This window comes from Flavilitoribacter nigricans DSM 23189 = NBRC 102662, assembly GCF_002646595.1.
In the GTDB taxonomy this organism is placed as follows: Bacteria; Bacteroidota; Bacteroidia; order Chitinophagales; family Saprospiraceae; genus Flavilitoribacter; species Flavilitoribacter nigricans.
The window spans coordinates 1-57,671 of record NZ_PDUD01000013.1; the positions used below are offsets into that span (position 1 = coordinate 1).

Annotated in this window: 44 protein-coding genes and 2 tRNA genes (1 of these 46 running past the window's edge); 18 read left to right on the forward strand and 28 right to left on the reverse strand. The window is 51.8% G+C overall.

What is annotated here, in order from left to right:
* The coding region (locus CRP01_RS42820; protein ID WP_222845679.1) for a hypothetical protein at positions 1-230 on the forward strand (230 nt) is incomplete at its 5' end.
* Between the two features lie 19 nt (positions 231-249).
* Positions 250-501: a hypothetical protein gene (locus CRP01_RS08755; protein WP_143473327.1), complete on the forward strand. Its 252-nt coding sequence runs from the start codon at positions 250-252 to the stop codon at positions 499-501.
* Between the two features lie 131 nt (positions 502-632).
* Here the strand turns inward: CRP01_RS08755 and CRP01_RS08760 are convergent, their stop codons facing one another.
* Positions 633-3,461 carry a M16 family metallopeptidase gene (locus CRP01_RS08760; protein WP_099149655.1) on the reverse strand — a complete coding sequence of 943 codons (2,829 nt, stop codon included), beginning with the start codon at positions 3,459-3,461 and terminating at the stop codon, positions 633-635.
* A gap of 642 nt (positions 3,462-4,103) precedes the next feature.
* Between CRP01_RS08760 and CRP01_RS08770 the strand changes: the two genes are divergently transcribed.
* The 4 genes from CRP01_RS08770 to CRP01_RS08785 all read left to right on the forward strand — a co-directional run bounded on the left by CRP01_RS08770 (position 4,104) and on the right by CRP01_RS08785 (position 10,917).
* Positions 4,104-4,502 (forward strand): hypothetical protein, encoded by a 399-nt coding sequence (locus tag CRP01_RS08770; protein ID WP_099149657.1) that lies wholly within the window; start codon positions 4,104-4,106, stop codon positions 4,500-4,502.
* A gap of 537 nt (positions 4,503-5,039) precedes the next feature.
* A complete protein-coding gene (locus tag CRP01_RS08775) occupies positions 5,040-6,215 on the forward strand; it encodes an efflux RND transporter periplasmic adaptor subunit (RefSeq protein WP_099149658.1) in 1,176 nt (391 codons plus the stop codon).
* A gap of 24 nt (positions 6,216-6,239) precedes the next feature.
* Complete coding sequence (locus CRP01_RS08780; protein WP_099149659.1) at positions 6,240-9,476, forward strand: efflux RND transporter permease subunit; 3,237 nt, start codon at positions 6,240-6,242, stop codon at positions 9,474-9,476.
* Position 9,477: 1 nt separating this feature from the next.
* A complete protein-coding gene (locus CRP01_RS08785) occupies positions 9,478-10,917 on the forward strand; it encodes a TolC family protein (RefSeq protein WP_099149660.1) in 1,440 nt (479 codons plus the stop codon).
* 178 nt (positions 10,918-11,095) lie between these two features.
* On the opposite strand, the gene CRP01_RS08790 is transcribed toward CRP01_RS08785, so the two are convergent.
* The gene (locus CRP01_RS08790) at positions 11,096-12,412 is read right to left on the reverse strand and encodes an NAD(P)/FAD-dependent oxidoreductase (RefSeq protein WP_099149661.1); all 1,317 of its coding nucleotides are present in this window, start codon (positions 12,410-12,412) and stop codon (positions 11,096-11,098) included.
* A gap of 588 nt (positions 12,413-13,000) precedes the next feature.
* On the opposite strand from CRP01_RS08790, the gene CRP01_RS08795 reads away from it, so the two are divergent.
* Together CRP01_RS08795 and CRP01_RS08800 are read left to right on the forward strand one after the other, a co-directional pair.
* Complete coding sequence (locus tag CRP01_RS08795) at positions 13,001-14,107, forward strand: hypothetical protein (RefSeq protein WP_099149662.1); 1,107 nt, start codon at positions 13,001-13,003, stop codon at positions 14,105-14,107.
* A gap of 183 nt (positions 14,108-14,290) precedes the next feature.
* A complete protein-coding gene (locus CRP01_RS08800) occupies positions 14,291-16,987 on the forward strand; it encodes a TonB-dependent receptor (protein ID WP_099149663.1) in 2,697 nt (898 codons plus the stop codon).
* A 7-nt stretch (positions 16,988-16,994) separates the two neighbouring features.
* Here the strand turns inward: CRP01_RS08800 and CRP01_RS08805 are convergent, their stop codons facing one another.
* Positions 16,995-17,651, reverse strand: a complete 657-nt coding sequence (locus CRP01_RS08805; protein ID WP_099149664.1) for a deoxynucleoside kinase — start codon at positions 17,649-17,651, stop codon at positions 16,995-16,997.
* A 75-nt stretch (positions 17,652-17,726) separates the two neighbouring features.
* Positions 17,727-18,218 (reverse strand): 2-amino-4-hydroxy-6-hydroxymethyldihydropteridine diphosphokinase, encoded by a 492-nt coding sequence (gene folK / locus CRP01_RS08810; protein WP_099149665.1) that lies wholly within the window; start codon positions 18,216-18,218, stop codon positions 17,727-17,729.
* Positions 18,219-18,341: 123 nt separating this feature from the next.
* Here folK and CRP01_RS08815 point away from each other — a divergent pair, with 123 nt between their 5' ends.
* From CRP01_RS08815 to CRP01_RS08830, 3 genes are all read left to right on the forward strand, one after another.
* Positions 18,342-18,875, forward strand: coding sequence for a DinB family protein (locus tag CRP01_RS08815; RefSeq protein WP_099149666.1), 534 nt, complete (start codon positions 18,342-18,344; stop codon positions 18,873-18,875).
* A 65-nt stretch (positions 18,876-18,940) separates the two neighbouring features.
* The gene (locus tag CRP01_RS08820) at positions 18,941-19,531 is read left to right on the forward strand and encodes a TetR/AcrR family transcriptional regulator (RefSeq protein WP_099149667.1); all 591 of its coding nucleotides are present in this window, start codon (positions 18,941-18,943) and stop codon (positions 19,529-19,531) included.
* A 210-nt stretch (positions 19,532-19,741) separates the two neighbouring features.
* Positions 19,742-20,662 (forward strand): alpha/beta fold hydrolase, encoded by a 921-nt coding sequence (locus tag CRP01_RS08830; RefSeq protein ID WP_099149669.1) that lies wholly within the window; start codon positions 19,742-19,744, stop codon positions 20,660-20,662.
* Positions 20,663-20,879: 217 nt separating this feature from the next.
* On the opposite strand, the gene CRP01_RS08835 is transcribed toward CRP01_RS08830, so the two are convergent.
* The 3 genes from CRP01_RS08835 to xseA form a co-directional block, all read right to left on the reverse strand.
* Positions 20,880-21,323 (reverse strand): hypothetical protein, encoded by a 444-nt coding sequence (locus CRP01_RS08835; protein WP_143473328.1) that lies wholly within the window; start codon positions 21,321-21,323, stop codon positions 20,880-20,882.
* Positions 21,324-21,595: 272 nt separating this feature from the next.
* The gene (xseB, locus tag CRP01_RS08840) at positions 21,596-21,778 is read right to left on the reverse strand and encodes an exodeoxyribonuclease VII small subunit (protein ID WP_099149671.1); all 183 of its coding nucleotides are present in this window, start codon (positions 21,776-21,778) and stop codon (positions 21,596-21,598) included.
* 114 nt (positions 21,779-21,892) lie between these two features.
* Positions 21,893-23,128, reverse strand: a complete 1,236-nt coding sequence (xseA, locus tag CRP01_RS08845; protein WP_170110290.1) for an exodeoxyribonuclease VII large subunit — start codon at positions 23,126-23,128, stop codon at positions 21,893-21,895.
* Between the two features lie 554 nt (positions 23,129-23,682).
* On the opposite strand from xseA, the gene CRP01_RS08850 reads away from it, so the two are divergent.
* Positions 23,683-23,769 (forward strand) — tRNA-Leu (locus CRP01_RS08850).
* A 104-nt stretch (positions 23,770-23,873) separates the two neighbouring features.
* Here CRP01_RS08850 and CRP01_RS08855 read toward each other — a convergent pair.
* Positions 23,874-24,338: an META domain-containing protein gene (locus tag CRP01_RS08855; protein WP_143473329.1), complete on the reverse strand. Its 465-nt coding sequence runs from the start codon at positions 24,336-24,338 to the stop codon at positions 23,874-23,876.
* A gap of 409 nt (positions 24,339-24,747) precedes the next feature.
* Here CRP01_RS08855 and CRP01_RS08865 point away from each other — a divergent pair, with 409 nt between their 5' ends.
* Positions 24,748-25,449, forward strand: coding sequence for a WG repeat-containing protein (locus tag CRP01_RS08865; RefSeq protein WP_099149675.1), 702 nt, complete (start codon positions 24,748-24,750; stop codon positions 25,447-25,449).
* Positions 25,450-25,587: 138 nt separating this feature from the next.
* On the opposite strand, the gene CRP01_RS08870 is transcribed toward CRP01_RS08865, so the two are convergent.
* From CRP01_RS08870 to CRP01_RS08880, 3 genes are all read right to left on the reverse strand, one after another.
* Complete coding sequence (locus CRP01_RS08870) at positions 25,588-26,373, reverse strand: type IV pili methyl-accepting chemotaxis transducer N-terminal domain-containing protein (protein ID WP_099149676.1); 786 nt, start codon at positions 26,371-26,373, stop codon at positions 25,588-25,590.
* Between the two features lie 54 nt (positions 26,374-26,427).
* A complete protein-coding gene (locus tag CRP01_RS08875) occupies positions 26,428-27,702 on the reverse strand; it encodes an alginate export family protein (RefSeq protein WP_143473330.1) in 1,275 nt (424 codons plus the stop codon).
* A gap of 505 nt (positions 27,703-28,207) precedes the next feature.
* On the reverse strand, positions 28,208-29,011 hold the full coding sequence (locus CRP01_RS08880) for a type IV pili methyl-accepting chemotaxis transducer N-terminal domain-containing protein (RefSeq protein ID WP_099149678.1): 804 nt from the start codon (positions 29,009-29,011) through the stop codon (positions 28,208-28,210).
* Positions 29,012-30,163: 1,152 nt separating this feature from the next.
* On the opposite strand from CRP01_RS08880, the gene CRP01_RS08885 reads away from it, so the two are divergent.
* Positions 30,164-31,171, forward strand: coding sequence for a glycoside hydrolase family 43 protein (locus CRP01_RS08885; protein WP_099149679.1), 1,008 nt, complete (start codon positions 30,164-30,166; stop codon positions 31,169-31,171).
* A gap of 40 nt (positions 31,172-31,211) precedes the next feature.
* On the opposite strand, the gene CRP01_RS08890 is transcribed toward CRP01_RS08885, so the two are convergent.
* The 5 genes from CRP01_RS08890 to CRP01_RS08910 all read right to left on the reverse strand — a co-directional run bounded on the left by CRP01_RS08890 (position 31,212) and on the right by CRP01_RS08910 (position 37,794).
* Positions 31,212-32,444, reverse strand: coding sequence for an RNA polymerase sigma factor (locus CRP01_RS08890; RefSeq protein ID WP_099149680.1), 1,233 nt, complete (start codon positions 32,442-32,444; stop codon positions 31,212-31,214).
* Positions 32,444-32,791 carry a YciI family protein gene (locus CRP01_RS08895; RefSeq protein WP_099149720.1) on the reverse strand — a complete coding sequence of 116 codons (348 nt, stop codon included), beginning with the start codon at positions 32,789-32,791 and terminating at the stop codon, positions 32,444-32,446. The genes CRP01_RS08890 and CRP01_RS08895 overlap by 1 nt, the downstream gene beginning before the upstream one ends.
* A 360-nt stretch (positions 32,792-33,151) precedes the next feature.
* Positions 33,152-33,529: a VOC family protein gene (locus CRP01_RS08900; RefSeq protein ID WP_099149681.1), complete on the reverse strand. Its 378-nt coding sequence runs from the start codon at positions 33,527-33,529 to the stop codon at positions 33,152-33,154.
* A 215-nt stretch (positions 33,530-33,744) separates the two neighbouring features.
* Positions 33,745-36,993, reverse strand: a complete 3,249-nt coding sequence (locus CRP01_RS08905; protein WP_099149682.1) for a DUF7619 domain-containing protein — start codon at positions 36,991-36,993, stop codon at positions 33,745-33,747.
* 132 nt (positions 36,994-37,125) lie between these two features.
* Positions 37,126-37,794: a heavy metal-binding domain-containing protein gene (locus CRP01_RS08910; protein ID WP_099149683.1), complete on the reverse strand. Its 669-nt coding sequence runs from the start codon at positions 37,792-37,794 to the stop codon at positions 37,126-37,128.
* 283 nt (positions 37,795-38,077) lie between these two features.
* On the opposite strand from CRP01_RS08910, the gene CRP01_RS08915 reads away from it, so the two are divergent.
* Positions 38,078-38,653 carry a gluconate 2-dehydrogenase subunit 3 family protein gene (locus CRP01_RS08915; protein ID WP_099149684.1) on the forward strand — a complete coding sequence of 192 codons (576 nt, stop codon included), beginning with the start codon at positions 38,078-38,080 and terminating at the stop codon, positions 38,651-38,653.
* A 73-nt stretch (positions 38,654-38,726) separates the two neighbouring features.
* A complete protein-coding gene (locus tag CRP01_RS08920) occupies positions 38,727-40,412 on the forward strand; it encodes a GMC oxidoreductase (protein ID WP_099149685.1) in 1,686 nt (561 codons plus the stop codon).
* A gap of 168 nt (positions 40,413-40,580) precedes the next feature.
* Here CRP01_RS08920 and CRP01_RS08925 read toward each other — a convergent pair whose 3' ends face one another.
* Positions 40,581-42,308, reverse strand: a complete 1,728-nt coding sequence (locus CRP01_RS08925) for a hypothetical protein (protein ID WP_099149686.1) — start codon at positions 42,306-42,308, stop codon at positions 40,581-40,583.
* Between the two features lie 423 nt (positions 42,309-42,731).
* Between CRP01_RS08925 and CRP01_RS08930 the strand changes: the two genes are divergently transcribed.
* Both CRP01_RS08930 and CRP01_RS08935 read left to right on the forward strand, forming a co-directional pair.
* Positions 42,732-42,818 (forward strand) — tRNA-Leu (locus CRP01_RS08930).
* Between the two features lie 101 nt (positions 42,819-42,919).
* Positions 42,920-44,047: a tyrosine-type recombinase/integrase gene (locus CRP01_RS08935; RefSeq protein WP_099149687.1), complete on the forward strand. Its 1,128-nt coding sequence runs from the start codon at positions 42,920-42,922 to the stop codon at positions 44,045-44,047.
* On the opposite strand, the gene CRP01_RS08940 is transcribed toward CRP01_RS08935, so the two are convergent.
* The 11 genes from CRP01_RS08940 to CRP01_RS08985 form a co-directional block, all read right to left on the reverse strand.
* A complete protein-coding gene (locus CRP01_RS08940; protein WP_099149688.1) occupies positions 43,971-46,859 on the reverse strand; it encodes a coiled-coil domain-containing protein in 2,889 nt (962 codons plus the stop codon). The two genes, CRP01_RS08935 and CRP01_RS08940, sit on opposite strands and share 77 nt — an antisense overlap.
* 3 nt (positions 46,860-46,862) lie before the next feature.
* Positions 46,863-47,366, reverse strand: a complete 504-nt coding sequence (locus CRP01_RS08945) for a hypothetical protein (RefSeq protein WP_099149689.1) — start codon at positions 47,364-47,366, stop codon at positions 46,863-46,865.
* Positions 47,353-47,496, reverse strand: a complete 144-nt coding sequence (locus tag CRP01_RS42220) for a hypothetical protein (RefSeq protein ID WP_170110291.1) — start codon at positions 47,494-47,496, stop codon at positions 47,353-47,355. Before CRP01_RS42220 ends, CRP01_RS08945 begins: the two co-directional genes overlap by 14 nt.
* Positions 47,493-48,089, reverse strand: coding sequence for a hypothetical protein (locus tag CRP01_RS08950; RefSeq protein WP_143473331.1), 597 nt, complete (start codon positions 48,087-48,089; stop codon positions 47,493-47,495). Before CRP01_RS08950 ends, CRP01_RS42220 begins: the two co-directional genes overlap by 4 nt.
* A gap of 2 nt (positions 48,090-48,091) precedes the next feature.
* Positions 48,092-49,153, reverse strand: coding sequence for a DUF6712 family protein (locus CRP01_RS08955; RefSeq protein ID WP_099149691.1), 1,062 nt, complete (start codon positions 49,151-49,153; stop codon positions 48,092-48,094).
* A gap of 3 nt (positions 49,154-49,156) precedes the next feature.
* On the reverse strand, positions 49,157-50,545 hold the full coding sequence (locus CRP01_RS08960; RefSeq protein WP_099149692.1) for a hypothetical protein: 1,389 nt from the start codon (positions 50,543-50,545) through the stop codon (positions 49,157-49,159).
* The gene (locus tag CRP01_RS08965; RefSeq protein WP_143473332.1) at positions 50,542-50,898 is read right to left on the reverse strand and encodes a hypothetical protein; all 357 of its coding nucleotides are present in this window, start codon (positions 50,896-50,898) and stop codon (positions 50,542-50,544) included. Before CRP01_RS08965 ends, CRP01_RS08960 begins: the two co-directional genes overlap by 4 nt.
* A gap of 236 nt (positions 50,899-51,134) precedes the next feature.
* A complete protein-coding gene (locus CRP01_RS08970) occupies positions 51,135-51,347 on the reverse strand; it encodes a hypothetical protein (RefSeq protein ID WP_099149694.1) in 213 nt (70 codons plus the stop codon).
* 66 nt (positions 51,348-51,413) lie between these two features.
* A complete protein-coding gene (locus CRP01_RS08975; protein ID WP_099149695.1) occupies positions 51,414-52,331 on the reverse strand; it encodes a hypothetical protein in 918 nt (305 codons plus the stop codon).
* Between the two features lie 8 nt (positions 52,332-52,339).
* Positions 52,340-54,154: a hypothetical protein gene (locus CRP01_RS08980; RefSeq protein ID WP_099149696.1), complete on the reverse strand. Its 1,815-nt coding sequence runs from the start codon at positions 54,152-54,154 to the stop codon at positions 52,340-52,342.
* A gap of 1 nt (position 54,155) precedes the next feature.
* On the reverse strand, positions 54,156-57,671 hold the 3' portion of the coding sequence (locus tag CRP01_RS08985) for a LamG-like jellyroll fold domain-containing protein (RefSeq protein ID WP_099149697.1). 2,787 nt of this gene lie beyond the right edge of the window; the window shows 3,516 of its 6,303 coding nt (coding positions 2,788-6,303); the start codon falls outside the window, past its right edge; it ends in the stop codon at positions 54,156-54,158.

Genomic DNA, 57,671 nt, shown 5'->3' on the forward strand with positions numbered 1-57,671 from the left:
TGGCTGATCAGGGCTTACCAATCTCTATGGAGCTTGGCAATCCTTTGGCTGATGAGGGCTTACCAATCTCTATGGAGCTTGGCAATCCTTTGGCTGATGAGGGCTTACCAATCTCTATGGAGCTTGGCAATCCTTTGGCTGATCAGGGCTTACCAATCGCTAGGAGCTTGGCAATCCTTTGGCTGATCAGGGCTTACCAATCGCTAGGAGCTTGGCAATCCTTTGGCTGATGAGGGCTTACCAATCTCTATGGAGCTTGGCAATCCTTTGGCTGATGAGGGCTTACCAATCTCTATGGAGCTTGGCAATCCTTTGGCTGATGAGGGCTTACCAATCTCTATGGAGTTTGGCAATCCTTTGGCTGATGAGGGCTTACCAATCTCTATGGAGCTTGGCAATCTTTTTGGCTTATCAGGGCTTACCGATCTCTATGGAGCAGCGCAATCTTTTTGGCTGATCAGGGCTTACCAATCTCTAGGAGCTTGGCAATCCTTTGGCTGATCAGGGCTTACCGATCTCTATGGAGCAGCGCAATCTTTTTGGCTATCAGGGCTTACCAATCTCTAGGAGCTTGGCAATCCTTTAGCTTGGCAATCCTTTGGCTTAGCAATCTACAACCGATCAAATTACCCTCACTCCAAAGGCACCGTATTATTGATCAGCACCGGATCACCGAAGCCCAGCGCCTGCAGGCGATCCAGTTGGGTATTGGCATCGCCGACCACCAGCCAGATCATTTTATCCGGATCGAGGTATTCCTGCACCAGCGTGCGGATGCGGTCGGTCGTCATGTTTCTGACAATGCTTTCCCGGTTCTTTACATAATCGTATTCCCAATCGTAGGCGCTGATATCTTCCAGCATGCCCAGTTTGGCCCGGGCGGTCTCGAAGGCACGGGCGTTACTTTTGATCAGGAAGCCTTTGGTCGTTTCGAGGTCCTTTTCGGTATAGCCGGTCCCGTAGTTCTCCAGGATCTCCTTGATCAGTTCGAGGGATTCCAGCGTAACATTACTGCGCACGCCACTGGAAATGGTGAAGGGGCCGACCGCATCCGTACCGCTGAATCCCGACCGGATGCCGTAGGTATAACCTTTGCCCTCGCGGAGTTGCTGGGTAAGCTGGGAAGCAAAACCGCCACCACCCAGAATGTAGTTCATCACGGTTGCTTCGTAGTAACTGGAATCGGTAGCGGCCAGGGCGGGATAACCCACTCGCAGTACGGACTGTTTGGCGTCCGGTACATCGTAAAAATAGACCTGGGATGCTTCCGGCTGATCGGGAATTTCCGCGTCCGGAATAGCGACCGGTTTGGCCGCCCATTTGTCGGCCAGGTCCTGCAACGAACGGATGGCATCCGCCTGGCTGATATCTCCGACAATGTGCATGCGCGCAACGGAAGGGGAGAGGTACTGCTCGTAGTATTGACGAAGGTCCGCTATGGTAATGGCGTGCACCGTGCCCATCGTACCGAGAATATTTTTGGCTCGGACGTTGTCATTGCCGTAGATCAGGCGATCGTAGGCAATCGCGGCAATAGCGTTGGGATTCGCCTGCTGTTGCTGCAACTGGCTGGTCACCTGCTGCACGGCGAGCGTGAATTCGGACTCATCCCAGCGCGGTTCGAGCAGGATCTCTTCCAGCAGATCGATCGTCTGCCGGTAGTTTTTCGCCAGGGTGTTGCCCCGGATGGTAATGTTCTCTTTTTCGGCCGATACATTGATGGACGCGCCGAGTTGCTCGATCGCCTCTTCCAGTTCTAGGGGTGTTTTATTTTGGGTACCCTTGGTCATCATATTGGCCAGCAGGTTGGCTACGCCCAGTTTGTCGAAGCTTTCCAGTAGTTGTCCGCCGTCGATCACCAGGGTGAACTGGACCAGTGGGACCTCGTTATTCTCAATGCCGTAAACTTCCAGCCCGTTTTTGAGTTCTTCCTCCCATACTTCAGGCGTGCTCACTTCGGGGCTGTCGCCGTAGGGCGGTTCCTGGCTGCGGTCGAAGGTGGAAGGGGTCGGTTCGTAGGTAGCTGCAATGGAGGGGTCGAACGTTTCCTCCGCTCCGATGATGATCTCTTCTTCCACCACTTCCGCCTGGCTGGAGCCTTCGAGTGCCAGCTCCAGTTTGCCTTTGGGGACAAAACTGGTGGCCACGAAGTTCTTGCCTTTGATGTACTGCTCGTATACCCGCATGACATCTTCGGTGCTCACCGCGAGGATACTTTCAATATCGTCCTCGATAAAACCCGGATCATCGGTGAAAATATTGTACTGGGCCAGTTGGAATCCCTTTCCCAGCACGCTGGACAGGCCGTTGTAGAAACGGGTTTCCTGTCCGGCTTTGATTCGATCCAGATCACTTTCGGAGATCCCTTCGGCTTCAAATTTGGCGAAAGCCGTTTCGATGGCGGCCATTACGGTATCGAGATCGGTATCAGCGAAAGCCCGTACACTGAGGTGGGTTTGGCCGGCCAGTTCGGATTCCCGGTTGTACATGCTCACATCGGAGGTCAGTTGTTGCTCCTCCACCAGTACCTGGTAAAAGGGCGCCTTTTTGCCGTCGGACAGATAGCGCGTCAGCACGGTAAGCGGATAGGAGTCCGGATGGTACATCTCCACAGTTGGCCAGGCCAGGGTGAGTTCGGGAAGGCGGGCAAAATTGTCCTCGTGGTAGAGTTTGACCATTTCGTCTATCCGGCCGGGGCGTTTGGGCAGCGGTTCGACCGCTTCGCCGCGGGGTATTTCATCGAAGTATTTTTTCACCCAGCTTTTGGCCTGCTCTACGTCAAAATCTCCGGAGATGACGAGCGTGGTATTGTTGGGCACATACCAGCGGTTGAAAAACTGTTTCACATCATCGAGGGTGGCTCTCTGCAGATCATCCAGGGAACCGATCACCTGCCAGTTGTAGGGGTGATCTTCCGGGTAAAGGTTTTTATCGATCACATAGCTGGTATGTCCGTAGGGGCGGTTGTCATAACTTTGCCGCTTTTCATTTTTGACCACCTGTTTCTCCTTGGCCAGTACGTGCTCGGTAACAGTATTGATGAACCATCCCAGTTTATCGGCTTCCGCCCAGATCATTTTCTCCAGGGCGTCTTTGGGCACCGTCTGGAAGTAGTTGGTCCGGTCGCGGGAAGTGGAACCGTTGGCACCGGAACCGCCGATGCGGGCGCTCATCTTGTCGAGTCCGCCTTTGCCCAGGTTTTCCGATTCGAGAAACAACAGGTGCTCAAAGAGGTGGGCAAATCCGGTGCGGCCGGTCACTTCGCGGGCCGAGCCGACGTGGGCCGTCAGCGCAACCGCCACTACGGGATCCGAGCGGTCGACGTGCAGGATCACATCGAGCCCGTTATCCAGTTCAAACTTTTCATTTTCAATGGTAAATTCGGTGGTCGTCTCTTTTTCGGGAGTCTGGCAGGCAAATACGGCCAGCAAGAGCAGGCCAAGAACGATTTTCGCATTCATTTAATAAAATTTTACAAAGGATTTAAAACTTCCGGCCGTTGGTACGGGCGCCTTTGGGCACGATCCGAACCGGCCGGAACGGCAAAATGTCCCGCTTCAATTTTTTCTTAATCCATTCCGTTTGCAGAATACAGTTGATGTTGCGGCAGAAACGAATGGTACTGGGATCCTAAAATGGGCCATCATTGCCCTTTTCCAGGCGAATGCCTGCTTGCAGATAGGGGCGAAAGTGCCCAAAAGATGCACAAAATGCCGGAGAATGCATTTAAAGTTCCCTGAAAAATCCAATTGCGTAGATCAATTCCGCGCAAAGGACGACCAAACGGGGAGACGATGGTGATGGCCCGAAGGCCATTGTGCGAAAACTACATTCACGAACGGAGCATCTACCGCTGTTGAATGCTGCGTTGCCTTCCAAACACCAATCTGATTTTCAACAGATTCCGGGGGTGGGGGCGGTTTACCGGATCAAGCGATTAAACAGCGCCAAAGCCCGGAGGAAGTGCATCCATAATGCAGAAATTTCGTATACCGTTACGGAACCGAATGGAATGTCCGGTACAATTATAATCCGATCCGGCCCAGATAGAAAAGTTGTAATTAATAATATTTTGAACTAGATTTGCGCCTTCATTATGAACGATGTCAGAAATTAATAAGCAAATTATCGGTACGGAGTTTATGAAGTGGGTGGTAATACCCTACCTCCTGCTGATCTCCTTTGGGAGCTTCGCTGAACAGGGCGCCCCCCAGGGTATTCCTGTCGCGGCCGGCATCCAGGCGCTGGAGGCGCACCAGGGGGCAAGCTACAGGCTCCTCGCCTCCGATCTGACATCATCTCATAATATCCTGGAGTACGTTGAGATAGAATTGGATGAAAACGATAATGATCACCATTATCTAGACCGGGAAGTATCCCAACCGCCATCTCCAGTACTGGTTCCCAATAAAACAACCAGAGCCTTTTTCTTCCCTCCGAAGAGAAAGATCAAACTATTCATCCTCTACCTTTCCTGGAAATCTTTCCTGCACTTCTTATAGAAAAGCCGAACCCGGCTTTTGCAATTGAGCATGACCATAGCAAGGGCTTAGCCGTTGGCTTTTAATACAGATTAAATGCCTGCTGTGAGCCATTTGGTATTCGCCAATTTAGGAACTGTTTTAAATTTTTAATGCCGGACTGCTGTTGCTTTGTAAATTGATTTCCGGGTTTTTCCTCTTTCGCCCGTACTAGTTTATACCGGGGCCGACCCGAGGAAGATACTTCCGTTCTGAATTTACAGCGTACTATTTATACTGACGTAAAGTGGTTGGAAGATCAAAAACCACTTTAAGTCGGAAATACCTTCCCCTAACCTCCTTACCACCGGCTTTTACATCCCGATCCCCCCCTTTACCGGCCCGCATAAAACTTGCAAGCGTCTGTCCGGTAATCAATGGGGCGGAATAGATCTGGGACCCTGAGTTCGTCAGCAGTCAGAAACCTTAAAGCAGTTCCATATCCATTGTACTTATTTCAAGCATAACCTCCCGAAGGTTGTGTGCAATTCGTATGAACTCTTATCAATTTATAATAGCATGAAATTTCATCACACAGTACTGTGCCTGATTGTTTTAGTTTTTTGTGCAAGTTGTCAGCATGATAACGGATCAGTATCACCTGAAGGTGAATCTCGCCACGGTTCGGAAAATGAATCCCACGGCGGGGAACATCATACCGGGGTTCTGGAGATCAGTAGTCCCATCAAAAAAGATACGCTCTACTACGACGAATTTGTCTGTCAGATCAAAGCACACCAACATATCCAGCTGAAAACGCTGGAAGAAGGATATCTCGAAAAAATACTTGTCGACGAAGGGCAGGTCGTAAAAAAAGGACAGCTCCTGTTTGAGATCCAGCCGACCATTTATCTGGCGGAAATTCAAAAAGCCCGGGCCGAAGTGCTCCAGGCGGAGGCTGAGAAGGAAAAGACCGGTATCGAGGTGCAGAACCTGAAGGCGCTGGTGGACAGCAACATCGTATCCAAAAATGAGCTGATGCTCGCGGAAGCGGAAATGCACAAGGCCGAAGCGCATCTGGATAACGCCAAGGCGGAGCTCAACCTCATGGAAGCGCACCTCCAGTTCACCAAGATACGGGCACCCTTCAACGGAACGATCGGTAGATTCGAAGAGATCCGGCTGGGATCACTGCTCGAAGAAGGGGAGGAGTTGACCACGCTCACCGATAACAGCGACATGTGGGTCTACTTCAACGTACCCGAAGCGGTTTATCTGGATTATATTCAGCATCCGTCCGAAGCCTCTGCTTTGGAACTGCAACTGGCTAACAAGCAAATCTTTGATCACAAAGGGAAGATAACCGCCGTCGAAGCGGTCTTTGATAACACTACCGGTACGCTGCCTTTCCGGGCTACTTTCCAAAACCCACAACGGTTGCTGCGGCACGGACAAACCGGTAATATTCTGTGGCCCAATGAACTGCAGAATGCAGTATTCATTCCCCAGAAAGCGACTTACGAAGTGCTGGAGAAACGCTATGTATTTGTCGTTGATGATGCCGGTAAGGTTACTTCCAGAGAAATCAAGATTGCCACTGAACTGGATAACGTCTATGTCGTATCGGAAGGGCTGAGCCTGGACGATAAGTTCCTCATCGAAGGACTGAGGCAGGTAAAGAACGGCGACAAGATCGAGTTCGAATACCGGGATCCCATCGAGGTCTTCAATGAATTGAAACTCCACGCAGAATAGTCAATCACCAAAAGGATTTTTATTATGTTTCAGAATATATTAAAGAGACCGGTATTGGCTATTGTAATGTCGATAGCTACGGTCTTTGTGGGTTTACTGGCGCTTTACCAGTTGCCCATCTCTCAGTTTCCCTCCATTGCTCCCACTACGGTCAACATATTTGTGGCCTATCCCGGCTCCAGTGCGGATGTATTGATCAAATCGACCATCATCCCCCTGGAAACCGCCATTAACGGCGTGCCGGGCATGCGTTACATCGCTTCGGATGCAACCAGTGCCGGGGAAGGGACCATTCGGATCATCTTCGAACCCGGTACCGATCCGAACGAGGCTATGGTACAGGTTAAGACCCGGGTGGACCAGGTCATGCCGAATTTACCGCCACTGGTGCAGCGGGAAGGGGTACAGGTTACCCCCATCCAGCCCAGTATGTTATTGTACGTCAACCTGGCCGGCGAGGAGGGCGGCAGTGTTGACGAAAAGTTCCTCTACAACTACGCTTATACCAAGATCGTCCCGGAACTCCAACGGATTAACGGTATCGCCCGGGCCGATATCCTGGGGGCGCGTAAGTACGCCATGCGGATCTGGCTCAAACCGGACCGGATGCGTGCCTATAAGATCTCGGCGGAAGAGGTGATGGAAGCCCTGGAAGAACAGAGCTTTATCGGTCGCCCGGGGCGACTGGGGCAGAGCTCGGGTATCACCGCCCAGTCCAAAGAATTCGTACTGAACTACGCAGGTCGGTACAATACAGCTGAGCAGTACAAGGAGATCATTATGAAAAGTACCGAGGAAGGACAACAGGTCAAACTCGGTTCCATTGCGGAAATTGAATTAGGGAGTGAGTTCTTTGACATTTACTCCAACCTGGACGGGCAACCTTCTTCCTCCATTGTACTTAAACAGACCTTGGGGAGTAACGGTAGCCGGGTAATCGAAGCCGTTAAGGAAAAAATGAAGGAACTGGAACGGGATTTCCCCACCGGGATCTCCTACCAGTACAGTTACGATGTATCGAAATTCCTGGATGCGTCCATCGAGCAGGTAACCCACACCATCCGGGATGCCTTTATCCTGGTGGCGCTGGTGGTATTCCTCTTTTTGGGCGACTGGCGGGCCACCCTTATCCCGATCCTGGCCGTGCCGGTATCGCTGGTCGGGGCCTTTTTCTTCATCCAGATGTTCGGGATGTCGATCAACCTGATCACCCTGTTTGCCCTGGTACTGGCCATCGGTATCGTGGTGGACAACGCCATTGTGGTGGTGGAGGCCGTATACGCCAAGATGGAAGAAGATCCGCACATCACGCCCTACAAAGCGACCCAGTCGGCTATGGGTGAATTGAGTGGGGCCATCATCGCCATTACGCTGGTGATGACTTCCGTTTTTGTACCCATTGCCTTTATGACCGGACCGGTCGGGGTATTTTATCGGCAGTTCTCGATTACCATGGCGAGTTCGATCGTGATCTCGGGGGTAATAGCATTGACCCTGACTCCGGTACTTTGTGCCATGTTCCTCAAAAACCACCACGGCAAGCGCAAGAAGTCCTGGTTCGACCGCTTTATCGACAGCTTCAACCGCCTGTTTGAAAAACTTACCGGAGGGTACGTAAAGATCCTCAATAAGATCGTGGCCCGTCGCCTGTTCACTTTTGGGGTACTGGCCCTGTTCATCTTCGGGGTAGTTTATACCAACAAGATCCTGCCGGCCGGTTTTGTACCCAGTGAAGACCAGGGTACCATTTACGCGATCATTCAGACGCCTCCCGGTTCCACCCTGGAACAGACCAATGATGTAGCCCGGAAACTGCAAAAAATTGCGGAAGAAGTGGAAGATGTAGAGTCCGTTACCTCGCTGGCGGGGTACGAGATCATGACCGAAGGACGCGGTTCCAATGCCGGTACCTGTCTGATCAACCTCAAGCCCTGGTCAGAACGCGATAAGGATGTACTGGAGATCATCGAAGAGCTCGAAGAAGAGACTCGTAACCTGGGGGCCATCATCGAATATTTCGAACCACCGGCCGTACCGGGATTCGGATCATCGGCCGGTTTCTCTCTCCGGATGCTGGATAAAACCGACGCTACGGATTACCACGAATTTGACCAGATCAACCAGGACTTCCTCAACGCACTGCGGGAACGGAAGGAGCTGACGGGTTTATTCACTTTCTATGCGGCCAATTATCCGCAGTACGAACTGGAATTTGATAACCAGGCCGCGATGCAAAAAGGAGTATCCATGGGGGACGCCATGGAAAACCTGAACATCCTGATCGGTAGTACCTACGAGCAGGGTTTCATCCGGTTTGGGCGCTTTTTCAAAGTGTATACCCAGGCTGCGCCCGAATACCGCAGATTTATTTCCGACCTGGATGAATATTTCGTGAAAAACGAAGAAGGGGAAATGGTCCCTTATTCGGCCTTTATGAAATACAAGGAAACCCAGGGACCCAACGAGATCACGCGTTACAACCTCTACAACTCGGCATCGATCCGGGGGCTGCCCGCTCCGGGCTATACCACGGGCGATGCGATCAAAGCCATTGAGGAGGTATCCAGTGAAACCCTGCCACGGGGCTTCGATATTGCCTGGGAAGGTTTGTCTTACGACGAAGCCCGACGGGGGAATGAGTCCATTTACATCTTCCTGGTAGTGGTCTTCTTTGTGTATCTGGTACTCGCAGCGCAGTACGAGAGTTTCGTTCTGCCCCTGGCGGTTCTGCTTTCGTTGCCGATCGGGATATTCGGTACCTTTTTGCTGCTGAAACTGATGGGATTGGCCAATGACGTTTACGCGCAGATCGGGATGATCATGCTGGTGGGATTGCTCGGGAAAAACGCGGTACTGATCGTGGAATTCGCCGTGCAAAAGCACAACGAAGGAGCAACTATCCTGAACGCAGCCATCGAGGGTGCCAAAGTGCGTTTCCGACCCATCCTGATGACCTCTTTTGCCTTTATTGCCGGTCTGATCCCATTGGTCCTGGCCCACGGTGCGGGAGCAATCGGTAACCGGACGATCGGTTCGGCCTCGCTCGGCGGGATGTTGATCGGTACGGTCTTCGGGGTCCTCATCATACCCGGCCTGTACTACATACTGGCCAAACTGGTAGAGGGTAGAGACCTGCTGAAAGGAGAGTCCCATATCCCGGTATCGGAAATCTTCGGCAACGAGCCCAGCAAAGCTTCGCTGTTGAAGAAAATCGCAAAATTGGACGTTTTGCTCAAAGCGCGAAACCGTAAAAAAAATTAGCATGAAAAAATTCATAAATCACCATAGCGGTACGGTCGTTCTTGTTTTGATCACGCTCCTGGCCAGTTGTCGTGCGCCCGAGGTAGCGCTAAAACAAGCTGACAAAAACGTGCCCGCAAGTTTTAAAGACCAAACCCTTCCGGATAGTATTAGTGTAGCCGAGATAAACTGGCGCACGTATTTTGAAGATCCCGGTTTGATCGGTTTGATCGATACGGCCTTACAAAACAATCAGGAGTTAAATATCGTCCTGCAGGAGTTGGTCGTCAGTCAGAATGAAGTGCTGGAAAGATCCGGTGAATACCTGCCTTCGGTAAACTTAGGGGCGGGGATCGGCGCCGAAAAACCCGGACGCTTCACCCGGGACGGTACGGTCGAACACAGCCTGGAAATTGAAGAGGGCCGGGAGTTTCCCGAGCCTTTGGGCGATTTCCAGTTCGGAGCGATGGCCAGTTGGGAAGTGGATATCTGGCGCAAGCTGCGGAATGCCAAGGATGCCGCGCAACTCCGGTACTTGGCCGCCAATGAAGGACGGAACTTTCTGGTTTCCAATCTGATTGCCGAGATCGCCGAGTCCTACTACGAACTCATGGCGCTCGATAACCTTTTGCAGATCATCAACAACAACGCAGGTATCCAGGAGGAAGCGCTGCGAAAAGTGATCATCCAAAAGGAAAATGCCAAGGCTAACCAGTTGGTCGTCAATCGTTTTGAAGCTCAGTTGCTGAATACCCGCAACCTGCAATACGCCATCCGGCAGCAAATCGTGGAAACGGAAAACCGCATCAACTTCCTGGTGGGGCGCTACCCGACTACGATCCAGCGCAACGCGGCGGGTTTCATGGATCTCCAGATCGACAGCATGCAGGCGGGTATTCCCGCTCGCATGTTGCAAAACCGGCCCGACATCCGTCAGGCGGAGTATCAGCTACAGGCCGCTAACATGGATGTACTGGTCGCCCGGGCTGATTTCTATCCGAGCCTGGATATTGCGGCCGGTGTCGGTTTTCAGGCCTTCAATCCGAGTTTTTTGCTGAAGCCGGAGTCCATTCTCTTTAATCTGGCCGGGGAACTGACGGCTCCTCTCATCAACAAAAAGGGGATACGGGCCCGCTACAATATGGCTTCGGCCACGCAGGTCCAGACGGTCTATCAATACGAACAGACGGTCCTGAACGCTTATACCGATGTCCTGAATCAACTGACCAAGCTGGAAAACTACGCCAACAGCTTGGTCACCAAGCAACAGGAAGTCGATATTCTCAGCGAATCGGTCAATATTGCCAATAGCTTGTTCCGGTACGCCAAAGCCGATTACGTAGAGGTACTCTTGACCCAGGAAGAAGTCCTGGACGCCAAAATGGAACTGGTGGAAACCAAGCTTCAGCAGTTGCAGGCCAAGGTGGGGATTTACCGGGCTCTGGGCGGAGGCTGGCGGTGATTTTGAGTGGGAGACTTGGTGACTAGGGGACTTGGAGAGTGGGAGACAAGGAGAGTGGGAGACAAGGGGAATTGGAGACGGGGAGACTTGGTGAAAGAAAAACGCCTCACCCCTTCTCCGAGTCTCCCCCTCTCCCCTTCTCCAAGTCTCCCCATCACCCAGCCTCCCCCTCTCCAAATCACCCCCTCTCCCCTTCATCAATCACATCGTCCATCTTCTTCCAAGGAGCCCCGGTCCGGATAATCAGGCGTAAACTCTGATCATAAAAAAGATAATTCCAGACCCAGTTGATGAAGACGACCAGTTTGTTGCGGGAACCGAGGATAGCGAAGAGGTGAACGAACAGCCAGACGAACCAGGCGAAAGTGCCCTGAAATTTCCAGTTGGGCAGATCCACTACCGCCAGGCGCCGGCCGATGGTGGCCATGCTGCCGAGATCGCGGTAAGAAAATTCCTTCATTTCTTTGCCTGCTGCACGTTTCTTAAAGTTGTCGGCCAGTTGTTTGGCCTGCTGGATAGCTACCTGTGCGACCTGCGGATGTCCCTGGGGGTATTCCTCCTCTTCCATATAGGCGATATCACCGAGGGCATAGACATTGTCCACGCCTTCCACCTCATTGTAGCGGTTGACCTTCAATCGGTTGCCGTAAGTAACGGAGCCTTCCGGTAATCCGGGGATCAGGCTTCCGGTGATGCCGGCGGCCCAGATCACTTTGCGGCTCTGGATGCGGGAACCATCCTTCATTTCCACAAATTCTCCGTCATAACTGACCACGCGGTTGTTGAGAATGACCTTTACCCCCAGTTCGGTCAGGAATTCCAGCGCTTTCTCGGAGGCAGCTTCGGACATACCTTTCAGCAACTGCGGCGAGCTTTGCACCAGATAGATATCGATCTCGCTGCAATCCAGTTCGGGATAATCCTTGGGCAGTACGTTCTTGCGCATTTCCGCCAATGCGCCGGCTACCTCCACGCCCGTGGGGCCGCCACCTACGATCACGATATCGATGTAACCCTGCCGGTCGTCAAAATCGGTCGTAGACAGGGCGATCTCGTAATCATTGAGGATGGTATTGCGCAGGAACAGGGCTTCGGAGACGGACTTCATCGGGATGGCCTTATCGGCGATCTGCTGGTTGCCGAAAAAATTGGTATCCGCACCCGTGGCGATAATGAGGTGATCGAAATTACAGATTCCCAGTGACGTTTCCAGGCGTTTTTCCGCGAGCTTTATCCCGGTCACTTCCGCCACCCGGATGTAGACATTATCGTAGCGGTGAAAGGTTTTGCGGAGCGGGAACAGGATCGAGCTCGGTTCCAGGCCCGCCATCGCTACCTGATAGAACAGCGGCTGGAACTGGTGGAAGTTGTTCCGGTCGATCAGTACGATCTGGTAGTTGGATTTTGCGAGTTTGCGCGCCAGGGTCAGGCCTCCGAATCCACCGCCTACGATGACGATGCGTTCCTGATCGGTTTCGGGGATATTTATTTTCATACAGTGCTGGTCCAGGTTTTTTATGGATGATGCGGGAAAATAAGGTATTTCCTCCGCAAATGAATTATTTGTTTAAAATTGCTTTTTCGTATTGTCTTGCCTGCTGTTTAACACCTTAAATCCAACGCTCGCCATTATTCTGAAACTTTAAAAACAAGCATCCGTATCATAGTTTCGTACTTTCCGCAATTCTTTCACTATACCCTAATCCCCTTTGATTCCTGAACGAAAGCATTAACTGTTCCTCGATTAAGTATTGATTGTAATTATCCTTTTTAAAAACACCATTAAAGTCTGAAAATCGATCTGCGAATGTGCCATTTCGCTGCTCCTGTTCCATTTCCTGCCGGTATGGAACCAATGGGCACCGTACGGTCCAAACTGCAGCCCGGTAAACTATTGGATTAAAGGCGCCTTTAATCCCTGCAACCGGTCCGTGGCGTACAGTCGCAGTTTCTTCCACTTCAGTGATGAGGCCGGAACCGGGCCTCGCATCTTCATCTGGTACGTTTCTCTATCCAACACACTTTTAACGGATCCTCCGCATTAACTAGATTTTTTGTCATAAACATTAAAAGCTACAGGATTATGTTAAAAGCGAGCACATTTCTAGCTGCCATTCTTACAGTATTTGTCCATTCTTTTTCGGCTTTCGGTCAGGTTGGTATTTCCAATCCCCACTTGCGGGATCTTCCGATCGTGATCTCCTGGGACGATCAGGGTATCCGGATCACTTCCAAGACCCAGGGCGCCCGAACCGCTAATCTGATCAATATCCGACCGTCTCAGTTCTTAGAACAGATCGGTAATGATCTGGTTCAGGTTTCCATCGGTGCGGAGGAAACTCCGGTGATCATCGATGTCTCGGATTTTTTCAAAGCTACGGCGGCCACCCTGGCGGATAATAACGGCTATTATCCCAATATGCGGTCCCAGATCGATATTTACATGCCCAAGCTGGTACTGGCCGACTACAATGAGCCCAACAGTTTCGTGATCGATCTGATCAATTTTTCCGATAAAACCAATAACTCTCATCAGTCTTTTCTCATCAAGGGACTGGATGTGTTTTATGTGGTAACGGATAATTGCGCCGAACTGTCCGGAGTCCAGAACCGGGTTACCATCGACGTGAAAAAATGCGGGGTACAGCACCTGATGCTGAAAGGCGGATTGCTGGCACTGGACGATGTCGAGAAACGGATCCCCGATCTGTGCCGGAAATACAACGACCGCTATTTCAGTCAGGACGAGCCCGATGCGTTCGTCTGCCTGGAAGAATGCCGGGAGGAAGATCCGAATGCCATGAAAAATCTGCGCCACAGCCGGGATCTGGTCACGAAGTACAACATCACCGATTTTGAAGACGAACCTATCTCTTTTTTAGGCAATTTACTGCTGACCAAAAAAGGCGTCGGGCTGAATCTGAAAATGGAGGTGGAAGAAGTGGCCGGCGCCAAAGGCCGGAAAAAAGAGCGGGGCCGGGCCTACGAAGCGTACGATGAATTCCGCTTCTTTCCCTGGTACGAATTCATCAACCTCTCGTTCTCAAAATATCTGGACGACAAACGCCTGATGATCGAGGATCCGTACAACAACAGCTACGTATTCAATTCCGATGTGTATTTCTCCAATGTGGAACTGATCCAGTTTTTCAATGAGCTAAGAGCGTTGATCTCTTCTCAGCTTAACTGATCATCGCCACCTCTCCCGACCCTGCGATCGGGAATTACCGACTGGTTTTGGCATTCCGGGAGTGCGAAAACCCGGCCGCCTTATGCCTGGTTGAAACGCAGGAAGAAAACACGGTCTTACTAAAATCAAATCTATAACCATCCGACGCAATGGCTATAACCCAACTTTCAATGCACTAACACTATGAGTAATTTACCTTTCTTGAAACACTTTTTCAGTTTATCCGGCTTTTTACTCCTCTTTATATTGGGGCCGGTCCGGACCGTGGCGCAAACGGAGATCCGCGGGATCGTATCCGATAACGTCAACGGGATCGCGCTCGCCGGGGCGCGGATCGAGATCCCCGGTACCACCACTGAAACCGAGTCCGAACCCGACGGCACGTTTAGCCTGAATATCCGGGAAAAATTACCGATCAAGATCGCCGTTACCCACGGTGGCTACGAATTGAAGGAGATCAACATCATCGCGGCTACCGATAACCTACTGGTATCCATGGTGCCCGGGGCACTGGTGGGCCAGGAACTGCTGGTGACCGGTACCCGCCGCCAGGAAAAGGTGCAGGAGGCGCCCTCTTCGATCGATTACATCGAACAGGAAGAGTTGCTGCAGGATGCCGTGATGAATCCCTTCCTTTCCCTGCGGACCAAAATGGGACTGGACGTGGTACAGGCCGGAGTGAATTCCGGGAACATCACCCTGCGGGGGCGTTCGGATATCTTTAATTCCGAAAGCTTTGCCATGCTGGATTACCGTAATCTCATCCTGCCCGGACTGGGGATCCTCTACTACAGCCAGCAACCCATCGATCCCATCGATCTGGATCGGATCGAGGTGGTGAAGGGACCTGGTTCGGCTTTGTACGTACCCGGACTGGAAGCCGGCATCGTCCATTTCCTGTCTATCAGCCCTTTTGATAAACAGGGCACTAGTGTCAGTGTGGGAGCCGGTACCCGCAACACTTTTCTGGCTTCCCTGCGGCACGCCGGTACCTGGGATAATGGTCGCTTCGGTTATAAACTGACCGCGCATTACCGCCGGGCCCGCGACTGGGAAATCGATTCTACCGATGCGGTGGAAGCGCAGCATCTGGCCGGCTTCCAACCACAGATACGCAGCAGCCTGACCGGCAACCTGATCACGGACAACATTCCGGATTACAATGTGGAGTCCATGGGCCTGACCGGTACGCTGGCCTACCGCCCGAATGCAAACACGACGCTTACAGCGGTAGGAGGCTGGGCCGTAGGCAAAGGGATCTTCCGCACCGCTCAGGGAGAGGGGTACACCAAAGCGCCCCGGCCCTTCGGGCAATTGAGGGTACAGACCGGCGGCTTTTTCGGCCAGGTGTTCTATTCCTACCAGGACGGTCGCGACGGGAATTCGTATCTATACACAACCGGACTGACCAACATCACGGAATCCCACCAGGTAGAAGGGCAGATGCAATACAGCCTGCCGATAAAAAAGGAAGGGACCAGTTTGGTACTGGGCATGGATTACCGGCTGAACAGTATCGACTCCAAAAAAACGGTCCACGGGCGCTGGGAAGACGATGATAACTATACCGTAGCCGGAGTGTACGGACAATCAGAGATCAGGATCAATCCCCGATTTGACCTGGTGGCGGCGGCCCGTGTCGATCACTTCGTACCGCTGAAGTCCTCCTTCTTTTCGCCGCGACTGGCGCTGGTCTTCAAACCCTCACCCAAACACACCGTCCGTGCTACTTTCAATCGGGCCTTCGGCGCGCCTACGGCCCTCAATCTTTTTGCGGATCTGCCGTTGGCCAATCAGGGGGCTTTTGCGGCCTATCTGCTGGGTGGTGTGGATGAAGTTTCATTCAATCATCCGCAAACCAGCAGTTTCCTGCCCGGAGTGGGCGCAAGTGATGGGATCGGCCTGGATCTGCAGCCGCTCTACGGTTTGATCACGGGCATTCTACAGCAACAGCAGGCCTTACCCCAATCGGTGATCGATTATCTTGGTGCCCAAACCGGATTGGTCAATGGCTTTTCCAACGGTGTGCTGAGTCAGTTACCACTGAACCGGCCAAAGCTGAAGCTGTCGAGCTCCCACGTGTACGAGATCGGCTACAAAGGGCTGGTCGAAGATAAGCTGAGTATCGCTGTGGACCTGTATTACAACCGCCGGAAAAATGTGGTCTCGGCTCCGTTCCAGGCCAGTCCGCTGGTATTCCAGCCGACCCTGGCCAGCGATCTGGCGGGTGCCCTGGAACAGCAGTTGAATCGCGACGAACTGGAACAAATGGGCCTTACCCCGGAAGCGGTAGCCACTATTTATGCTTCCGTGGCCGAAGGGATCGCCTTTAACGGGGAAACGGGGCAGCCGAATCCGCTGGGCCTGATCGAATCGGACCAGTCTCCGGCCTACTTTCCGATCCCGACGCTCGATTTTGCTTACTACAACATCAAATCGATCGACTATTGGGGACTGGATATCGGAACGCGTTATTTCTTCCCGGGTAATTGGTCAGCCTACGCGAATCTGAGCTGGCTCAGTCAGAACCTGTTCGAAGACGTGCCGGTAGGGGAAGGAGAGAGCAGCTCTACGACCGATTTCTCGCTGAATGTACCGGCCACGAAGATCAAAGTCGGAGTAGAACTCGATCAGGAATTTGGCTGGAACGGATTTATCGGGTTGCGGTACCAGAGTAAATGGCAAAGTATCAACGGCGCGCTCTGGACGGGGCCGGTAGATGCTTTCGTGATGACGGATCTGGGCGTGGGCTATGCTTTCCGGAACAAGGTATCCGTATCGGCTACGATGACCAATGCCCTGAAGGAAAACTACCGGGCATTTTACGGCGCACCGAAGATCGGACGACAGCTCATCGCGAAAATGTACTACGATTTCTAATGGGAACTCAGGGCAATACCAGGCGTTTGCGGTGGATCCCGGGCTCATAGTCCAGACTGATCTCCGTCAGTAAGCGCTGGTAATGCTCTGCTTCGTTGATCCAATCCGCATCTTCCACATCCAGGATCAGGATAGGAAGTTGCGGATTGGTCTTAAAATAATCGAAATAGGCATTCTGGATGTTCAGCAGGTAATCGCCCGAAATATCCTGTTCGTAGCTACGGCCCCGGCGTTTGATATTGGAGAGCAATTCTTCCACCGGCCGGTGCAGGTACACCAGCAGTTCCGGTTTCGGGAAGCTGGCATTCAGAATATTGAACAGGCGTTGGAACAGGCGATATTCCTGATCATTGAGGTTATTGCGGGCAAAAAGTAGTGTTTTTACGAAAAAGTAGTCCGCAATGATCCCCTTCTGAAATAGATCGTGCTGGGAGAGTAGTTCCTGCAACTGCTTGTGCCGTTCCGTCATAAAGAACAACTCCACCGGGAAAGCGTAGCGCTCCGGACTGTCGTAAAAAAAGGGCAGGAACGGATTATCGGTAAACTGCTCCAGAATGAGCCGGCTGTCAAATTGTTCGGCCAGCTGGTGACAGAGCGTTGTCTTACCAGCACCGATATTACCTTCAATGGCGATGTATTGATGTGGGAATATTTGTTTGGCCATGCGGGCAAATGTAGTCGATGCGCGGGAAAATATAGATGATATTGCGGAAAATGTTTATTCGCGGGCGTAAGCCGGCTAATTCCCCGCCCAGATCCTGACGATCTCCTCGTCCGGACTTTTGGCGGCCAGCTCAGCGGCCGTTTTGCCCAGCACCGGATGCAGCCAGTCGGGAGCGATCTCCGCCAGAGGGACCAGCACGAAATTTCGGTTCTGGATCTGAGGGTGGGGGAGGGTAAGAAATGCGGTCCGGATGCGGTAATCGTCGTAAAACAGCAGATCCAGATCCAGGGTGCGGGCGCCCCAGCGCTGGAGGCGTTCCCGGTTGGCCCGTTTTTCCAGTTCCAGCAAGGCCGTCATCAGGTGAAAGGGGCCGAGACCGGTCCGAATTTGCCAGACCTGATTAAGATAATCGGGTTGATCGATCCCACCCCAGGGACTGGTCTGATAAATATTGGACGCCCGGATCAACGTTCCTATCTCTTCTTCTATCCACTGTAAAGCCTGCCGGAGCTGCACTTCCCGCGGCCCCAGATTACTGCCTACCCCTATAAACGCCGTATGCTCCATCGAGGAGATTAAATTTTTTTGAAAATAATAAACCGACCGGTTGGTTTATTTTAGAATTGTTGTATATTTGTGTGGTCACCAAATGACCCGACCGGAAATTCCCGGCAAATAATAGCACCTGAAATGAAAGACCGATCGCCAACTGTACCAGACAAAACAACTATCGCCCGGGAGCTGTCCGCAGCCTTTCTGCGGGTCCGGGAAGAACTGCAATCGCTGAGCGAAACGGCCTATCTCCAAAAGCCCGGTGACCGCTGGAGTCCGGCCGAGCAGCTGGAACACCTCATCCTGTCTTCGATCCCCATTGTGGGCGCGCTGGGCAAAGATAGAGATTGGTTCGATCAATTCGGTCCTCCGTCCCATCCGGACAAGGGACACAAGGCCCTGGCATCCCACTATAAGTTTGTACTGAGCACGGGTTTAAAGGCACCTTCGCGTTTTGTGCCCGAGTCCGGCAAAGTCTATGATATAGATCAACAATTGAAGAGCTGGAAACGTTTGGAAGACGGAATAATATCGCGAATGGACGGTTGGACGGAGTACGAACTCGATCGGTGTATACTCCCGCACCCGGCACTGGAAAATTTGACCATGCGGCAAATGCTGCAGTTCACTACGATCCATACGTACCATCATTTGTCCGCCATTACAGGCTAAGGGCGGCAAGGAAACCGAGCATTCCGATCAACCGACTTCATGCCAACAATATACATCTTGAGAAAATGACCAAAGCAGAAAAAACACGGAACCTCATCATCACCGAAGCGGCCACCCTTTTTAACCAGCGCGGGTACGAAGGCACTTCGATGAAAGACATTATGGACGCTACGGGTATGTCCAAAGGGGCGCTCTACGGCCATTTTAAAGACAAGGAACAAATTGCGGTTGCGGCCTTCCAGGAAGCCGTCAATACGGTACTGGTGGAAGTCGGCAAACGCACTCGGGCGGAAAACCAGGTGATCGCCAAATTCAAGGAGGTCATCTATTTCTACAAGGAACGCATCCTGAACCCTCCGGTGGAGGGCGGCTGTCCGATCCAGAACAGCTCGGTAGACGCCGATGAATCCCGGCCGGTACTTCGCAAGGAAGTGATCCGCGCCATGGATGCCTGGCAGGAACGCATCGTCCGGACGCTGCAAAAAGGCATGGCCAGCGGGGAGGTCCGGATCGATATTGATGCCCGCGAATTCGCGATCAACTTCATCAGTACTCTGGAAGGAGGCATTATGATGGCCCAACTCTACCGCGATGTCCGCTATTTTGATAATGTGGCCCGGCTGCTGAATCAGATGGTGGAGGGATTAAAACGATGATTTAATGTGTTAAAGTGGAAAGGTGTTAAAGTGTTGAGGTTGGGGGGTGAATGGTTCCGGTAAAAGTCGATGAGATTGGGAATTTACCGTCAACCGTCAACCGTCAACCGTCAACCGTCAACCGTCAACCGTCAACCGTCAACCGTCAACCGTCAACCGTCAACCATCCACCGTCCACCGTCGACCATCAACCAAAAAAAATCAACGATCATGATGACTGTACAAAAAATCGAATACCTGAATTCAAGCTGGGTAGATGACAAACCGGAGCGTCCGGTGAGCTATCCCTGGTTTTTGTCACTGGTCCGTTTCGGGTTCGGTACGCTGGGGCGCGTTTTTCCCCGGGCGGCCGGAACCAAAGCCTTTGAGTTGTTTACCACGCCGCGTACCCGCGCCAAGCACCGTTCGCCCGAGCCCTTGCTGGCCGAAGCCCGGATCTTTGAGATCCTCTTCGGGAAACACATGCTGAAGTGCTACGAATGGGGGAGTGGTACCCGCACGGTGCTATTGGTCCACGGTTGGGAATCGAGAGGTACGGCTTTGCGCACCTTTGTGCCGGAGTTGGTCGAGCAGGGATTTCGGGTAGTAGCCATGGACGGTCCGGCGCACGGAGACTCCGGTGGGACGCGTGCCAATCTGCGCACCTTCGGCGAAGCGGTCCGTCTGGTGATCCGCCGTTTGGGAGATGTGCACAGTGTGATCACGCATTCATTCGGTGGTGCGGCCACGGTTTTTGCCCTGAGTGAACTGGATAAGGAGATCTATCTGGAGAAGCTGGTACTGATCGGTACGCCCAACCGGATGGAAAACGTATTCCAGGGCTCGGTGAAAACTTTAAATGTCCCTCCGGGAGCGGTTAAACATTACCGCCGTCTGGTCGAAGAAAAGGTAGGGCGACCATTGCCGGAAGCTTCTCTGAGTAGTCTGGGCCTGCAAGCACAGATCGGGGAAGCCCTGATCGTGCACGATACCGACGATCAGGCCGTTTCTCTGGATGCAGCCCGTTTGGTAGCGGAATCCTGGCCCAATGCCCGGATGATCATTACCGAAGGGTACGGCCATTACCGCCTGATGAAGAATCCGGATGTGATCCGGCGGGTGGCGGACTTTATTGGAGTTGGGCACCTTTAAATTGCCAAATTACCAGATGGAGGTGATGGAAAAGTGTATAAGTACAGTATATACCGACCGAAGCGGTTTGGGATTTTCCCAAACCACTTCGCGTCAGGAATAACCTCAATATTTTTACATTTTTCCAATGCTACCGGGGAGCAGCCTTGTAATGTATAGTGTTATTGTCTTGGCAATTGACAGGGATTTAATACGGACTAACCCGACTTAACCGGGTTCACATCATTTCTTTAATTTCCAGAAACCAGATCTCACCGATCTTTTTTAGAAAATAGGCCGCCCGCTGTTCGGCATGGCCTCGCTGGTACAGAAATACTACAGCTTTATCTCCTTGCTGATTCAGCAAAACCGGAGAGAAATCATAAATGGAGGTGTGTTTCCGCTCGCAGTCTGCGGCGTTTTCGGTGACCTGGATACCCGCCCTGGTTATATCCAATCGGGTCATATCCACCCCTGCAAGTTGTTGATAATCATTCTGTAAATAGACATTAGCCCGCTGCAAGCTTTCCGGATCGAGGTGCGATTCGAGATCACTGAGGGTGTTCCGGAATTGTAGAACGATGCATTGTCGGTTCAGAAATTCCCGGGTGACCATATTATTGATGGATATCTGGGTGATACAGGGCAGGGAGTCAAAAGGTGGGGATATCGCTATAGCCATTCCCTCGGGCAGGTTTTCCCCTGAAAAATGGTCATCAGCATATTGCTCGCACGGCTGCACTAATGCGATTTCGTAATTGAGGATTTTGTTCCATATCTGCGGATCGGCACTTCCAGATCCAGGTGCTCCGCAGCTGAGTATGGTAAACATTAAGACCAGCTTGATTAACGTTCGCATGGCACGGAGTAGCTATTGGTTAAATTAGGGTGATTTCCATCTTGGTACACTAAAATGTACTGACGATAACCGATCGCCTGGCCATGCTCACTGCACTAATCCTGATCGGAGAAGAGTCCCTGAATTTCCTCCTCTGTAGATCGGAGTTTTTGTCGGCAAAAATTGATCAATTCGGCAGCTCGCTGCAGTCGTTCGGACAGATCATCGATGCCCAGGGTGTTTTCCTGTAGCGCATCCACGATATCCTGCAATTCTCCCATGGCAGCTTCGTAAGTCATATTATTTATTTTGTTGCGGGCGGATTGCCATCCGCCGCTACGGTTGGTTTATTAAGTATAGGCCCCAATGCCGCTCTACCTTATACGATTCAGATATCTCAAATTATCAATTTTCTACAGCCCATCATCTACCGTACTATCGACCTCCCCATCCCGAAAAAGGGTCTTTAATTGATCGCCCGCTTGTACGTCCTTCCGGGAATGAACAAATTTACCATTTAATTGGGTGAGAGTATAACCTCTCGCCAGGGTACTCTCTATGCTAAGCAGCTGCACCATCTTTTCCAGCTGATCGATCTGCTGGTTCCCGTTCCGGAGCTGACTGGTTGCCCGGTAGGGGAGTTCGTTGGCAATAAAATCCAGCAACTGTTCCTGTTTTTGTACGAGGTTGCGGCTGGTGTGACGCAATTGCTGGCGGATGCCGTTCAACTGGATTGCCTCCCGCTGGAGAATCTGATTTCCGATGAACTGCAGTTGCTGGGTCAGTTGCAGCAGCCCGGCCTCGAATTGAGCGGCCCGTCCGATCAGCCATTCGGCCACGGCCGTCGGGGTTTTCAGGCGGGTGTGGGCCACGAGGTCCGAAACGGTTTCATCCACTTCGTGACCGATACCGGTGATCACGGGCAGTTGGCACTTGGCGAGACTTTCGGCCACCTTGAGCTCGTCGAAAGCGCTGAGGTCCAGTCGGGAACCGCCACCACGGATCACCACTACCGCGTCGAATGCGGCTTTCCGGCGGTTGATCTTCCGGATCTGGGTGGGTAGCTCCTCGGCTACCTTCTGCCCCTGCATGGCGCTCGGAAAAAGGGTAGTCCGGAAAGCGTATCCGTAGGCATTCTGGCGCAATTGGGTGTTGAAATCGTGGTAACCCGCCGCTGTCTCACTACTGATCACGGCCAGCCGCTGCACGACTTCCGGTAAAGGCAGCAGAGCATTTCGGCGCAGATGCCCGCCTTTTTTCAGACCTTCGATCGTTTTGCGCCTTTGCAGTTCCAGTTGCCCCAGGGTAAAAGTGGGGTCAATCTCGTGGATGATGAGTTTCAGTCCGTAGCGTTCGTGGTACTCCACCTGCACCCGCAGCTTCACCGAGCGGCCCGCCTGTAGAATCTCGTGCAGGGTAAGGCCCAGTTGCCGGCGCAAACGCCGGTGGGTTTTCTCCCAAAGGGCCGCTTCACTTTGCGCCAGGATCTCCTCACTGTCTTCTTCCTTTTGTACCAGCGATACAAAGTAATGCCCCCGCGACTCGCCGACCTGGGCGATCTCCGCGGTGATCCACAGCGGTTCGGAGAAATTCAACGCCAGGATCCGCCGGATATATTCGTTGAGCTGGAAGAGGGTATAGGTCTGCAAATGCTTATTTTTAAGCCCCAAAGATAGTAAGGCCGGGTAAAACAAGATGCTTCCAAAAGATCATATACCATTTTTTTTTAACAAATTTTTCATATGCAAATAAAAAGCCTTATCTTTCGCTCTGAATAAAGAAATAAGCCGAGTTTAACTCGTAAAGATTATAATCATAGGGATGACTTTTGGGCCCTTCCGAAGCACACAGTCGGAAGGGCTTTTTTGATTTTACGCCCCGCGTAAAATCATCCCGGATAAGGTCGAAGGACCGAATCGGGATTGTTCATTCTAGCAATGAGCTATCGCCCCGCGTGAAATCATCCCTTCGGACCTTCCAGTATCATTCCCACTCTGGTCCCATCAACCAAATCGGAACCCTTTTTTCCGCTTCGACGTTTATTCCCACAGCCTACGACCGGTCCGTGCTAAAGATTCCGCTCTTTTTTCGGTCACTTATTGCCTGGAATGGGAAAAAATGATACATTTGCATCCGCCAAATAGAGGAGCGAAGTAAGCGCAAAGCAGTACGCTGCCGGTCTGAACTTCCCTCCCGTACACTTGCCGAAGTGGCGGAATTGGTAGACGCGCTGGATTCAAAATCCAGTTCTGGCAACAGAGTGCGGGTTCGATTCCCGCCTTCGGTACCATCATTAAAAGCACTTGTGATCCGTCGCAGGTGCTTTTTTTGTGCCCTGATTTGTCAGTGGTATTAGTTTACTGCTGCAAGCCGGTATTAGAAAATTGCAAAGTATCAGATCCGCTCGAAAGCGATGATGTTTTTTCCATCGTTGTAAAAGATCAACAATATGGAGTTCCTGATCTCGTAGCGCTGAGCGGCCATGATTTGGTAAAGCCTTGTCCATTCGGGTTCCGCAACGAAGGTAGTGGCCATAGGTCCGAATGAAATGTTCCCATGATTTTGTATGGTATATTTACCACCGTAAGCATTCGAAACTTTAACCCCGGCAATGTCTCCTTCTCCATTGCTGTCCACTGATGAGAAATTTGCTGTGATGTCGCCATTATTAATATGTGGCCAGGTATTATCTTCCGTTTTGGTTATTTTTTCTCCATGATCGATATAGTATACGACTTTCCAGTCGCCGGTCAGATCATAGGAAATTTCATCCTGGTCTTTGGAACAGGCACTGAACAGCATGGTGATCACTACTAAAGTTACCGATATCCTGATTGAAATTGAAATACAAGTTTTCATTTTAAACTGGTGTCTATTTGGGAAAAAAATTGAATTAATTTGGTATCGATCCGACGTTCTTCTACGGGTGTTTGTGTGTAGGTCCAAGAAAGATAACCATAAAATCTTCATCGAAAAAGCTGGAAGACCTGCCACTTCGATTTTCCTATTGGTACCTCTTAATTCTGTTCGTATCTGATTGAAAATCACTTTGTAATCCCCTCTCCAAGCAACCCTCCGCCCCTCAACTTGTCTATTCCTACAAACAGATTATATTTTTTCGCCAAGCTTGTTGCTCTGTAAACGTGCCCATTGACCGCTAATGCTCTGGTGCCAGCGACCGTTCCAGTGAACGTGCGCTAAACGCCCACCGGCCATCCTCCACCGACGGAACAGATCCCGACAAGCTAACAAACACAACACCTCCATTATGAAAAACCTACTCCTCCTGTTCGCTTTACTCTTCGCTACTCATCTGCTCACCGGCCAAAAGGTCGTGAAACAAAACGGAAAATACGGACTGATGGGCACGAACGGCACCATGATCACGCCCGCTATGTACGACGCCATCGAGCTGGAAGGCAGTCTGGTAACCACCCGCCTGAACGGAAAGATCGGTATCTGCGGACTGGACGGGCAGGTGATCGTGCCGAATATCTACGACCGGATCACCTGGAATGGCAGCTACGGCATGACCGAAAAGGACGGCCGCGTGGGCATGATCAAACGGAACGGCGAACTGTTGATCCCACATATGTACGACCGCATTAGCTGGGACGGCAGCTTTGGTACTACGGTCCGGGACGGGAAGGTCGGTCTGGTCAAACTGAACGGTGAGGTCGTGATTCCGAACCTGTACGATAGCATTAGCTGGAACGGCAGTTTCGGTACTACGGTCAAGGACGGCAAAGTGGGCCTCATTAAACTGGACGGTCGAATGGTCATCCCTAATGTTTACGATGCCATTGAATGGAACGGCAGCTACGGTGCCACCGTACAGAACGGCCTGCTGGGCCTGGTTCGACTGGACGGCCGGATGCTCATTCCCAATCAATACGATGAGATCGAACTGAACGGCAGCACGGCCACAGCCATCCGGGGAAATACTCGCCAGGAATACCGGATCCGCTAGGTGGGAAAAAACAAAAGCCTTGCACACAGTGGTACAAGGCTTTCGCGAATATCTGCTTTTTTTGCCCGCAGTGGGCAGGATGATTCGGATCATCTGATCAAATGCAGCTTTAATCCATGATCCATTGGCGTCGCGTATTTATCTCTTGGCAGTCAACTGATTATCCGTCACTTTTGCGTACAATCCGGTGATGTCATTCATCTGTTTCAGGATGGAATTGGTAGTAACGGTGATCACTGACGGCATCATTTTGCTGTTGTTCACATCAAAGGTATGCTTCGAAAATTCCCACTGGCTGATCACTTTATTCAACTTGGTGGTAATATCCGAGGTATTGTAACCCGAAGCGACCAGTTCCTTCAATGCCTTTTCAAATTCTTCACGGGCACCCTTCAGTTCGGGGTAAATACTTTCGCTCGGGATCTTCCAGGCGTAAGCCAGATAGTACAGGGCGATCCGCTGGGAAAGCATCCGCTGCCGGCCCGACATGTTGACAAGTTTGGCCGATTTAAGTTTGGCTTCCTTTTCCAGCAGGGTCACTACATCATCACACTTTTCCAGTAGTTCATTGGCCTGGTCAATGAGGATGCCTGCGGTCAGCCGGTTGGGGGAGGACACTACCTTGATCCGGAAGGAAAGCCAGAGTTCGTATACTTCCCCTAGGGTTTTTTTGGTTTTGTTGCCGGCCGGGTAGTCCTGCAATTCGAGCATCTGCTCCTCGAATAATGCAACGGCGTCATCCAGTTCGGTTCTCGCCTGGTCCACGCGGGATTTCAGGCCGATCATCAGATAACACTTCGTCATCTTCTGGGTCAGCATCCGCTGGCGACCCGCTTTGTTGATGGCTTCCCCTACGGTCAGGTCCTGAGCCGTCAGCAGGCCCGAAAAAAATAAGAGTGTGAGTACTAATATCTTGGTTTTCATAATTATCGCTTTAAATGATTATTGGTAAAAGTTTTATGGATTCCCGGAGGCCGATTACTTGGTGGCTATCTTGAAGGACGGTTTGATGGTGACCATCATCCAGACCCAGTTGCTCGTGGCATCGGTAGAACCGGCATTTTTCAGGGTCACCATGGAGTCGGAACCGAACATGTGGGAATACCCGGCCGCAACGCCCACGCCCTTGGTCACCGGAAAGCTGGTGGTGATATCCACTTCCGTTCCCAGGTACGAGGACATTTCCTTGCCTGCTTCGTCGGCTATCGCCTCGTTAGCGGTGAAGAAATGCAACTGGATACCCGAATTGAACTTGGATTTTTTCATGCCCCACTTCACGAACAGGTCGTTCAGTCCAACGTTGTTGACGTGATTGCCTACGTAGAAATAGTCCATCAGGCCGTTGAATTTGTGGTTGGTACCGTACAGGGGCGTAAAAGCGTTATTTTCACCGGTCGGGTTCATTTGGTTGTTGCCGGAAAGGATCTCTCCTCCCAGGGTAAAACTGTGGCCCCGGCCCACACCGTAAGTCAGATCGGCTCCGGTATAAAGTGCGTTAATCCGCGTGCCCTGCACGTTCGCCTGTTTGCCGCCCTGATAGTAAGCTGATGAATTAATCTGAAATTTGCCGAGTTTGAACCCGAAGCGTCCGCCTAAGGTATGGCTGAAATTGGTGCCGACCGCTTCTCCATTATCGTTGAGCACCTGCACACCGTTGTTGAGTACCAATACGCTGAGGTTGGCCTGTTTCCAGTCCTTGTGCAGCCACAGATACTGGAGCGCTTTGTAGTTTTTCACGGTATAGTCCGTCGAAAAAAGCCGGGGACTATTTTGGTTGAACGCCAACCCCAGATGACCGGAGAAAGTAGAATCCTGGAACATGAGGATTGCGGCGTCGTGACTTCTGGCCTGCTGGGCCCAACCTACCGAACCGAGGATGCGCTGGTCGTCGTAGGCAATTTCCTGCCGCCCGACCTTAAATGCGAACTTCGGACTGATATTAAACTTGGCCCAACCTTCGTGCAGGCTGGTCAGGTTGCCGTCGCCCACGACCAGTTGGGACTGATTACCCCAGACGCGTACGTCCTGCAGGCTGATCTTAACGGTAATGTTGTCGTCGGAGAACAGCCCATTGAAACGGGTCCGCTGATCCGTGAAGAATGCGGGATCCTGATCCGGTGAGGCCAGGGTCTTGAAGCCGTGGCGGTATTCGGTGCGGGGTCTGACTTCAAATTCAAATTGAAGCTGGGCGGAAACGGGGGAAAAAGTCAGTAGATATAGTAGTCCTGCGAGGAGGATCTTAAAAGGTTTCATGATTTTATTTTTGGCACGGGAATGACCGGTTGACGCGGTAGCCCAGGCTACGGTGTCCGTCAACGGATTACTCCCGCATAGTGATTTAGAAAACGGAAAAAAAGGGGGAAGGTCTTAGTGGTATTCGGTGAACGTTTGATCAATTTCAAGTACAGGAAGCGGTAGATCCAGTCTCATCCGGGAGGCGATCCAAAGCCCTGGCGCCGGTGGTTTACGCGCCCCTCCTTGCGGAAAAAGCGGCTGGGAGCATATCCTCCGGCAAAACCAGTGCTTTGAAGATCTTCCTAGTACCCGGCGGATAGTTCCGCTTCGGGGTGTAGTATTCAACAGTATCCTTCTGGAATGCGGTTCGGTCCGCATCATCCAATGGTTACGATCTGATCCAGGCAAAGTAAACGCATTGTTAGGTGTACCTTTTCTCTAACCGTAAATGCGCTCCGCAGTTAAAGGGAGTCACGGGCTACCCGTCGGGGCTTTGCCCATGACTCACCCATCTCTGCGAATACTATTGTTTTGAATTGATCGTAGCCAGGCGTTGATTATTGGTTACCTGGGTGTACATACCCGTGATATTATCCATCTTCTTCAGAATGGATTTGGTGGTAACGGCAATAACAGAAGGCATCATTTTTGAACTTTTGGCATCAAAAGTCATTCTGGAAAAGTCCCACTGGGATTCCACCTTCTTCAGGTTTTCGGAGATCTCCGGGGTGTTCAGGTCGGAGGCCAGCAGTTCCTGCATGGCATCCTCGAACTCCTGGCGGGCACCGATGAGATCCAGGTAGATATTGCTGCTGTTGGGGACATCCCAGGCGTAAGCGGTAGCCAGCAGGGCAATCTTCTGGGAAAGCATCCGCTGTCTGCCCGATACGTTGACCAGGCGGGCCGCGTCGATGTTGGAGTGCTCTTCCAGCATGACTACCACCTCGTTACATTTTTTCAGGAGATCGGTGCTTTCCTTGATCAGGCCGAAAGCCAGTTCCTTGTTGGGCTCGGAAATAACGTTTACCCGGAAAGGCAGCCAGAGGTCTCTGACTTCGTTCAAAGTCTCTTCAATTTCAGGAGTGGGGGCGTAATCTTCTAACTCGAGTAGTTGTTCTTCAAAAAGTGCGACGGCATCATCCAGTTCCCGACGAGCGGCTTCCACTCTGATCTTAGAGCCGGTGAGCATGTAGTTTTTGGCCATCATCTGCGTTAACATCCTTTGACGTCCGGCTTTGTTGATAGCTTCTCCAATAGTAAGTTCCTGGGCTTTGGCAGGTCCTACGATCAATAGACCCAATACCAAAGCAAACAATGAATGTCTCATAATTTTGAGAATTTTGACTATGAATAATACGGTTTAGATTCCATTTCAATTTTTACCGGCATACCCCTCCCCGCCGTTTTCCGTCTCATCGACGGAACCGGAATATTTTTAAGGAAGGCATACTCCTGCCAGGACACTTTGTGACATTGATCAGGTGTGATCCATTCCGATCACGGATAGTATCTAAATTTGAAGTACACCTAACAAATTAAAGCGTGTAGCAGGTCGAACCTGACAAGCATTGAAATAACTCACCGGATAATTAATATTCGCTTTCGTGAACAGTTATTACCGGTCTGAAGACAATACTTTGTCCGACTGATAAAAAATCAGCAAAATTTACCTTTTAGGATTTTAATTAGTTGTTGGTTTGATCTTAATTTGGATCTGGACTTACTTGAACTATTATTTTGTGCTATTGTTGGGACAATACATTTTAATCAGGCGATTAACAATGAAGTTCATAGTGTAAGATAGAAAAGCTTAATGTGATGATCTGTTACGGCATGATTTAAATTAGGTTGCAAAAAAATTTCAAAAAAGTTCTGAATGTTGCGCCGGAGCGATAAATAGTAGTTTTATATTTTTGTTATAAAATATTGAATATCAATTCAATAAGATTTAGTTTTTATTTCGGCAAATGTTGATAAAAAATATTAAAAAAATGTTTAATTATTTTCCGTTTGTAAATGTTTATACTGTATCTGGACAGATATTTGAAAGATAAAATGAGTGGAATAATCTGATATAAAATTTGCTTTGGAGGGCTACGGGAAGTTATTATTTAAAAAAAATCAACAGATAGGGATGTATAATTATTGTCTCTTATAATTTTAGAGTACCTAATATTGAATAAATCGAATACCTAATAATAGTTACGGATACCTAAAGTTATATCGCTATTTGAATTTGGGGAATGCTTAGAATTGTATCTGGAAATATACTTTTTCAATTAATTTTTCTGACCATGCTAATATTTTGACGCAAAATTGATCCGGAGCCTGACGGATTAATTGCAATTTGGTTCACACTACCAGAGTTCGAGTGTACACCAATTGTAAGCATGTCCGGGCTATTTCGGAATAGGCTATTCGCGGTTCGTTCTGATTTTGTATCATTGCAGGCAAACGATAAACCAAGATCAAGATAAGAATGAAATACAGCATATTCAGTCTGCTGCTCTTAATAGCGGCCTGCACATCATCCAAAGTACCGACCACTACGGAGCAATCCGGAGTCATTTTTACCAATCCTTTATTTACTTCCGGTGCGGATCCCTGGATCACCTTTGTCGAAGGGGCCTACTATTACTGTTATTCCAGAGGCGGTGCGCTCCACGTAAAAACGGCCAAAAACATCCTGGATCTGCGAACGGCCGAGGCCATGCAGATCTGGCAGCCACCTGCCGATACCAAATATTCCAAAGAACTGTGGGCGCCCGAATTGCATAAAATTGAGGGCCGCTGGTACGTCTACTTCGCTGCGGACGATGGCGATAATGCCAACCACCGCATGTACGTACTGGGCTCAAAGGACGGCTCCATCGGCAGCGGTTTTGAGTTTTTGGGGCAGGTGGGAGATGCATCGGATAAGTGGGCGATAGACGGCACGGTGTTTACCCACGGCGGGAAGTCCTATTTTATGTGGTCCGGCTGGAAAGGGGACGTCAACGAAGCGCAGCACCTGTATATCGCGGAAATGGCCTCGCCAACGGAGATCAGTTCCGAAAGAGTACTGGTTTCCTCTCCGGACCAGGATTGGGAACAGCGGGGCTCCGGAAATGGCCTGCCGACCATTAATGAAGGTCCGCAGGTACTGAAGAAAAATGGAAGGCTCTACATCGTCTATTCGGCCAGCGGGAGCTGGTCCAATTTCTACTGTCTCGGCCTGCTCCGGCTGGACGGCGTAGATCCGATGGACCCGGCGGCCTGGACCAAACATCCCGAACCGGTATTCGAAGGCACCGATTGCGTGCTGAGCCCAGGCCACTGCTCCTTCACCACGATCGGAGATCAGGACTGGATCGTCTACCACGTCACCGGTTTTCCCGGCGGCGGCTGGAACAGTCGCTACGTAAAAATGCAGCCCTTCTACTGGAACGAAGCGGGCCCCTTGTTCGGTAAACCGGTCGAAGATGGAGTATTGCTGGAAATTAGGTGAGCAACGTTAAAACGTTCGCACGTTCACACATTCCCAACATCTACAACCGCTCCAATTTGCGGATCAGATACTTTTCCTCTAAAGCATTATTGGTCAGCTCAATGGCCTTGCGGAGGGAGGCGATCGCCCGTTCGCGGTCGCCCTGGCTGAGGTGATAATCGGCGTAGCAACCGTGGAATAGATAGGCCCGTTGTTCCAGTTGTTGCACATCGATAGCATCGAGCAGGGCCCGGGCCGCCCGGGCCTGATCCATACGCAGTTGCACAATAGCCATATTCAGCAGATTGGAATCGGAAGGGTGGAAGGTATGGAGTTGTTCGTACAGGTTGAGGATGGCGGGCCAGTTGGTGTCCGCAAAACTGCGGGCCTTCAGGTGCTCGGCGGCAATAGACGCCTCGTAGTGATAGGTAGAGAGGTCGGGGTACTCCATGGCCCGGTTCATGGCATCATTGCCGAGCACAACGAGGGGGAAATACCAGCGGGAGCGGTCCTGGTGTTCGAGATCGACGATCTCCTTATCGGCATTGGTTTTGCTTTCCAGTCGGGCGGAATGGAAACACAGCAGGGCAAAGAGGGCATAACTACTGCCGGAGCGAAACGCTTCCCGGGTGAGCAGTAGTTTACACAGGCGCAGGGCTTCTCCGCAAAGCTCCTGATCGACCAGTTGTTCTTTTTTAGTGGAGTGAAAGCCTTCATTGAAGATCAGATAAATGACGCGCAGGACTCCGGACAGTCTTGACTGGACCGCCGGCGCGGCCGGGAAGCTGAACTGGATCTGCTGTTCCCTGATCTTTTTGCGGGCCCGGATCAATCGCTTTTTAATGGTTTCCTCCTTGAGCAGGAGCGCGGCTGCGATCTCCTTCATCGAAAAGCCGGACACGGTTTTCAGGGCAAAGGCAATCTGCTCTTCCAGGGACAGCTCCGGGTGGCAGGCCACGAAGATCATCCGCAGTTGGTTGTCCGCTATTTCGTGTTCCAGGAACAGTTCATTCAGCTGAATGCCGGCCGATCCGGTAGTGACTTTTTCAAAACGGTTCTTTTCAGCCTTGATCTTGCGCAGCAGATCGATGGCCCGGTTTTTAGCGGCTTTCATCAGCCAGGCTTCGGGGTTTTCGGGCCGTTCGGACCGCCACTGCAAAGTGGCCTTGACGAAGGTGTCCTGCACCGCATCTTCGATGACCTCCAGATGGGAAAGTCCAAAAATATTGGTGAGCACGGCGATCATCTTTCCGTACTGGTGACGGAAAAGATGATCGACAATTTTGTGTTCCATTACCGGTCGAATTTCATGACCTCCCGGATCTCGACCGTCCCGTCGAGATCGTAGTCTGGAAAGTCCTGGGCGATCTCGATCACCTCTTCGAAACTGTTCGCGGAAACGATATAGTAGCCGCCCACCAGCTCCTTGCTTTCTACGAACGGACCGTCCGAGACCACCCTTTTGAGACCTGATACCCTTTTCCCCTGTGCGAGCAGGGCATTACCGCCCTTCAGAATACCCTGTTCTTCCATTTTGTTGCCCCAGGCCCACCATTTGCCCATTCTGTCCTGGAGTTGCTGCGGAGATAGGCCCAACTCTTCGTAGTTGGCGCCGATGAAGATCATCATGAAGTCTTTCATGTCTTTATTTTTTAGCTGAGAACGTTTTTGATTTTCGTAAATCGAGGTCCGCATCGGTTTTTAGGGAGAAACATTAATAGTTAATAATTTGTAGCCGGAGAGGACTGGATTTTCACCGCCAAGGCGCCAAGGCGCTAAGCTTTTTAGTGTATTTGCCAACGGCAAATACACTAACTGCGTTCTTATCCGTTAAAGTCGCAAAAAATCGAAAGACTTACTAATGCAAATTTTCTCGATAGAAGTCATTGTAAAACTTTGCGGCTTCGCGGCCTTAGCGGTAAATTCATTCCTTATTAATTTTCATTGTTCGGCACTATCAACCGTGCGGCCCCTCAATTTATACATTGTTTCGCGCTTCGCTTAATTCGGCGAATGAAAAGCGACCCGGTTACCTTCCGTATCCGTAAACTGAGCGATAAAACCGTTCGGTCCGATCGCGGTTTTGGGGACCAGAACCTTGCCGCCGGCTGCCTCTACCCGCGAAAGCGGAGCCGCGAGGTCATCGCCGCCGTTCAGGTAGATCAGTGCTCCGGATTGGGAAGGCTCGTAACCCGGCCCGCTGATCAGGGTGCCGCCGACACCGCCGCTGTTCCAGTCGGAAGGGAAAATAGCCATTTTGTTGTCGTCTCCTTCCATGTTCATCGGTTCCAGTTGGGACTGGAATACGGCTTCGTAAAAACCTTTGGCTCTTGCGAAATCTTTAGCTGGGATCTCAAACCAGTTGATTGCGTTTTTCATGGTATTGCATTTTGGTGATTAATTGAATCACCCCCATAACGAAGCTGCCGAAAGGGTAGGGGACAAAATTTTGGAAAAAAATTAGGTCCGGTTGGATAAGTAGGGAAAACGCCGCCCGGCTGGGCATTTTCAGATAGCATGTGTTGGCCCGGAAGCGGGTGCCTCCGGCTTGCAGTAGATACGGTGAAAAGAAATTTCTATCTCCGTCCGTGGGATCAGGCCACCACGAATTTACCGGTGTATACCCGTTCTCCCTGCAGCCGGAAAAAATACAATCCCGGCGGTAGCGCAGTTCCATCGAGCTGGTGCTGCCCGCCGGAAACAGTAGCTGTGGAGAGCAGTTTACCGGTGCCGTCAAAAAGCATTAGGCGATAGGAGCCCGACGGATCATCCCAGTCGAGCCGGGCGAGCTGGTTAAACGGATTGGGGAAAACGTGCGCATTCCGGGTATCAATGATCGGATTGCGAACGGCTACCAATTCATCCACCAGGGTAGAACGGGTTGTATTGGTCACGATCGCCGGATTGAAGTCGAAATAGATGTGGGCCGTATTGTCGACCGTAGTATTGGGCTCCAGATCGGCCCGGGCCTGTATGCGGTAGCTGACGAAGCCGTGACTCCTGACTTCATCGACCGCAGCGTGGGGCAGCTCGATATCCGAAAGCACAAAGGTCAGTCCGCCCCGGCGGTCCATACTGACGGAAACCGGGTGGCTGCTGGCTACCAGTTCGAAGGTATTCCAGTCCAGGTTAGCGTCCAGGGTATCGCGGATCACTACGTTAAAGGCCGTATCGGTGCCCAGATTCTGGAACCAGATGGTGTAAAAAAGCGGATCGCGGATCAGACTACTGTCCCCCTGCATCGCCCCGGCGGACCTCACCAGTTTGTCGTTGGGGTCAAACGCACAGGTCACTTGCTGCTGAAGTGTATAAGCGGCAGCGCCCGTAGCTTCTGCCAGAAATTCCAGTACCGGCAGGTCCTCGACCTCGTTTTCGACCGGAGGCATTTCCAGGGTCAGATAATATTGTACCTGTTCCAGCGGGCCGAGTTGGACATTTTCCCAAATCAGTCGCAAGTTATCCCAACTATCCGGCGGTACGCTGCTGCCCAGATAGGTAACATTTTCGTCCAGCAATACACTCACCTCCCCGGACCAGCCAAGCGTGCCGGTATTGCGGATGGTGAGAAAATAGGGCACGGCAAAACCACAGCGGGGGCGTCCACTTTGCAGGATCACTTCCGGCGCTTCGGCCAGTTCGTCCGGGCTTTCGGGAAAGTTAAAGCCCTCCTGATCGTCCGTCAGGACGCTTACCGGCAACAGGGGCAGTCCGTTGTTTAGGCTCCAGCCGGGTTCGTCTTCGTATTGTATTTCGTAGTTGCCGGGATCGACGAATGCGGTATAGGTTCCCACGGAATTGGTAAAGAGCAGGGTGCTGTCGGGCAGCAAGCGTACTTTTTTTCCCGGCAGGCCGGGTTCTCCGGCATCGTACTGCTCGTTATCATTCTGATCCCAGAAACGTAATCCGGTGATCTTTGCTTTTTCCGGTAGTGGCGTATTAATGCCCAGTTCGTTATAGACCAACAGGCCTGCCCGACGAATGCCGATCCATTTGTTGCCGACCTGATCGATGGCCAGCCCGTAGACCGGATAATCGGACCAGCCGATGGAAGGATCCGGATAGCGGGTCCATTCGTTACCGTCGTAGCGGACGATGCCGTCGGCACCGATCACCCAGACATTGCCGTTGGCATCGGGTATGATATCCAGGTGTCTCCGCAGGGGAACGTCTTTTTCAAACTCAAAAGTCAACCAGTTATCGTCGCTTCCCCGGCGCAATAGAAAGTCTCCGCTGGCAAACCAGAGAAAACCGGCCGCATCTACCGCGAGGGACGAGCCGAAACCGTTGCCTGCCGGAAAATCATCCGCCGGTATCGTGTACCATTCGTCTATACCGTCGAAATGCGTGATGCCTTCGCCGGTGGTGATCCAGATCCCGTCTTCCGTCGGAGCGATACTGCCGGTGCTGTTGCTGAGCAAACCGGAATTTTCCGTATTGTAAAAGGTCCATTCTCCATCTTTGAGCCGGCCCAGTCCCTGGCTGCGAAACGCAAACCAGCCGGTGCCGTTCTGGTCAAAGGCAATGTCGGTCACCAGGGCATCATCCAGTACGCTCAGGAATTCCCAGCTTTCTCCCCGGTAGACGTAAATGGAAGCCGTATCGAACTCGCTGGTCGCACTGGCTGCCCAGATATTGCCGTCTGGACCCTCGGCGAGTCCCGAGATCTCAAATCCCGGTCCCTGGGTATCGGTCCATTCCTGTCCGTTGATCCGCACCACCGTAGGGCCGCTAACCACCCATTTCTGATTCTTGCGATCTACCAGAATATGGGTGATGCCGTTGTTAGGAAGCTCGGAATTATCCAGCTTATGGGTCGTGATGCCACTACCGTCGTATTCGAAAAGATCATAGGGCTCCTGGAAAAGCTGCAGGAACCAGAGGTGTCCATCGGAAGTGCTCAACAGGCTGTAGAACTGGTCTTGCTGCGGCAGGTCAAATGGAGAGAGGTCTACGATGTCCCAGGAGGTACCGTTCCAGCCGGCCAGGGTTTGCTGATTGTATAGCCAGAGTTTTCCGTCGTCATCCTGGTGCATGGCAAAGTTGTCACCCACCGTAAAGGTTTCCGGCAACAGCTCGTCGTAAAAGCCCCAGTTGCTACCCGTAAGGGGCCGTACCAGGCGGTAACGGCGGATCGAATTATCGTCGTAGTATGAGACTTTCAGGATAGGCTCGTTACTGACCGGATCAAAAGCCAGGTCTTCCCGTGCGGGCCAGGATGGCGTCGGCAGGTTTTCCGTAGAACGAAAAAAGGTGAATGTTTCGGCCAGTTGGACCAGTTCATTATTGCCCTTGAACAGCCAGGGCGTTCCGTCGGGAGCAAACCGCAATAAGTGCGTTTTGGACGCGTCCAGACCCGGCACGCCCGCATCTGCTTCCCAGTTATCACCTATCTTCTTGACTACGTCGTAGCACTGGTAACAACCGGGTGAAGACTGGTGCAGGATCCATAAGGCTCCCGTAGCGGGATCGAGTTGAATATGGCCGACTTCTCCCAGTCGGGTGCCCCAGGGCAACTCCGGATAGTGCTGCCAATCGTTGCCGTCCCAGCTAAAGATACCTTCCGTATCGGTACCCACCCAAAGGACGCCTTCCGCATCAAATTCCACCGTGAGAATGCGGGAATCGAGAAGGGGCGAATTGGCCGGATGGAGAAATTCCCGTTGCCCGCTGGCCTGATCCACGCGGACCAGACCGCCGGAAGTGGCTACCCAGGCGATCCCATCCCGGGAGGCCACATCGTACACAGTTTCTGCATTGCTGTAAAAAAGGGCCTCCGGGGATTGACCGGATAAATGAATAGATAGAAAGATCAGAATAGGGCAGAAGAGCGCGAAAAATTTCATCGTAAATTACATCAGGTGCTTAGAGAATAGAGCTAAAAAGTCCTTTGTGGACGGTAGTCTTTCCGACTTAAAGTGTGTTTGGGATTTTTTTCTGTGGCGTTTGCAGCCCGACTAAAAATCCCAAACATCCTTTTAATTATGGTAGGCCGTATTGTGGACCAGGGTAGCGCCACAGGTAGAACAGGCGACGCCTTCCGCGGCTCCGCCGGCACAGCCGTTGGCACAGGTATAGTGGAATACACCGGCCGCATTCGTGGCGGCAGCAGTAGACGTATTGGTCGTTACTCCGGCCGGAGGCGTCAGGGTCGGAGTAGCGGTAGTACTACTGGCGCTGTTGTGGTAAGCCGTATTGTGGGCCAGTGCGGTACCGCATACCGGACAGTTGCCTTTCCCGGGACCGTGTCCTCCGGCACAGTTGTTCGGACATTTATAATGCGGTTCGGTCGCATTAAAGGCCGGAACCGGTGCGTTGGCTTCCGGGTCGGCGGAAGTAGCGGCTGTGGCGGCGTTGTTGTGATAAGCCTGATTGTGGGCCATTTCCGTACCGCAAACTGGGCAGTTGCCTTTAGCCGGACCACTACCGCCGGCGCAGTTGTTCGGACATTTATAGTGGGGTTGGGCGGAACTGAAAGAAGCCGGATCGGCTGCCGGAGCCGGTGTTGTTGCATTGGTGAACGGATTGGCCGTGGCGTTCGGGTTTACCGTTTTGGGTTGATCCGCACTATTATCGCTGTTTTGGCAGGAGGGCAATAGCAGGGAAATACTCAGTACAAATAGTGTTAGTAGGTAGTATGATCTCATTACATAGTTTTTTGTAAATATAGCAAAATAATGAATCGGCGATTGTTAAGCCTGTCCGACTTCCGGGGAAATCATTATCTTAATCGCTGCCTTTTGTAGGTTAACGGACATTTGGGAAAATGGATGCATTCCACACGCTCCGGATGGCCGGCGGTGTACCCTCCAACCCGTTTAGCCGACAAAAAACCGGGCAAAAGTAAAAAAGATCCGCTGAGGGTGGTTATAGTCCGCCGGATCGTTTTTGCAAAAAAGTATCAGCCTTACCATAAAAAGTTAAACGATCATGATCAACAGAAGAGAGGCCCTGAAAAGAGCGGGGCTGCTACTCGGTAGCGCCGTGTCGGCTTCGGTTATTTCCGGCGTCATGCAGGGGTGCAAGCCGAGTTATTCCATTGACTGGGAGCCGCAGTTCCTAAGTGAAGAGCAGGCCGTTCTGGTCGGCGAGATCGCCGAGACCATCCTGCCGGAAACGGATACCCTGGGCGCTAAATCCCTGCATCTGGACGAATTCATCGATCTTATGCTGCAGGAAGTCTATACGGCCGACGAGCAGACCGCCTTCACCGCCGGACTGGCGGAACTGGAGCGAACCTGTGTCGATGCAACCGGTCAATCTTTCCCGGAACTGTCGGCTGCCGACCGCCTGTCCTTTTTACAGGCCGAAGAACAAGCCGCCCGTAAGGACGGAGCTTCCGCCGCGGGGAAAAGTCTCCTGCAACTGAAAGAACTGACTTTGGTCGGTTATTTCACCTCCGAATACGCCGGCACGGATGTGCTGGAATTCAAACCGGTGCCCGGTCACTACCACGGCTGTGTGAATTACCAGGACGGCCCGGCCCAGATCGGCATGCGGATCTGATTGCGTTGTCGTTCGCTGGTTTCTTACAGATCACTACCGACGAATTTTACACTAACCGACTTAGACAAAAAAGATGCAAGACAATAATACATTCGACGCCATCGTCGTCGGCTCCGGGATCACCGGCGGCTGGGCGGCCAAGGAACTCACCGAAAAAGGGCTCAAAACGCTGGTACTCGAACGGGGGCGGCAGGTAGAGCACGTTAAAGATTACACCACCACCTCGATGCCCACCTGGGATTTTCGGCTCCGGGGCCGCGTTTCAGCGGAGGACGAGGTCAATTATCCGGTACAGTCCAAAGTATACGCCTTCAACGAGGCGACCCGCCACTACTGGGTGAACGACCTGGAACATCCCTACACCACGCCCGAAGATCAACCCTTCAGTTGGATCCGGGGTTACCACGTCGGCGGTCGCTCCATTATGTGGGGCCGTCAGTGCTACCGCTGGAGTGATCTGGATTTCGAAGCGAATGCCAAAGACGGGATCGCCGTCGATTGGCCGATCCGCTACCAGGACATCGCACCCTGGTACAGTTACGTAGAAAAATTCGTGGGGATATCCGGACAATCGGAAGGCCTGGCCCATTTACCGGATGGCGAATTCCTGCCGCCGATGGAACTCAACTGCGTGGAGCAAAAGGTTAAATCCGGCATCGAAGGCAAATGGCCCCAACGCCGGCTCACCATCGGTCGAGTGGCCAACCTGACCCGTGCGCACAACGGCCGGACCCCCTGCCAGCACCGGGACCTGTGTTTCCGGGGGTGTCCCTACGGCGCTTATTTCAGTAGTCAGAGTGCCACCCTGCCGGCCGCAGCCGCTACCGGCAACATGACCCTGCGACCGGATTCAGTGGTGGAGTCCATTCTGTACGATGAACAATCGGACCGGGCCACGGGCGTGCGCGTGATCGATGCCAATACCGGCGAGACTACGGAATATAAAGCCCGTGTCATCTTTTTGTGTGCTTCCACACTGGGGTCTACCTGGATCCTCCTTAATTCGGCCAGCGATCGTTTTCCGAACGGTCTGGCCAATTCCAGCGGAGAACTCGGCCACAATCTGATGGATCATTTCTACCGGGTGGGCGCTTCCGCGGATTTTGAAGGTTTTGACAATAAATATTACGATGGGCAGCGACCGAACGGCGTGTACGTTCCCCGTTTCCGGAATGTCTGGGATAAGCACCCGGATTTTATCCGGGGTTACGGCTACCAGGGCGGTGCCAGCCGCGGCAACTGGAAGCGCGGGGTAGGGGAGAACGGCATGGGCGCTGACTTCAAAGATGCCATCACCAAACCGGGACCTTGGAATATGGGCTTACAGGGCTTCGGGGAAACTTTGCCGTACCACGAAAATTCGGTTCGCTTGAATCCGGATAAGCTGGATAAGCACGGCCTGCCGACTTTGTTCATCAGCGCAAAATTCCGCGAAAACGAAGCAAAAATGAAAGTGGATGCCATGAATGCCGCTGCCGAAATGCTGGAAGCAGCCGGTGGTAAGAACGTCTCTACCTACAACCGGGAAGCGCCGATCGGGCACGGTATCCACGAGATGGGCACCGCCCGCATGGGAAAAGATCCGAAAACCTCCGTACTCAACAAATGGAACCAGTGCCACGATGTGCCCAATGTGTTCGTAACGGACGGATCGTGTATGACCTCGGCCTCCTGCGTCAACCCGTCGATCACCTACATGGCCCTGACGGCCCGGGCGGTGGATTATGCGGTGAAGGAATTGAACCGGCAGAATTTGTAAGCAAAGGTTCCAATTTCCGGAAGGAAATAAGAACAGGGAGCACGGTGTAAAGACATTCGAAGCGTTTGCACCAGGCTCCCTGCTCCAGGTCCCGGGATGACCTGGCTTTTTCCATGATCTCTATTTGCTCAGTTTACTTCCCGGTAATTCGCTAAAAAGATCCCGATCTTAAACCGCCGCAAAGGCTCCGCCAATGGCGGCAGCAGCACCGGCCAGGATAGTGAAGGTCAGCCACCAGGCTGCCGTACTAGCGGTCTGGCGGGTATTTTCCGCCTGGATTACGGCCTTTTTCTCCAGATTGCGCAGCGCGCGTTTGGATTTATCCTCGATCTGACTGATCTGATCCAAAACCTGCTGTCTGGCTTCTTCAACGGTGTTGGCGACCTGGTCAAGATCATCCCGACTTACCAGCCCGGTATTGGTAAGGATGGATACCAGCGTATCGCGATCGTACCTGGACAGTCTCGTTTTGAGGATGGAAAGACTTTCCGAGGGGTTGTTGAGCGCGGTGCTAAAATCATTTTTCAGCATGGCGTAATTGAGTCTGGGATCATCCGTGCTGTTGATGAAGTGGGCGATTCTTTGTTCCAAACGGTTCAACATCTCATCGGCAGAAGGCAGTTGTTCCCAGCCAATACTATCTTTGAGCGCCTGCAACCCCTGCTCAATGCGGTCAGCATAAGTTTCCAACTGGTCTCTTTCCAGCTGGGTATTACTATCCAGGTAACCGATTACCGTATCACGGTCCAGCTCATCCAGTTTGGCCCGCAATCCCCGCACAGTACGTCCGGGATCATCGATGATCTTTTCCAGTTCCCGCTTGATCTGCTCCCGGCTGAGTTTGTCCGGAGTGGACCGCTGGATCCAGTTCTTCAGCTGATCGTAGTAGCTGTTGATCCTTTCATGGTCTATTGGAGACGCCTCCACCGCATTTTTGATGCTTTCGCCACGGGTATTTCCCCTTTGGTAAGCGTCCTGTATATCCTTTAGCAGACTCTGGAGCTGTTGAACTTTTTCTCTCCCTTTCCGGGTCGGATTGGTATTATCCGATTCGATGGCAGTTTGAATGGCAGTTTGGATTGCTGTCCATTTGGCCGGATTGGAGCTGGGATTGTTACCGGCGGATGTTTCGGCAATTTCCCGGATATCGTTTTTCAGGCTCTCGTAGCTTGGAACCCGCTCGTTGAATGCACCCAGATATTTTTCCAGGGTAGCCACGATGGGTTGTGCATCAAAATCCAGGCTAAATTCCTGCCGGATCTTTTCGACCGTACTGGCCGCTACATTTTCCATCTGGGTCTGTGGGGAAGGCGTCAGTAAACTTTTTACCGCCTGCCCGGATGCCTTTAGCCCCGAAAGCGCGGTATTTACTAATCCACCGATCAGTACACTTGCCGAACGGCCCTCCAGATAGATCACCAAAATTATGAAAGCGGCCCAAACCACCAGAGCCAGGGTGATGTTGATCCGCAGGGAATCCATCGGCGTGAGCAGCAGTGCCAGTGCGGTGGCGCCGAAAAGAGAGGGGGCAACGGTCAGCACATTCCACAGACCGATACCGGAGGCGAGGTCTACACCTACGGGAGTGCCCGGGTCAATGTCGTATTTATTGTCGTCGTCATCATCGTCGCGTTCGGAACTGCTGTCTTCGTTGTAGTCAGAACGGTATTTGCTCTGCACGTATTTCTCTTTCAGGTCCCCTATAGCGGTAAAGCCGAACGACACCGACAAAGAAGTAAGCAGGAACTGAAAGCCCAGGGCCAATACAATACCGGCAATTATGGTGATGATATAATTGGGCAAAAGGTCAACATCCAGGCGACTGCCCAGGTCCTGAGCGGTTGTAGTCGCGAGGGTGGTCACGGATAAAAGAATAGTAAGGAAAAAAGACTTCATAAGAGCTTTATTTAGTTAAACAGGATAAGGCAGTAAAGGGCCTGCCATTTGAAATCGATCAAAAGACAATGGACAAAAGGAGCTGGATCTGAGAATATGCGCTACGGGGCATTTAAGATGAGTCTGCAAGCGATTAATAAGCGGCTGACTGTGAGGCTATTGTTTACTGTAACCCAGGCTTGTTGGAACTTGTTCGAACAGGAGCGAATTTACCGCGGCCGGCCGGTCTGCCCTGAAGGAAACGGAAAGCCCGATTCCAGGCTATATCCCCCTTTTTCACCGGTCACATCCATCCAAAACCGGACTGTCAAAAATATTTTTCCTCCAGGCTTGCGAAAATTGGAAATATTTTTCATCTTTGCGTCCGCTTAACGGGAATGATAACGGAGAATTGAAGAATAAACTCCTCATTTCTGAGCAAATGCCGAAGTGGTGAAATTGGTAGACACGCACGTTTCAGGGGCGTGTGCGCTCGCGCGCGTGGGGGTTCGAGTCCCCCCTTCGGCACCAAAGATTGTAATTTATTGAATTTCAATCACTTGCAACATGCCACAGACAGTAAATTTTGTCTGTGCTGTCTGTGGCTCACGAACTCTTGGCAACTTTCTACCATGTCAAGAGAAAAAAAACTTTTTCCTGTAAAGGAATATCTCATCTATCACCCGGTTGATCTCGGGAAGCAATGGTTTGTATACTGGTACGAATTGGGAAAGCGGAAGAAGAAATACGGCGAGATCAACCAGGGAGAAACCTATCAAAAAAGGATGGACCTGGCCCGGGAGCTTATCCGGGAATTGAAGGCTGCCCACCGTCCTAAATTCTCCAAGACCGAATCAACTATCTGGAAGTACATCGAACAGAATAAGCATCTTTGGAAGCCGCGTACCTACTCGGAGTACGTGAGTATGTCGAAGGTGCTTTTCCAATATCTGAACGGGCGGGAGGTCACCCAGCAATTGATCCAGGATTTTTTGCAGGGGTTGAGGGCTACCCGCCATACGACTACCTGGAACAAGTATCGCTATGCGTTGAAGCGATTGTTCGATGGGGTAGGAGCTACGTATCTTTTTGAGGATATTAAACCGATTAAGACGATCAAGACGCCGGCGCGGTATTTCCAGTCGCACCAGGCGGCGCAACTTGCTCAGGTGATCGCTGAGCGCGATGCTGATCTCTGGTTGTTTGTGCAGTTCATTTACTATTGCTTTATCCGTCCGACGGAGCTGCGGCATCTACAGGTAGGAGATCTGATGCTGGATGAACGGGAGATCCGGATGCCTGGGAATAAAACGAAGAACAAAAAGACGGAGTATGTGGCTATACCGGACATCTTTGTACCGGCCCTGGAGCCGCTGTACTATCGATCTCCGGCGGAGTATATTTTCCCTTCGCCGAAAAAACCGAATAAGCCGCTGAGTAAGAATGTAATGTACCGGCGGCATAAAAAGATATTGGATAGTCTGAATTATGGTGAAGGCTACTCCCTCTACAGCTGGAAACATACTGGCGCGGTAGCGGCGGCAAAGGCCGGCGTAGGGATCAAGGAGCTACAGATACAACTGCGCCACCACAGCCTGGATCAAACGGATGAATATCTACGCCAGATGGGGGTGCGGGATGTACACCGGATCCGGAATATATTTCCACCGATCGGGGCCCGACTTACAACGGCCCACCGGCAGCCTGGCGCATCTTCTGTTTCCGGCGCTCCATTTCCAGGATCACCTGATCCTCAATAATGGCCATGACGCCGTTGCTCAGGATAGCATTGAGCTGGGTGATGGCCTGCAGCACGGCCTGTTGGGTGGGATCCGGTCCGGCTGGTGCCGTGGGTGCGGCAACCGGAGTAGTGAATCCACCATCCTGGAACTGACCGATCCGATTGAGCCGAATGTTCTCAATGGCGCGTACGTAGTCCAGTACTTGCGGATTGCGTAGGTCTTTGTTGGATACGAAGTATTCCGGTCCGGCTTCGCTGGCCAGTACTACGGGGTGGGAGGGAAGCATGCCGGACTGGGGGGATCCGATATACCGGGCATGATACTGGCGGCCGTCATCCTGGCCGATAACGTCCATATACCCACCATCTTTCCGCTGTGGAACTTCCGACAATACGGATTTGGCTTTGGCAATATTGGTGGTGATCCGGGCAATACCGGCAATAAATTGGGCAATACCGGCAGCACCAAAGGTAACGGCGTTTGTGGGGTTGGCTTCTGAGTTTGCGGTAAGGGATGATATTGCGGAGGCGGTATCCAGGGCGATCTGGGCCAGGGTGGCAATCTTTTGGGCGGCTACGTGTTCTCCTTCCTTACTGATGAGCAGATCAAAGGCGCTGGATGCCAAATTACCGAAAGCGGTGAAGGTCTCCTGCAGTACTGCAAGCCGTGCCTGCTGCTGCTGGAAGATCTCCTGTTGTTCTTTCTTATTGAACTCCTGTTCTGTCTTGAGGCGCTTTACTCGATAAGCTTCGGTAATGTCGTTGGTATCTAGACCGTACTGCTCGGCCAGACGGATTAGATCCTGATAGTGGGCATCGAGTTCCTGGAGGGCGAGCTCCCGGGAACTGAGTAGAACGGCGTCGGCTTCTTCCTTCAGTTGTTGTTCTAATTCTAGCTTTCTAGTTTGCTCTTCAATCCTTCTTTCTTCTTCTGCCTGAATTCGTACTTCGTCTGCGGCAGCTTCTAGCTCCAGTTCTTTTTCTAATTGGCTATTGATTCGGGTTTCTAACTGCTCTGCAAGAAGTTCGCTAACTGCTTGATCTCGTAGCCGTTCAAGTTCTAAACGCTGTGCTGTGGCTTGCTGTACGCCTTTATCTTCTAACTCAATGGCCAGGTCAATCTCTTTTTGATAGCGTTGGCGTAGGCGTTCGAGGGCTTGTTCGTCTTCATCCAGCTCAGCTAGTCGGGCATCTTCCCGGAATTGGGCGGTGATATCATTGAGCCGCTGAAGGTTCTTCTCCAATTCCTTGGCTCGTTTATCGGCGGCTTTCTTCCGATCGTCTTCCGCTTTTTTGCGGGCTTCTTCCTGAGCGGCAGCAGCTTCGAGATCAACAGGAGGCGCAGTGCCACCGGTGGTGCCGGCATCCGGCAGGTCCCCTCCGGTTAGGCGGGCTAATTGGGCCCTGGCCCCTTCGAGGTCTTTGGTTACATCTCTGAGATCATCCCGGAACGCTTGCAGGGTTTGAGGGTCGTATTCAATATTTAGAATACCTCCACGTCCAGTCTTTGCGGTTTCGTTCAGTATCTTTTGCCGGTCTTCCAATAGCCCGATCTGATCTTCCAGAGCTACGATGGCTTCCTGGTTAATGAATTGGAGCCGCGCTTTTTCGGCTTCCAGGAAATCCCGGGAGGCATCGGCATTGATACTTAGGGCCCGGCCATACTGGTCTATTTCGGTAACCGCAGTAGGAGTGAGGATCCCAATTCGTTCGATCACTTTCGCAAGTTCATCTTGTTCTTCTTTCGTTTTATCAGATTTATTGGTCAGATCTTCGTATCGATCAAGTAAAGGATTGAGTTCCATTTTAAGATCATTCACCCGTTTGGCTTGTTCATCAAAGGCGCTGGTGGCGTTTTTGATCGGATCGCTTAGGTTGACAACGGTATCCGTCACTACATTGATCACATCGGCTACACCATCAGCTACATCGATCAACCTTTCGAATACAGGGATTAATGCAGTGGCCATCTTCTCACTTACTTCTGAAAACTTAGCGCTTACTTCCGCCTGCCGCCGCACCAACGTATCCGCATTCTCAGCATAAGCTGTCTGTGCATCCAATGATTTTTCGGTGATCAGTTCCAGCGTAGCCGTAGCCTTCGCCTGTTGTAGCAGGGTGCCGGTGAGTTTGTCCAGACCTTTCTCCGCCAGGCGCGCGGTGACGTCTGTTTCCATGATGGAGATACCCAACTGTTTGAGTTCTTCCCGCTCGCCGAGCAGGGCCTTACTGAGAATCTGGGAAACATCGGCACTTTTGATCTGTCCGCCGGTCCATTCACTCAGCGCTCCGGACAGATCGGTGAGGGCCAGGGAAATGCCGGTTGCTTCTTCCCTCTGAAATTTCATAGGGATGAGCAGATCCTGGATACCGGCAGCGGCATTGATATACTGCTGGGTAGTGAGCCCCATGGCGGCAGCATTCTCTTCGGCGGCCATGGTGACCTGGGGTAGGGTAGACCCGAATACGGTCTGGGCTTTCTTTTGCAGCACTTCCATCTGTGCGCCCAGGTTGAACAGTTGTTTGCCGTAGTCGATGACGGCATCGATAGTGAAGCCGGCGGCGGCAATGCCGATGAACTTTGATGCCCCGGCGGATAGCTTATCGTATGCTTTGCTGGTGCCTAACAGCTTTTGCTTCTTATCATCGAGTATACCATTGAGGCGCTTCAGTTCTTTACTGAGATGTGCGGCTCGGGCATCGTAGTCCGCAGTGCCTTCGGTCAGGTTCCTCAGCTCATTGTAGAGCTTTCGTTTGGCCTTGGTGATATCCGTGATATTGTTCCGGACCTCCTTCCCATTAATAAATATAGTCGCCTGCCTTCTTGCCATGCCTTACTTGATTGAGGTGTCGATGACACCGGGGATCTTAATAACTACTTCGGCCGCTACGATGTCGGCGTATTCTTCTGCGAGCAGATCGGCCAGTTTTTCCACTGCGCTGTCCATGGTAGGAGCCAGCCAGGGGGCTCCAATCTTAGCCCGCAGCTGGGCTGCAGCCGGGCTTCCTTTGGGCCGATGTTTACCTACACCGTGCTCCAAAAAAATACCGTGGCGGGCGAAGCTAAAGCCGATGCCGTCGATATCACCGCCACGTTTGCGCAGGTTACTGCCAATACTTTCTACAAGGGGCTTTTCCCGTTGAACCTTGACCTGGCCGCTGCGTTCTACAAAACGAATCCGGGAAACCAGCGCAGCCCGGTCTTTGAGCTGTAGCTTAGAGGCCGCCATGACCAGCTCGCTACGGGTCATGCGACCAAAGCCACGTAGGCTTTTTTCTAAAGCTTCGAGCCGATCACCGAGGGTACCTGGTGCGCCGAATTCGTTATTGTTTGCCATCGTCTTTCTTCTTTTTCCGCTTTCGCTTAATCTTCTCCTTCACTTTCCGGCCGTACTTCCGGGCGGTATCGTACATCACCCGGAGGTTGACCCGGGCACGGAGATCCCGTAGATTTTTTGGAATACTCATAGTACCCAGGCTATTACGTCCTGCACGGTGATGCGCCAGTGCAGACTGGTGTTGATGATCATGGCCATCACGCTGGCTACGGCAATGGAGATCCGGCCCATGGTGCCTAATCGCGGCACCTTGATATTGAGTAGGGGAATGCTGAAGGTTTTCCCAGTCCGGTCGTCGGTGCCGGCGTACCACCATTTCTGTCCGGAGCCAAGGTTGATGAAGCCTTTGTGCAGGATGAGGCCGGGGTATATGCTGGCGGCAATACTGATCAGGTTGCCGCCCAGGGCCATCCAGGCCAGGGTGATGCCACCGGTGGCCAACATTTCCCAGAGGTGGATATCCTTGGGCAGTATCTGGTAGTTGGGATTGAAGGAATCTTCTACGCCGATGGTACCGACAATACTGATAATGACCAGGATGACGGTGCCGGCTTTCCAATAGCTTTCTGGTGCGCTTTGCAGCCAGCAGAATAGCGAACCGGCCAATACGGCTACCATCAGGCCGCTGGTGATGACCCGGTATACGCTTTTCTTGGCGTAGCCGAATCCATTCTGTGCGCCGGATAGGGCCCGGAAAAGAAATAGATACAGGAATTCAATCATGATCATAGTCTTTTGATACCGGTCACCTTCTTCTCTGTGCTCGGCACGAGGGGATAGGCTCCGTAGTATCGGTTGGAAGAATAGAGTTCTGTGTCGGTTTCGGTGGTAGTGGTGCTTTCTTCTTCAATCCTGGCCTCGTAGTAGGCCTCGTAGAGCGGGTAGGAGCTGAGGTTGTTCTTCAGGTAGTACAGGATATAGCTGATGTGGCGATTGGCCAGCAGGTTGTGGTGGTTGTACTTTTCGCTGAAGGCACCACCGGCAGCGCTGCCGGCCCGCTCGATGCCCTGGGGTTCGAGGGTTTCGAGTTGTACAATGCGGTTGCCCTCGAATTGCACCCAGTTGCGGCTCATGGCTTCCTGGATGGTGAAATGCACCACGGCCTTCTGAATGTGGCTGATCAGGGTGGTTTCATCGGCGGTAAGGGATTTCAGGGCAATGCCTTCTTTAAGGTCATCGTATTGATCTTGGCCGATGACCCGAAGGATGGCAAAGGTTTCCACTTCTTCAATGATCGGCCGGATGGTCTCGTATACATAGCGGCTGAGCTGCTTGCCGTAGTACTGCCGGAATACCCGGGCGGTATTGATGAAGAGCGCTTTATTTTGAGTGTACGCCGTAGAAGCTACCCACAAGGGGTAATCATCTTCGTTGTCTTCCAGGAAATCGAGCATTACTTCCAGGCTTTCGTAGCCCATCACCAGCATCTGCCGGCGGTAGTCGGCCTCCTGGTATTTGTAGGCGGTTTTCTGCTGATCACTTTCGGCGCGTACCATGCCCATGCCTTCGGTGAATTGTACGCTCCCCACCTTGGCGTATTCGTACATGGTGAGCAGGGCGGTAGTGCGCTTCAGCTTATTGAGCAGGGCGGTTTGTTCGGCGCTGGGGGTGCCGTCTACGGCTGTTACCAGGGCCTCCCACTGGCCCTGGCTGAGCCAATCCCAGATGTGCGTTTGTGCGGCCATCTCGATCCAGGGGGCCAGGCTGTTGATATTCAGGTTCTGATTGATAGCGCCGCCCAGGTGCGCTTTGAAATCGGCGATGCTGGTGAAAATATAGGTGGCCATGGTTTACTGGTTTTCTTGATTGGGTGAATGTTCATTCGGTACCAGGCCGCTTTCCTGGTTGTTGGTAGTGGTATGCTCGGTGTGCTGGATGTAGAAGGTGATGTCCCAATCCGGATTGGTTCGGGCGTTGTACTGAGCAATCCAGTTGAGGGGTTCCAGAATGATCTCCTGATCGAAAGTATTAATGGAGATCTCGGTGTTGTAGACTTCCCGTTTATCCGATCCGGAGCCGGCACCCATCTTGCCGCCCTCCGGAGCGAGGCCGACCATACTGGGGTGACCACCGAGGGACTGCACGATCTGGGCATCTGACTTTTCGGCACTGGGTACCCAGTCGTCTTTCTTGGCTTTGTCGTCGATGGCGATGATCTGGATCTTCCCTTGTTCTTCGCGGCTACCGTGGTCGTAGTTGAACACGGTGGCAATACTCATATAGGCGTTTTCGGTACCGGCCAATTGGGTGTTGATGTCATCCACCAAATTGTCTACGATCTTACTGCGTTCCTCATCCGACATGGTGCTCCAGCTGTCGCGATATCGGATAGTGAAGTAGTTTTCCGGAATAAGGATCTGGTATTTGAGGCGCACCTGGTTTTTCATCATGGCGGTGACTACTTCGGGCACGGTGGCACTGGCATCCATCCAGCCGTTCTCCCGGAAGAGGCCCATCCAGAGTACGTAGGCGTAGTAGAGGGAGCCTGGCGTTTTGAGGCGACTGTGCCAGGCCATTTTATAACCCGACAACTTACGCAGGAAGTCTTCTCCTTGCTGCCACTGGTAGAGTGGGAGTACGTTGATCCGATCCGGATGGACTACGCCCTGTCCGAGACTGAAATCTGCTGCGTACAGCAGGAAGTCCACGTTCAATGATTGTTTGTTTTGCAAGCTGAGGCGGCAGAATTCAGTCTCTTTGTGGAACAGGTTAGTGACCTGGCGCATATCCCGGCTGAAGATCATCTCCGAGAAAGTGTTCATGATGAAGCGATAGTCGAGCATCTGGGGTTTGTACCATTCGTTGGCTATCCGGTTGTCCCGCAGAAAGCGTTCTACGGTGGGCTCGTAGGCGCGGGTGATACGGCCGGTTTCCAGGCGTTCCTGATTGTGGTAGTAGGCGATGCCGTCACCGTAGGCCATGCGTACCAGATCGTATACGGTGCGGCCCGCAATAGGTACTTTCATGATCTTCTCCCGGATGATGCGGGGCAGATCGTCCTTACCGGGCTTATCGCCCCAGGGGGCCCACAGGAAGCCGCGTTCCAGTTCGTCGGGGAAACTGGAATCGGTACGGCCGGTGCCGGTGGCTTTTCGGCCTGTGATTTGGGTATTATTGAGGTAAGCCTGGTGGCGGCCTCCATCTACCTGGACAACATCGAGTACGGTATGCGGCGTCATGCAACTACAATTTTTTGATTGAAAATGGCTACCAATGGGGGGTGTATCTTCCGGATCTCTCCGGTGGGGTGCCCGTTTACCAGCAGGCGGATGTTGCGGGTGTACCATTTTCGGTGCCCGGGATCTCTCCGGAGCTCGGCCAGTTGCTGTACTTTTTTTTCGTGCGGCGTGGCCGGCCGGTTGGCAAAGGTGTCGGTAGTGGATTCCGGATCGCGGTGCAGCAGTACGGCCTCGGCAATGTCTTCGATACGACCACCGCACTTGCGTTTGCGGTCGTAGGTAACGAAGGTGAGGGAGAATGGTCTTCCGGTCTCCATCGTGGCCAGCATATTACGTACAGTGATCTGATCCATATAGGCAAAGGTGCGTAGGTGCACCGGGAGAAGAAAGGACAGGGTAGGGGATATGTACTGACGTTGAATTGGGCGGGCCTATCCGGCCCAATTCAAGTGCAGCATAAAATGAAAAGCCCGACTATGGTGGATAGCCGGGCCGGGTATTCTACATACTATTTAGAAAACTTATCGGGGGTAAAGATCGGTTGGTTTTGGTTGTGGAGAAAGGACCGTTACACATCCTTCCCGGAAAGTCAAGATTCTTTTTTATCCGTGTCTTTGGGCCAGAATAGATTAGCACGCACGGCGCAATCTTTTGCTTCCAGCAGCTTTCGGACGGCGGTAGTGGTTTCCGGATTTTGTGGGAGTGTTTCCACCAGGTAATGGGCCAATTCACAAAATGGTTTGGATACGGCCTGTAGTTTCTCAGGCAGGTGATCGTATTTGAAAAACTGTAGTAAATACATAGCCTCTATTTTTAGTTACACGGGCTAAGGCCCGGAATGAAAGGATATACGCGATTCTCAGGGCGATCATTTGCCCCACATCTCAACTACTTTCCGCTGATCTTCCAGGTAGCTCAGGTATATGAGCCCATCGGCGTAGGGCCGGTTGGCAACCTGGTCCATGTTGGCAATACCGTCGGACAGTCCCAGGAGGATGCCGCCCCATCCGTAGTCGTTGCCGACGTGTCGCCGGCTGTCATCTGGCTTTTTGAAAATATTCTCGTAGCCCTGGATGATCTGCTGCCGGCAGGAAGCGAACCAGAAGATGATGATGCGCTTGACGATGGCGGGGAGGGTAGCGGTGATCTCCTGCCGCTTGGCTACCATGTGGTCCAGCTTGTAGAGTGGCATCCGGATGTCTCCGTAGTAGCCGGTACGCTGGTTCTCTTTCGTGCGGGGTTTCATAGGTCGGTAGAGCGCGGCGATCAGTTGATCGGCGTATTGCTCTTCCTGGGTCTCTATGAATTTTTCGAATACCTGGAAGGTATAGCCCAGCTCGTAGAGGGTGATATTTTCCAGTTTTGATTTGGGCCCGTACAGCCGGGTGGTTTTCTTATGGTTCTTCTTTTTGCCTTCCAGGTAGGGGTAGGGAATATTGGTGTAGGTAAGGGAGATGGCTACTTCGTTGTGCTCGAGTCGTTCGAAAAGGAAGTCGGCGATCTGGAGTACTTCGTCCAGTTCGGAGATGAAGACCAGCTGGCCGTCTTGTTTGCCGTGCTCCTGGATGCAGTCCTGTTCCCACTGCTCCATAAAGGTCTGGGAGAGTTTGAGCAGGTACTTCACCAGCAGCAGTTTTTTGAAGGGGAGTAGTTCTACCGGGCTGATCCAACTGCCGGTATTGCTCATAATGATGTTGTAGCACTGGAGGACGTCCCGCAGGGAGAGTTTGTTCCAGCTTTGCGGTACGTAAAATTCTTTCTTACCGATCTTGACGTGGGTGCTCATGGTAGTAGCTATTGTTTTAGGATGAATTCAATGTCGGCCGTACCGAGGCCGTTGGTGTCGATATCGAGGCTGACGCGCTTAATGACGCCGACCATAGTGCCCTGGGGGTCGTAGATGTAGCGCATGGGGTTGCGCCATTTTTTGAGTTCCAGTATATCTGCAATCGATAATACGCAGCGGCGGCGTACGGTAGTGGCGTCGGTTGGTTCGATCCAGCCTTCCCAGTGGGATTTGAATACGCCGTTGTCTCCTTCCAGCAGGAGGGAGCTGGTGAAGGTGGCGTCTCCGTTGGAGTCGAGGTCTGTGGTAGATCCCTGTACATAGTTGTTGCCGTCGGTGTCTTCCTGCAGGCCGCGGTCGAAGGCGATCCGGATGTCGGTATCGTTTTCGAGCCCGATGGTCTGACTGTTGCCGGGTTTGTTGGTGGCGGGTACCTGCCAGGTGTATCCATCCAGGTTGGAAAACCGGGAGCTGTACAACGGCCGGACGGGGAAGGGAATGGTATTCTCGCCGGTGCCGTAGGCGGTGATCTGGTTGTCGAACAGGTCCAGTTCTCCTTCGATCTTAGCGTATTCCAGCCGATAGCCTTCGTATTCTGGAATGTCGAAACCGTAGCCTTTTTCGGTGCGTCCGGTCCAGTCGATCGGGGGCTGCCGGAGGGGGGCTACCCGGCTCCGGATCTGTAGTTCGTTATTGTCAATTTCGAAATAATAATTCAGGAATTTGAGCAGATCGAAGAGATCGGTACCCGTCCAGTCTGGGATGTAGTCTTTCAGTACGATGCTTTGCAGGTGCTGATTGAAGTAGTTGAGGGTGGGGCCGAAGTCTCCTTCCAGCAGGTCATCCAGGGACTTATTGGTATAGTATACGAGCTGCTGGATCCAGTCGGATTCGTAGAGTGGGCCGGCGGCTTCGTACCCGAGTTGATTGATGATCAATTCGAGTAAATGCCGGAAGCGTATGAAAGGTACGTAGGAATGGTTCCAGTCTTTTTCGGTAGTGGCCACATTGTCGATATCGGTCCCATCCAGCCAATAGTTGAGGTATTGGTTGACGCTGATCACCGTCTGCCGTTCGTGGAAGTAGAAAGCGTAAATGGTTGGGAAGGTGATATCCTCCCGGGGAGTGGTGGCCAGGCTATTTACAAAATTCTGCAAATTGACCACATTGCCTTCGTATACCGTGATCCCGGATACATAGGTGACGTTGAGCCATTCGGATACCCGGTAGTTCGCGTCCGGGTATTGGTTGGTTAATAGCTCAATGTGGTCGGTGCTGAATGGCGCGGCCAGACCGATGTACACGGCGTTGATCTGGCTGATGAGCGCCAGCTGGCCATCGGCCTGGGTGGCACCTGGTGCGTCGTAGAAAAAAGTATTGTCGTCGATCTTGATGGTCCAGCTGGTGGTGTTCTCCAGGTAGTATCGGATCACCCCGGCATTGGCCGTATCCGGCACGCTGACGGTCCCCAATAGATCGTGTAAACGAATGTTGGCCAGCTCGTCGATAAGATCCCGGGCAGTGTTCTTCAGTACGATCTCTATACTGTCACCGGATCCACCGGTGATCTGTACTACACCGGTCTCGATCGGTACGCCGGCGATGTACAGGATGCCGGTGTATTTGCGTTGCTTGGCTCGGATGTCGAGGCGGTTGGCGTAGCCGAATATCCCGAGGTTGCGGGGGGTGGCTGGGATGCGGAAGGGGAAGGAGTAACCACGGGGGAGACCGTCCGCATCGAAGATGGGATTGTCGAGGGTGTACCTTACCCGGGTGCGGGGGGTGAGGTCTATGGAGAGGTTGTTGATGCGGAGGTCGAACATGTTAGTACATTTGGTACCACGTCGAACCCGACTTGATAAATGTGGAAAAGCCAATCCCTGTAAAGCTCACCGATGTTGATCCGGATGTTGATCCGGTTTCTACGAAGTTGCCGGGGTCATTGTCATCGTCCCGGTCTATCGTTAATCCTGTGGAAAAGTTGCCGTATTTGATGTAGATTTTTGCGCCGCCAGATAACGCAGAACCGTCCAGGTAAATGGTTGCCGGGTCAGCAAATATATCTTGCATGAAAATAAATGTTTCCCTGTTCGTAAGCGTTACCGTATCCCCGTTTGATGGAGCCGCAATTGCAAGGGCGTGACTCCCTGTCAGTTGCCCGTAGGTGGCCGCGTCGGTGGATGCCGTTCCGGGGGATAGGTTGATGATCTTTTCGTCGGAGGCGTCTATATCTGCACTGATCGTTAGGTCGGAAATGTTGTCGGGGATTAACCCGACCGTTTCGTCAATTGCGGTTTTTACGTTTGTGGCGGCGAGGCCGGAGGTGGTGTTGTCGTAGGTAATATTACTACCCGCTAAAGGTGTACCGTTAATACGATATGCACTCCCAGATGTGATGTTAACATCACCGCCTACGTGTAGTTGATAACTACCTGTGGTGATCCCCACGTTGTTTCCGATCCTAGTTTGTCCGGTAGGTCCTACGGCAAAATGGTAACCCGAGAAGTTCCGAATCCCGAAAAGAGGCTGGTTTATAATATTCGATTGAGTCCCGTTTAATGGATCAGCCGTGCTACTTGTCCGGAAACCGTAGAACTGGAACGCCGGTTCCGTACCAACCGCGTCCCCGCTTGATGTAGTTGCCGCGTTAAACCCAATCCGGCTTCGGCCCGCCGTTTCTGTAAATCCGGCGAAATTAGGTATAAACTGTCCGTTGGCGCTCGTAGCGTTTCCTATAATGAATTTTGATGTTAAGCCGTTCATTTGAAGGGATACTAATTCCTCCCTAGCCAGTGAGGCATCCGCAAAAGCCCCCGTAATTAAATTTGAAGTTGCGGCGGTTCCAATCCCTATGTTACTGGTTGATGCGGCGGCGCTGGTGAGGCGCCCGTCTGCGTCAACCGTGATATTAGCCCGATTATAGGTGCCAGCAGTTACCGCTGTACTAGCGATCTCAGAGGGCCCCACCACGCCGTCGTCAATACTCCAGGCCCCACCAGAAACAGTAATGTCTCCGTAATCGTTATCCTGTACCGCCGCCGTGTTTTCAGTAGAGAAATATTTATTTTGTATGTAGCTATACACGGCCGCCCTGTCGGTGGAGCTGGTATCATTAAGGATGATCACCTCGGCTATGTATCCAGCTAATACTTGGCCGGATGCGTATCGGCCTAAGTAAATAGTTGCGTTATCATCGTCAATGGTTCCGGAATAGGCGGTATCATCCACGTTTACGCCATCAACATCTAGGCTAATAGTTGAACCGTCGTAATAACCGCCCAGGTACGTCCATTGATTTTCGGTAAGCCCGGTGGGCGCTGCCGCTTCCTGGCTGGTGCTAATGACAAATTTTGGCAGGTTACCGCTCCCGGAAGATGTATACAATAAGGTGAATTCATCACCAGTACCGCCGGTCAATCGGCCAACCACACCGCCACCGGTGGACAGGTCGGTGGCCATCATTACTGCGAAAACCTGTATTTCGTTGTCCGGGAAATCCAAATCCGGTACAGAAAAGAAATCATTAACACCGTCGAAATAAACTGCAGGTTGCCCATTTATTTTCTCGGCCCTCAAAACCGGTCTTGCCGTGCTGGTCGCCGTCGCATTATTCCCGTTCCCGGATTTATCCGGCCAGGTACTAATAAAATCCCCCGGGGTTACATTAATATCTCCAGCGTCAAACCACGCGGATACAGTGCTTAGGGTATCCAGGAAAACGGAATCCTGGACCGGATTCAGAGGTATCTTTGCCCAGTTCCCGGATGGAGTGTGCACATAAAAGTTTGCGTTATCATTGGCAACTGCACCCGGCACCCCGACCTGGCTTTTTGCACTCGGTATGGTAGCTTTTGAAAAATCGTTTACAGCGTATTTGAAAGATGTATTTGAATAACTCCCATCTGGAACTACAATGCTCCCTATAAAACTGGTATTGCGTATCAATGAAGTATTGCTGGAATTACTGCCTATTACCAAGGAGTCCCCATAAATTTGACTGTTCGTAATGTTGTAAACTACATTATTGCCGCGCAGTAAAAAATCGTCAGTGGTGTTACCAATATCTCCAAATTGGCAGTTGTCAAATGAAAATTCTCCGGTGATCGCTGTGCCACCGCTCAATCCTGAAATACTTAACTCCCCAAATATCTTATCTCCGTAAAAATGAAAATCGCTGATTGCAATTCCGGTGATATGCCCAAATTTAACGGGACCGCCGATGAAAGTGTTATTTTTAAAGAAGATATTTTTTAGAGTGGGGGATCCGCCGTATCGGTAATAAGTTACTGCATTTGCGCCGCTTGCCTGACTTACATCAATGTAGTTACTTTCAATTAAAATACTATCCGTGACGTGTTCGGCCAAGAACCCAGACGGGGTATATGTGTCGCTGTAATCAAACTTGAAATTTATACCCCCGGATTGGGTTGTAAATGTTATGTTGTTGCCGTCAGCTAAATATATTTTGTTACCCCTAACGATTGAGTTTGTGGTGTTATTTGAAAGCAAAATCCCCGAGCGGTCGTTATATAAGGGATCAGCATCTCCACCAACGTGTACGTAGTTGCCCTCGACAATTACATTTTTCGGGAAGTGGATTAATTGGATGCCCGAGGTGGCATTATATATCCGGTTATTCCTGATCTCCCCGCCGTCAACTTCCTGCATTTCTAGGAACTTATTAGAGCAAGTATCTGCAAAACAATCCAGGATTTTAAAATTGGTATGATAACCTAAAACTGTACTATCCGGCGGTATGTTACCCTGGCTCCTTGCGCCTAGCGAAACGCCACGCAGACAGTTATAAAACCCGATCCGTTGGATAGTTATATTGTGGCCGGAATCCGTTGGCCCATCGCTGTCGAATCCAAGTAAATTAATTCCTACCCCAAGGTTTTGGTTACTTAGTTCAGTATTATACAAGTGGACCGAAAAGTCCTCACAAGTAATGTTCTCACCCGCGTCCTCGAAATAGGTAGTTCCTAAGTGGAAGATACTGAAGAACGACCTTGAACCCCCGCCCGCGGGGTCTAAATAGGTTGTCAGGTCGGCGGTAGTAGGGCTGGACCAAATATGTGTGTTTCCCATCCCGGAACCCCTAACAACTACGTTATCCGGTACTAGGCAGGGAGTTAAAATATGGTAGTTGCCAGTATTCATCTGAAACACCCCACCGCCAATATTTTGCAATACATTCAAAGTGTATTGAAATGCCGGGTAGTCGTTATAAGTTGATACCAACGTCGTAAAGTTGGTACTATCCACGGTAGCCCCAAACCATTCGGGGTACCAGATACGAGTGATAGGCTCGCCCGATATAGTGCCGCCTCCTGTGCCATC

Bases quoted from the DNA above. Each gene is read 5' to 3' on its own strand.
- CRP01_RS08755 (WP_143473327.1), top strand. From the start codon at position 250: ATGGAGCTTGGCAATCCTTTGGCTGATGAGGGCTTACCAATCTCTATG.
- CRP01_RS08760 (WP_099149655.1), bottom strand. From the start codon at position 3,461: ATGAATGCGAAAATCGTTCTTGGCCTGCTCTTGCTGGCCGTATTTGCC.
- CRP01_RS08770 (WP_099149657.1), top strand. From the start codon at position 4,104: ATGTCAGAAATTAATAAGCAAATTATCGGTACGGAGTTTATGAAGTGG.
- CRP01_RS08775 (WP_099149658.1), top strand. From the start codon at position 5,040: ATGAAATTTCATCACACAGTACTGTGCCTGATTGTTTTAGTTTTTTGT.
- CRP01_RS08780 (WP_099149659.1), top strand. From the start codon at position 6,240: ATGTTTCAGAATATATTAAAGAGACCGGTATTGGCTATTGTAATGTCG.
- CRP01_RS08785 (WP_099149660.1), top strand. From the start codon at position 9,478: ATGAAAAAATTCATAAATCACCATAGCGGTACGGTCGTTCTTGTTTTG.
- CRP01_RS08790 (WP_099149661.1), bottom strand. From the start codon at position 12,412: ATGAAAATAAATATCCCCGAAACCGATCAGGAACGCATCGTCATCGTA.
- CRP01_RS08795 (WP_099149662.1), top strand. From the start codon at position 13,001: ATGTTAAAAGCGAGCACATTTCTAGCTGCCATTCTTACAGTATTTGTC.
- CRP01_RS08800 (WP_099149663.1), top strand. From the start codon at position 14,291: ATGAGTAATTTACCTTTCTTGAAACACTTTTTCAGTTTATCCGGCTTT.
- CRP01_RS08805 (WP_099149664.1), bottom strand. From the start codon at position 17,651: ATGGCCAAACAAATATTCCCACATCAATACATCGCCATTGAAGGTAAT.
- folK (WP_099149665.1), bottom strand. From the start codon at position 18,218: ATGGAGCATACGGCGTTTATAGGGGTAGGCAGTAATCTGGGGCCGCGG.
- CRP01_RS08815 (WP_099149666.1), top strand. From the start codon at position 18,342: ATGAAAGACCGATCGCCAACTGTACCAGACAAAACAACTATCGCCCGG.
- CRP01_RS08820 (WP_099149667.1), top strand. From the start codon at position 18,941: ATGACCAAAGCAGAAAAAACACGGAACCTCATCATCACCGAAGCGGCC.
- CRP01_RS08830 (WP_099149669.1), top strand. From the start codon at position 19,742: ATGATGACTGTACAAAAAATCGAATACCTGAATTCAAGCTGGGTAGAT.
- CRP01_RS08835 (WP_143473328.1), bottom strand. From the start codon at position 21,323: ATGGCTATAGCGATATCCCCACCTTTTGACTCCCTGCCCTGTATCACC.
- xseB (WP_099149671.1), bottom strand. From the start codon at position 21,778: ATGACTTACGAAGCTGCCATGGGAGAATTGCAGGATATCGTGGATGCG.
- CRP01_RS08855 (WP_143473329.1), bottom strand. From the start codon at position 24,338: ATGAAAACTTGTATTTCAATTTCAATCAGGATATCGGTAACTTTAGTA.
- CRP01_RS08865 (WP_099149675.1), top strand. From the start codon at position 24,748: ATGAAAAACCTACTCCTCCTGTTCGCTTTACTCTTCGCTACTCATCTG.
- CRP01_RS08870 (WP_099149676.1), bottom strand. From the start codon at position 26,373: ATGAAAACCAAGATATTAGTACTCACACTCTTATTTTTTTCGGGCCTG.
- CRP01_RS08875 (WP_143473330.1), bottom strand. From the start codon at position 27,702: ATGAAACCTTTTAAGATCCTCCTCGCAGGACTACTATATCTACTGACT.
- CRP01_RS08880 (WP_099149678.1), bottom strand. From the start codon at position 29,011: ATGAGACATTCATTGTTTGCTTTGGTATTGGGTCTATTGATCGTAGGA.
- CRP01_RS08885 (WP_099149679.1), top strand. From the start codon at position 30,164: ATGAAATACAGCATATTCAGTCTGCTGCTCTTAATAGCGGCCTGCACA.
- CRP01_RS08890 (WP_099149680.1), bottom strand. From the start codon at position 32,444: ATGGAACACAAAATTGTCGATCATCTTTTCCGTCACCAGTACGGAAAG.
- CRP01_RS08895 (WP_099149720.1), bottom strand. From the start codon at position 32,791: ATGAAAGACTTCATGATGATCTTCATCGGCGCCAACTACGAAGAGTTG.
- CRP01_RS08900 (WP_099149681.1), bottom strand. From the start codon at position 33,529: ATGAAAAACGCAATCAACTGGTTTGAGATCCCAGCTAAAGATTTCGCA.
- CRP01_RS08905 (WP_099149682.1), bottom strand. From the start codon at position 36,993: ATGAAATTTTTCGCGCTCTTCTGCCCTATTCTGATCTTTCTATCTATT.
- CRP01_RS08910 (WP_099149683.1), bottom strand. From the start codon at position 37,794: ATGAGATCATACTACCTACTAACACTATTTGTACTGAGTATTTCCCTG.
- CRP01_RS08915 (WP_099149684.1), top strand. From the start codon at position 38,078: ATGATCAACAGAAGAGAGGCCCTGAAAAGAGCGGGGCTGCTACTCGGT.
- CRP01_RS08920 (WP_099149685.1), top strand. From the start codon at position 38,727: ATGCAAGACAATAATACATTCGACGCCATCGTCGTCGGCTCCGGGATC.
- CRP01_RS08925 (WP_099149686.1), bottom strand. From the start codon at position 42,308: ATGAAGTCTTTTTTCCTTACTATTCTTTTATCCGTGACCACCCTCGCG.
- CRP01_RS08935 (WP_099149687.1), top strand. From the start codon at position 42,920: ATGTCAAGAGAAAAAAAACTTTTTCCTGTAAAGGAATATCTCATCTAT.
- CRP01_RS08940 (WP_099149688.1), bottom strand. From the start codon at position 46,859: ATGGCAAGAAGGCAGGCGACTATATTTATTAATGGGAAGGAGGTCCGG.
- CRP01_RS08945 (WP_099149689.1), bottom strand. From the start codon at position 47,366: ATGGCAAACAATAACGAATTCGGCGCACCAGGTACCCTCGGTGATCGG.
- CRP01_RS42220 (WP_170110291.1), bottom strand. From the start codon at position 47,496: ATGAGTATTCCAAAAAATCTACGGGATCTCCGTGCCCGGGTCAACCTC.
- CRP01_RS08950 (WP_143473331.1), bottom strand. From the start codon at position 48,089: ATGATTGAATTCCTGTATCTATTTCTTTTCCGGGCCCTATCCGGCGCA.
- CRP01_RS08955 (WP_099149691.1), bottom strand. From the start codon at position 49,153: ATGGCCACCTATATTTTCACCAGCATCGCCGATTTCAAAGCGCACCTG.
- CRP01_RS08960 (WP_099149692.1), bottom strand. From the start codon at position 50,545: ATGACGCCGCATACCGTACTCGATGTTGTCCAGGTAGATGGAGGCCGC.
- CRP01_RS08965 (WP_143473332.1), bottom strand. From the start codon at position 50,898: ATGGATCAGATCACTGTACGTAATATGCTGGCCACGATGGAGACCGGA.
- CRP01_RS08970 (WP_099149694.1), bottom strand. From the start codon at position 51,347: ATGTATTTACTACAGTTTTTCAAATACGATCACCTGCCTGAGAAACTA.
- CRP01_RS08975 (WP_099149695.1), bottom strand. From the start codon at position 52,331: ATGAGCACCCACGTCAAGATCGGTAAGAAAGAATTTTACGTACCGCAA.
- CRP01_RS08980 (WP_099149696.1), bottom strand. From the start codon at position 54,154: ATGTTCGACCTCCGCATCAACAACCTCTCCATAGACCTCACCCCCCGC.